Genomic DNA, 56,541 nt, shown 5'->3' on the forward strand with positions numbered 1-56,541 from the left:
ACATCTCGGCGGTCATGGGCTTGAGGGGAACGCCCTTGGCGATCGCGAAGTGGTGCGGCCTGTGTGCGCCCACCACCGTGTCGTCGTCGTGCAGATGGGCGCACACGCCCACCGCCACCGGCTCCTGTCCCGCGGCCAGGTGCATCTCGCCAGGCACCGGTCCCGCACCGATGTCGAAGGCCAGGCCTTTCTGTATGTGGGGGGGCAGCTTGCCTTCGAGATAGATGCGGGCCATCGTCTCTTCGTACTCCCGAATCTCGATCATCTTTTCGTACATCCAGAGCTGGTGCTCTACGGAAGGGTTCATGGTGGTGTCTCCTTGACTGGCTGGGTGTCTCGCCCTGGCGAAGAAGTCGCCGGGCCTGTGTCGATTCACACCTGGGGTGCGTTTCGCCACTTCCTTTGCGCAAAGCCCATGCCAAAACCCGGATCCGCAAAAAACCCTGGGGAATACCCTCAAAAAAACCGTGTCTGAGGCCCGTTGGAGGGCGTTCTGGGGACTGTCAACGCAGTGTGTCGGCCTGCCAGGTGGCTGTGGATGCGACATCTGCCTGCGACAGGTGTCGCATCAACCGTTGAACGGGCGACACGTGTCGCACCAGCGAACGGGGTTTTCGGGTAGGTGAGCGGCGGCATGGAACTTGCCGCTGCAACGTTCCCTTGGTCACTCACCGATTCATCACATGAGCACACCCGTTACGCCGATCTACGACGCCACCGCCAAGCAGAAAAGCCAGGCCAAAACATCGCGCATCCCGATCAAGATCGTGCCGGCCGAAGTGCTGAAGAAGCCCGAGTGGATCCGCGTCAAGGCCGGCTCGCCGAGCACCCGCTTCTACGAGATCAAGGACGTGCTGCGCGCCAACAAGCTGGTCACGGTGTGCGAAGAAGCCAGTTGCCCGAACATCGGCGAGTGTTTCGGCAAGGGAACGGCCACCTTCATGATCATGGGCGACAAGTGCACGCGCCGCTGCCCGTTCTGCGACGTGGGCCACGGCCGCCCCGACCCTCTGGACGCGAACGAGCCGGAGAACCTGGCCAAGACGATTGCCCAGCTCAAGCTCAAGTACGTGGTGATCACAAGCGTGGACCGCGACGACCTGCGCGACGGCGGCGCCGGCCATTTCGTGGCCTGCATCGAGAAGACCCGCGAGCTGTCACCGCAAACGCAGATCGAGGTGCTCGTGCCCGACTTTCGCGGCCGCGACGACCGCGCGCTGGAGATCCTGAAGGCCGCACCGCCCGACGTGATGAACCACAACCTGGAAACCGCGCCGCGCCTGTACAAGGAAGCACGCCCGGGTTCTGATTACCAGTTCAGCCTGAACCTGCTCAAGAAGTTCAAGGCGCTGTTCCCGCACGTGCCCACCAAGAGCGGCCTGATGGTCGGTCTGGGTGAGACCGACGAAGAAATCCTCGAAGTCATGCGCGACATGCGTGCGCACGACATCGAGATGCTGACCATCGGCCAGTACCTCGCGCCCAGCGGCCACCACCTGCCGGTGCGCCGCTACGTGCACCCGGACACCTTCAAGATGTTCGAGGCCGAGGCCTACAAGATGGGCTTCACCCACGCCGCCGTCGGCGCGATGGTGCGCAGCTCGTACCACGCCGACCATCAGTCCGAGCAGGCCAATATGCAGAAAGTTCTGACTGACGTCTCACCCATATCCGGTCACTTCTAAACTGGAGTCGGGCGGCTTTCCAGCTGTTGTGCTGACCTCTTTTTGACGAACTCCCTCGGGGTCAGATGGCCGAGTGCGCAATAACAATGAACCCATTGCGGAGCGCCTGCGCCGGGTGGACCGATTCGATCTAGACCAACCCCTCGTGTGGAACGTTTTCAGCGGTGCGCCTTTGTGAGGCCAAAGGGTGCACTCAGTGGCCACCGACGTACATGGCACGGGAGGGTGTGCGGGCCGAGGCCGGGTCGCGAGCATCGAGGCGACCGCTGAGCACGGTCAGGCCCAGCGCGCCGAGCACCACGAGGGCGCCGATCCACGGGGTGTGCTGCAGACCGATGGTGTCGACGATGAAGCCGCCGCCCCAGGCGCCCAGTGCAATGCCGAGGTTGAAGGCCGCGATGTTCAGGCCCGAGGCCACATCGATGGCCTGCGGTGCGAAGCGCTCGGTCTGTTGCACCACGTACACCTGCAGGCCGGCCACGTTGCCGAAAGCCACGGCGCCCCAGGCAAAAACGGTCAGCACCATGAGCCAGGGGTTCGACGCCGTGAACGTGAGCACCAGCAACACGAGCGCGAGCAGCGAGAAGATGATCTTCAGCGCGGGGATCGGGCCCTTGCGGTCGGCCAGGCGGCCGCCCCAGATGTTGCCCACCGCCACCGACACACCATAGGCCAGCATCACGCCGCCCACTGCGCTGGCTTGGAAGCCAGTGATCTGCTGCAGCATGGGCGCGAGGTAGGTGAAGGCAACGAAGGTGCCACCATAGCCCACCGCCGTCATGGCGTAGACCAGCAGCAAGCGCGGCTGCTTGAGCACGGCCACCTGTTGCAGCAGAGAAGCCGGCTGGCTGTGTGCGAGCTTGCGCGGCACGAACAACAAGCTGCCGACGATCGCGACCACGCCCAGCGCAGCAACCGCGAGGAAGGTGGCGCGCCAGCCGAAATGCTGACCGATGAAGGTGCCCAGCGGCACGCCGGTCACCAGCGCCACGGTGAGGCCGCTGAACATGGTGGCGATCGCGCTGGCGGCTTTTTCCTTGGGCACCAGGCCGGTTGCGATGGTCGATCCGATGGAGAAGAACACGCCGTGCGCCAGGCCCGTGAGGATGCGCGCGGCGATCAGCGTTTCATAGCCCGGCGAGAGCCAGGCGAGCAGGTTGCCGACGGTGAACAGCGCCATCAACGAGATCAGCAGCGTCTTGCGCGGCAACTTGCCGGTGAGCGCGGTAAGCACCGGCGCGCCGATGGCGACGCCCATGGCGTAAAGGCTGACGAGCAAACCGGCCGAGGGCAGGCTCACGCCGAGGTCGGCCGCGATGGTAGGGATGAGGCCGACGATGACGAACTCGGTCGTCCCGATGGCGAAAGCGCTGATGGTCAGCGCGAGCAAGGCTAGAGGCATGGAACCACTCCAAAAGTCTGGGAAGGTTCGCAGTTTGAGTCGATTGTTTATTGAGAGATAGATGTTGTCAGGAACTACATTTGTGCTGAAAATTCAATAATGAAAACCACCCTCGACGAACTGCTGGCCTTCCGGACGGTGGTGGACACGGGTTCCATCAGCGCGGCGGCCGAGCACCTGGAGCAGACCAGTTCGGGTGTCAGCCGTGCGCTCAGCCGACTAGAGCACAAGCTCAATACCACGCTGATGCGCCGCACGACGCGCCGGATGGAACTGACCGAGGAGGGCCTGCTGTTCCTGGCTCGGGCGCGCGCGATTCTGCAGTCGGTAGATGAGGCAGAGGACGAACTTGCATGCCGCCACCTCAAGCCCGCGGGCAAGCTGCGTGTGAACGCAGCTTCACCCTTCATCCTGCACGTGCTGGTGCCGTTGGTGAACGACTTCCTGGCTGAATATCCCGACATCGAACTCGAACTGCACAGTGGCGACAGCGTCGTGGACTTGATCGAACACCGCGCCGACGTCGCGATGCGCATCGGTCCGCTACGCGACTCTACACTTCACTCCAAGCCGCTTGCATCGTTCCGGCTGCGCCTGCTGGCCAGTCCTTCCTACCTCAAACGAGCCGGACGCCCGACCAAGGTGAGCGATCTCGAAAAGCACATGCTGCTGGGTTTCACCCAGCCCGAGAGCCTCAACACATGGCCCCTGCGCCACGCAGCGGGCGATGGCCTAAGCATCAAGCCAGGCATTGCAGCCTCCAGTGGGGAGACGGTACGCCAACTCGCGCTCGCGGGTGCTGGCATCGCGTGCCTGTCGGAGTTCATGACTGAGGCCGACTGCGCAGCCGGCGACTTAGTGCAGGTGTTGATGCGCGACACGATCGAGATGCGCCAACAGGTGCACGCGGTTTACTACCGCAACACGGAGCTTGCCTCACGCATCCGTTGCTTTGTGGAATTCCTTGCACAAAGGCTCCATCGAAACTGAGTCCAAGCCGCAGCCGCAATGCCAACCTTGTATCCAAAGACTTCACCTGGAAAACTAGAACTTGGCGACGTGGTAATCCGACCCGCTCCTGATAACGAGAACGACCTGCAGCACGCCCCGGCGGCCACCCAGACTGCTCCACCCTATCCGCGGTGAACGATTCAGCACGTGGCTCAAATCGGAACTGGCGCCCACACTATGCCGTTCCAGCCGGCGGTCTCCATGTCCGGGCGGATGTACTTGTCGCAGATATCGCTCACAGAAAGATTCCTCTTGTCCATCGGGCGCCCTGGGCTCGAACCGAAATGGAGTGTGTCTCGGGCTTGGCCTCTGTAGACTCAAATCATTGTCGGCAACCCAGGCAACTCATCTTCTCTTGGTGGGAGCACCTGATCAGCTGAAGTTGAAGTGCAGACGCGCATGTGCGGAGATATTGCCTGTCGATTGGTTCGCCTCAATGTGCTCCAAGGCAGCTGGCGCCCAAAGAGCCTCAGTCACTCCGTTTCTCACCACGCCCTGGCTTACATCAAATCCTTTTTCGACGTACGCACCCAGCGCCTCTCGAACACGAGCTCGAAAGCCTGCTTCATCCTGAGCCATAGCGATCATGGAACATATGGTTCTCCCCTCACCAGTGGCTGAGATATCTGCCCAACCTGTCCAGATTTTCATGTTGTCCATTTAGGGCTCCTTTGATTCCTGAATGTGTGAGTCAGACCCACGCTTCACTGCGACACCTCACACGAGTAGTAAATGAAACGGAATGCCTCCACTGGTCTGCTTGGTGACGGAAACATACCATCGCATTCAAAAGCCAGCTATCTTCCTGGGAAGACCACCTTTAGGCGACTCAAGCAAGCCTGAAATTTGGCGTGTCCACAAAACAAAAAAGTCAAAGTATATTTCGCAGCCATCTGCGCACTGATATTTCCATCCGCATATCAAACAGCTCAAAGTCTTTTTGCTCTTGAATATGTTCGCTCAAGTCAACCTGCATATCTGATCCGCCCAAGGCCCATAGATACTTGCTGACATGTTCTCTGACCAGTTCTCTAAATTCAAGGAAAACGTTCCTGAACCTGGAGTCTGTGGACCGTGCGCAAATATCCTCGATGGCTTGAACGAGAGTCAGTAGTGCACGACGAGCGACCAGTTTGTTTCCATTCAAGTCTGCCAATCTATAGACGCATGCCAGCGCGCCCAGCCTCCATGAGGCTTCATGGTGCGTGATCACGAGCACCCTGTTTTCGGATGGCACACGGAATTGATATTGTTCTGGCAGGTGTTGTGTGCCGGAAATTAAAAGTTCGACTTGCAGCGCTTCTGGAAGCAGCCTGATGCAGTCCATGATCTCCTTGTTTGTCGGTAAGTGATCGTCGAGTAAAAACCATACCGGTGAACGAAACCAATCGGAAGTCCCAGGCAGAACGCAGTCAACGCGATCCAACCACACCCCCTCGACAACTGGCCCTACCGTGCGTGATGGCATGGTTCGACCTGAGATGTAACCTCTAAATACACCAGAGGGTTCGTGCAGGTCTAGATCAATGGACGAGCATATAAATCTCTCGATCTCTTTGCTGCCGTTGAACCTAAGTTGGTCGGCCACCAGTGCCGCCCAGAGCCTGGTTCGAACAGCATGAATTCTCGTCCTCTTAACGTTCGGCATGTGGGGTACCTTTTGCCTGAATACATACCCTTTTCCAATAGAACTTCACATGTCATAGTGAAGTATGGCCGGCAAGAATACATCCAATCATCCGGAGTCAGTATCCCCACCCTCTCCCAACGAAAAGTTCGGTGAGTTGCTTCGCGCGCTGCGGGCTGATCGAGGAGAAACACAAACCCGTTTATCAAAACGTGCAGGAATCTCAGTTGGCCATCTCTGCGAAATTGAAACGGGCAAGCGACCGCCTCCAAGTCCGGCCGTTTTCAAACGACTGGTCGAATCCCTTGGCTTGACCGAGCTTCAAATCCAGCAGCTTGCACTACCTGCTTTTGAGCATGAGCTGAGCAAGGGTCATTCCCACCACCTTCCCGACCTCAGTCGAAAGCTCATCGAACATGTCCTGCGCGTGTCATCTGTGATCGACCTTCATCAAGCCCTAGCGATTCAGTCAATCCTCAACAAGTCTTTAGAGCAGGGAGGTGACAAAAGAGACAGCTAGCAAACAAAGAAAAACGGCGAACTGGTTGCACCCAGCTCGCCGTCGATTGTCCCGGGGATTGAGACAAGTCTTGAAGGACGTGTCAAGTGTATGGCTGCGCCTGCGCTTTCGTCAATCCCCGCTTTCATATCCATTTCAGCGGGGCACCCATGCGCACGACGAAACGCTTCACACCTGCCGTCCTCAACCGCTTTCAAAGAGAAGGAAGAGGCACTGGCATCCTGCAAGACTACATCCCCTGGCACCGGGTATCGCGGGGAGACCCTGCCAGTTCAGGGCGCAGCCACTGGCACCTTTTCCGCGGCAGATTCAGCCACTTGCTAAGCGATCTGGAACGGTCGTGCTTGCACTTCATCAGTATGTTGCCCAGGGTTGAAGATTGCCTCGAGCAGTATCCACTTTCAACCGAGCCCTCGACGCATCCACTCACACGTTACGGCGTCGGCAATCCACTGAATCTATTCCCAGGAACCCAGGATATCGCCAAGAACCTTGGATACCGTCATCCTCAGACTCATGGAGGAGGATCATCCTGCACGTGGGTTCAGACCACGGATTTTGTGGTCGTCCTAAGTCACGAGTGCGGCCGGAAGTCGCTTTTGGCAGTCGCAGTGAAACCAAGGGGTGAATTGTCCAAAAGAACGCGCCAACTTCTTGCTATCGAAAGTGCCTACTGGCTCGCTCGCGGCGCCGAGTGGCTCCTCTTCACACCGGACCTCTTCGCACCCCAGGTCAAGAAATCTCTGGAGCAGATATCACCCTGGACCAGAGAGTCGCTGCCCGACCTGATGCTGCAAACTGCAGCTTCGTTGACCAGAGCGCACAGCCACCTCGCGTACCTGGATCTTCTGCAAGTGCTTGATGCCCGTTTTGGTTCGCGCGACGTCTCACAGCGCGCGCTCTGGCAGTCGGTTTGGCATGGATTCCTACCCATTGATCTCGCACATCAATGGCGCCCATCGCGTCCTCTGCGGCTTATCGGTCAGTCTGAATTCCTCCAACTGAACCCTGTTGCAGCCAGGAGGTCGTCATGGACTTCATGATCAACAGCTGTTTTCGAGTCGTGCTGTCGGACAAAAAACATGGGATCGCCCGCGAAGGCGTGTACCGCGTTCTCCTGGACGATGTTCGGCAGAACCTGACATGCGCTGCCTTGATATTGCCTGAGAGCGTGTCCGATCATATTAAGAAGACAGGTCGCCCATGCAAGCCAGTCAGTCAACTCAAACGTCCACCAAAGAAGCCCCTTGCCCCCTTTGTTGGAAAGCTGTTCTGGTTCGATCGGGACCAGCTTCTTGCAATGCATGAAGCCGGTCAATTGGTACCGTTTTCTCTGCAGCGTCGAACCATTGTCAAAGACAAGATCGCTCCATCTGCGGCCGACATCTTGCATGCCGCCAGGATCGAGCAGATGCGTCCATTCCTGGACATCAAGCATTTACAGGAAAGCATCGTCGTTCACCACGGCATTGGCGGGCTGGTCCGCGAGACCATGGCCAGGTCAAGCATCAGCAAGTCGCTTGTGTACAAATTGTGGTCCCAGCTGCTGAGGCACGGGCTGGACGAAAGCAGTCTGTATCCGAATTTCGATCGATGCGGTGCCCCGGGCGTTTTCAGGCCCTGTGACCCTCCCTCGGGTACCGAAACACCTCGAAAAAAAGCAGGTCGAAGGTCTCTGAAAGAGCGTCTCGCGCGGATGCATGGAGAGAAGGTCGAACCATTGCAACCCGGAATGACCGCCAAATGGACTGCTCTGATTCTGGCGGCAGACAAAAAGATTCCTCTACCCAAGCCCCCGTGGCGAGAGCGACACAGACAGATCATCAGCTCCGGATTTGCCGGACGCGCGGCGGAAGTGGATGGCAAATTCAACATCATTCCTCCCGCCCTTGGTCAGTATCCATCCATCAGCCAGGTCAAATGGCTTTTGACCAAAGAGCTACAACGACTTGAACGCCTCATCGAGCGAACGACCAAGCGCCACTTCAATTCGCAGTTGCGAGGGCTCAAGTCACGCATGTGGGCAGGAAAGGCCGGACCGAACCACCTCTGGGCCATCGACTCGACCATCGGTGATGTCTTCCTTCGATCCTCCATCAACCGCGCCTGGATCATCGGTCGGCCCGTGCTCTACATTGTCGTGGATGTGTGGTCCACGGCCATCGTGGGTTTCTATGTATGCCTCACAGGACCCAGTTGGTCGACCGCCAGCGTTGCGCTCTTCAATGCAACGAGTGGTCCAGACATCTTTCAAAAAATCTACGACTACACCCCAATGGGGAGTCTGTTTCCCTATCCGACTTTGTGCTATCAGCTGCTGTGCGATCGCGGCGAGTACCTTTCAAAGTGCCATGCTCTAACATCCCTGAAACTTGACTACGACGTCTCCTTCACACCGCCATATCGCGGCGACCTCAAGGGTCTGGTTGAGGTCACAAACCGCATTGCTAAGGATGAACAGTATCTGTTTATCCCCGGAGCAATCGATTACCGCCGAAAAGAACTTGAGCTGCGAAAGTCTCACCCCGATGAGTCAGTTCTAACCCTGCAAGAGTACGTCGCTTTTCTTTTTGAGGTGTTTACAAACTACAACTTCAACGCTGATCGGCGGAATAAATTGGATACAGACATGATTGGAGCAGGCGTTTTTCCCAGCCCGGCCGGGATTTGGCGATGGGGCTACGACGTGGGCTTGGCCTATCGGCGCGAGGTTCACTCAGACCAGTTAATCGAACAATTGTTGCCCCGATCGACCGCTCGCGTTCGTCGAGATGGGGTCAGGTTTGCAGGGTGCGAATACTCTCACCCCGCGCTTGACGAGCTTAACTGGACTGCGACGGCACGCAATCTGGGAGGTTGGGACATCGACGCCTATCACCATCCAGCGTCCATGGGTTCGCTCTGGACTCAAATTCCTGGCCACCAAGGACTCAGTGAATTTCGAATCACTTCCGAGGCGAGAGCTACTGCTGAGCACAGCTTGGATGAATGGAACGATGCCATAGCAATCGCGGCCCTGAACAAGCGGGAGAACGATCACCACCGTCTGGATTTCAGTCTTCGAACCGCCGAGCGCATTCGTGAAATTGTTGAAAGCGGCAAGCGAATGACGCGCGAAGCCATTGAAAAATCTACTGGTTCTCGCCCCAATTTCACCGAGGCCAGGATCATGGAGGTCGCGGCTGGCAACGGCCCTGATGCATCTGAAAAGGCTGTGGGCGAACAGCTGCGCGACGAAGCCATGCAGGCGCATGAAGACCGCCTCGCGGAATTTCTCAGAACACTGAACCAAGATGGAGAGTGACTGATGAAGCGCATCCCAGAAACCACGTCCACCTACACGGACAACTTGCTCATCCAATCACTCTCATCCACTCCAGATCCGAATGAAGTTCTTGGAAGACTGACGTATCTTCCACCGGTTCCTCGCGACGTATCAAAACTTCCCAAGCACGAACGCCTGCACCATCTGATGCAGGTCCGCGATTTGCACATACCCTCGGCCATCGAGTGTCAACTGGTCCAGTCGATTGATCTGATGATCAAGCAAGGATACAGCTACCGAGACCCACGACAGGCGATGACGTGGACCGCCATCAGCGGTGAGGCGACCGCAGCAGGGATTCGACTTCCAAAATCTCTGTCCGCCGCTGTGGAGGGCCTCTCAGGTGTCGGAAAAACGGAGGCGTGCCTGCGGTCCTTGCATGCGCTGGGTCCACAGGTCGTTGCTCACGAGTCCTTTCCAAAACTGGTGGGACGCCACGTGCAAGTTGTGTGGTTGTCTGTTGAAGTACCCCCATCAGGAAGAGCTAGCGATTTGGCTCGATCACTCATGCACGCCTGGCACAACGCCACAGGAGGCTCACGCTTTGATGCTGTACTGTCCAAGGATCGGATCGACGGGATGAAAGCCCTGGATGAATGGCGCCAGGTGGCAACCTCGCATTTTCTCGGCATTCTCCACCTTGATGAGATCCAGAACCTGTTCAAGATTCGCAGTCTCAAGGAAAGAAAAAACCGTACTGAATCACGGCTGGAACTGAGCATCGTCGAAGACCAGGTTCTCCGCTGGTTCTTGAACCTGACAAACACAGGCCAGATTCCGGTCATCGTGTCAGGAACCCCCGACGGCATCGGAGCACTGACCAAGAGGTTGAGCACTGCGCAGCGAATCAACACGGCGGGATACCACCGATTCGACCGCTTTACTGATCCAACGGAGGGTTCTTTTAGAAATATCTTCCTGCCTGTGCTGGGCCGATATCAGTATGTTGAAACGCCTCTGCGGGTTGACGACGCACTGGCAAAACTGATCATTGACCTGACCGCCGGAATCCCACGAATCATCATCGCGCTTTGGATCGGTGCCCACCGGGTTGCGTTCGAACGCCGCGACGACGATCTGAGGCATGCAGACTTCACTACCGCTGCATCCACTTGGTTGGCACCCCTTCAACACGCTGTCAAAGCCATTCGTGAGGGCAATGCGGTTGCGATGAGCAGGTACGAAGACTTGACACAAGCTGACACGAATTTCTGGAGAAGTTTTTGGCAGCAGTCCACGAATGCATCCTCCACTTCCTGAGATTGATCAAGCTTGGTGTTCTTGCATCGCAGTGTCTCGCACCTGCCGAAGTGCGAAGTACGGTCGTGTGAGGGAAGCTGTGCGCGAGTCAGTCCAGTCGCTCTCGCACCAAGTCCTTTACCAACGGGTGACCGGGATTTCGCACTGCCCTAATGGAGTTTATTTCAGTGGGAGCGTTGCGTATGGGATTGATTGCTGCAAGCAGCGCGCCGCGCACCTCCGCATAGCTCATTTTGTTTTTTCGAGAGGCCTCACCCAATGGGTTGTAATCAAGTAGAAGTGTTTGAACAACCCGTTCAAGCCTATCGGTCTCCATCCTGTCTAATTTTCGCCATCTGTTGCGATTGATTTGCGCCAAGATATAGCCGACTCGAAGTTGCTCATAAGAGGGCAACCGACCCATTTTCAAATTCGGTCTGCCCTTGGTTGAAAGCAACTCCGCTGAAATGATCGCATTGGCAGCATCATCGGCGCAATCGTAGAGCACCGCGAAGACCAGCGCATAAGCGATGACGCTCATGCCTGATCGATTATTCAGTAAGACCCTATCCACAGGGGACCAAAATTTGCCTCTCGGCACGTTCATTAATCCAGGTATCACGGATTCCAACCACGCCCCATCGAAATTCAACCTGAGTCGATCACTGAGCAGTGCCTTGGTAACGGCACCCTTCCCAACGTGAAATCCCAGATTTAGCGCCTTCACCCTCGCCTTCGCGACTCGGGAAACTGCCAGTTCATCGCGCGGTGTGTCAACATGTAGCAAACAGCTGCAAATGTCGAGGTAGCGCTCTATTGCGTTTGAGGATTGGCTCTGCTCGTGAACCCCTTGCGGCGCTTGATGCACCGCACCAAGACAGGCAGCTGGACCGGCTAGATAGGCTTTCGGCAACGATACGTAGCTCAATGCGCACTCATGCCTGACGCATCGATAGCGTCCTGGAATCTGATGTTCTCGACGCCAATAGGACTCCCCATGAAAACCTACATCCTCTGCTATGCATCGCGGACAGAGGTACGCATGTGGACGCATCGGACGCATCGCAAGAGACCACAACGCGGTCGTTTGTCGCGCTCCACCCAGCAATTCACCAGGCGAATTACTGGTGATTGCACGGCGCAAGGGCAACATCGAGTGCTCATGCACAAAGGAATGCAAATTCATCCCGGCCGCTTTAGCCAGCAACTCGACAGGCGGAACATCTCGCAAAGTTTGGCCATGGCGGCCAGACCATCGAAGCAGTTCACGCATAGTGCATTTTTCGTCGATCCAACCGTTGTGTTGCCTGATCCGCCCCGCATAACCATTGGCCAATTCGTCGGGTAGTGGTTCGGGGCGAATCAGACTCATACAGCCTCCTCCATCTTTGACTCACCGCCCTGCCCATCTGGGCGCAACACGGCCAAAGATCGGATCACTGAGGACAAAGCTTTGGCATGCACCGCCGATCCATCCCAAGCTTGCCGCAGTGCTTCGAGCAATTCTTCATTCTCCCGCACCGCCTCAACCGTTACACCGGTTTCGAGTCGCTCAACGTAAAGACAGACCTCTTCCAACAAACGGGATTTTCGAAAGCCCTTGCCGCCGAGGATGCGGCTGACTTGAGATTGGCTGGCACCCAGCGCCTCGGCGATCTGCGCCTGTGTGATGCCTTGCCTGCGGCACAGGTCTGATGCCTTCAAAACCCGTGATTTGACATCCTGCTGAATCATGCTTAAAGCATAACTAAACACATATTTGCATGTCAAGCATAAAACAAACAGCGTGCACTGCCCCATGCACGGCGAGCACGCAACAGCAAATAGCTTCCGTTTGACCTGCCAGCCCGGCACGAGCTCTCGGCACGTTCATCAAAGCCCGGTGGGGCAACACAGGGCTGCCGAGAGCACGCCGATTGGGTATGGGTTCAGGGCACGCCCTGGTAGGGTTTCTGAGTTGATGTTTTCCCCCACCCTGATCAAAAAACAGCGTCCAGATCTCTGGATTGAAGGTCGACCTTCAATAGTCGCCCCTGAAGAACCACCAGAACCCGCATGAACACTGGCTTCTGGGGTGATCTCGGGGGCGCAGGACTCCCAGTTTGAATTCCAATAGGGGCTGTTTTCTGGGAGTTCTGCCGTGATGTTTGCCTGCCCCGCCACCGACGATTTCTTTCGCTCGCGCATCGACCACATGATTGACCTGCGTCATCCGCTGGCCGTGCTGGCCTCGCGCATGCCTTGGCAGGAGATCGAAGCACGGGTGGCCCAGGTGTTCTCCCGCAAGGGCCGCGCCGGTGTGGCCATGCCCGACCTGGATCTTTTCGGTGAACAGGTGCAGCGTGTGGCCGTTGCCAGCAACGCCGGACGCCCCCGCGTGCCGCTGCGCATCATGATCGCGCTGCTGTACCTCAAACATGCCTTCAACGAGTCCGACGAGGGTGTCGTGGCCCGCTGGGCCGATACGCCCCGCTGGCAGTTCTTCTCGGGCTGTGCGTACTACGAAGACCGCCAGCCCTGCGACGCCACCACCCTGGTCAAGTTCCGCCAGTTGCTGGGCGAAGAAGGCGTGGAGGAGCTGCTTGCGCAGACCATCAACGTGGCTGTCGAGCTCAAGCTGATCAAGCCGCAGGAGCTCACCCGCGTGATCGTGGACAGCACGGTGCAACACAAGGCCATTGCGCACCCCACCGACAACCGCCTGCTGGAGACGGCGCGCGCCAAGCTGGTGGAGGCGGCCAAGGATGCGGGCATCGATCTGAAGCAGACGTTTGTCAAGGAAGGCCGGGACCTCAGCCGCAAGGCCGGACGCTATGCCCATGCCCGCCAGTTCAAGCGAATGCGCCGCGCCATCGGGCGCCAGCGCACCATCGTGGGCCGACTGCAGCGCGAGGTGGACCGCAAGGCCAGCGCCATCGGGGCGGCCGTGCGGCAGGCGCTGGGTGAGACTTTGAACAAAGCCCGGCGCATCGTGGACCAGAGCGGCCAGCGCAAAGCCGCCGATGGACAACCCAAGCTCTACGCCTGGCATGCCCCGGAGGTGGACTGCATCTCAAAGGGCAAGGCCCGAACGCCCTACGAGTTCGGCGTGAAGGTGGGCATTGCCAGCACGCTGCAGGGCAATCTGATCGTGGGGGCCAAGGCCTTCCACGGCAACCCGTACGACGGCCATACCCTGAACGAGCAACTGGAGCAGGCGAGGATCCTGATGCAGGACCGTGCGGCCAAGCCAGCGACGGTGTTCGTGGATCTGGGCTATCGGGGCGTGGATGCGGACAACCCGGATGTGCACATCGTGCACCGGGGCAAGTCCAAACGGATCAGCGAGCAGGAGCGGCGCCAGCTCAGGCGTCGTCAGGCGATCGAACCGATCATCGGCCACCTCAAGGCCGATCACCGCATGGATCGCTGCCACCTCAAGGGTGCGCAGGGCGACCGACTGCACGCGGTGCTGTGTGCGGCGGGCTACAACATCCGCTGGCTGCTGCGCATGATTGCAAAGAAGGGGGTGACCTTCTTGCGCCGGCTTTACTTGCGACTGTGCACGGTGGCGGGCATGTCGCCGAACTGGCAAGACGCGTTGGGTACGCTGCTCACTCGCGCACTCACCGGTTCAGTCCAGCGCCCCGTCGGCGCTCGCATTTGAATAAATCAGGGACGACTCAATATGCATAGAGCATTAACCAATAGCATTGATGCATCCCATGAAGCATCGTGCTTTTCGACGATCTATCCAGACCGTCATAACAGATCGCCGTCGAGGCGGATGGTTGATGCGCGCCTTTGAAGCGCTGTCTGGATGGCTTGACGGGTCAAAGGCAGCCGATCCAAGACTCGAAGCTTGGGCTTGAGTTCAGGTACAGCCTGGTAGATCTCCCACAACTTCAGTGCCCTTTGACGTTCTGCGCACAGATCAAGGACCACTGTGCGCACACGTTGACTCAACCATTGATCTCTTTCATCCCAATGCACTGCAGCAGCCTGCTGGTCTGCATGCCTGACGATGGGTTCAGGCTGGTGGGCCTTCAGCCAGTTGCGATCATTCCGATACAGCCAGATGTAGAGCGCTGGGTCCATCGCGCGCAGGATCTTTATGCCTGCTGATCCAAAAGCTTTTCGAAGGCTCAGCCAGGCCCCCCTGGCTGCCTCCTGAACTCGCTGGCTCCGGGCTGTTCTCCAAGTCTCATGCAAGCCGGGATGTGTGCGCAGAATTCTGGTGATCGAGCAGACGGACACTTCGTGCCTGAGTGCCGCATCCGCCTTGTCTGCACCGTGCCGCAGATCTTCGAGCACTGCCTGCAACCTCTCGGGTTTCAACAGCTTGGCACGTCGCTTGGTTTCAATGCCAGCGTCAGCAGCCCAAGCCATGGCAGTGACAACCGAAACGCCAACGGCAGCCGCAGCGGCTGACACTGCAACCCCCTCGCGAATCATCACAAGCGCTCGCTGCCGCTGGTCGCCGATGGCCTCCGCATGCCGGCTCTGCTTCGGAAACATGAAAATTCGGCGCGCAGAGGCGCACTCCGCTGGCGTCCACTCAGACTCAGGCGTTTCCCAGTTTTCGATGGCCGCTGCAAAAGCGCCTGCGTCCTCAAACAGCCAGGATGCCCCGACCAGCCATCGCAATGGGTGCGTTCCTCCTCTGGTCGAACGCAACAAGCGACCCAGATCGCGTACAGCTTCGCCATCGTTCTTCGCCAATCCGCTCAGTTCCGGAACGCAACGAAGCGCCTGCACATGGTTGAGGTACGAAGCCGACATCTGGGCCAGTTTCAGTCGGCCACTGGCTGTCATCCACCCCCGGTTTTTCAGATCCGTGCGCAGAGCCTGCTGGAGCAAGACACCATTCAATGCGCCCTGAGTCGACCTTCGAGCAAACAACTCGGCAACAAATCTGCTCAGATGTGCGAGAGATTGAAATGACACTGGGGCAACGTCCACCGTCACTGGCGTCAGATGGTCAATGGACGGAAGGTGCCACGAGAAGCGCTCCACACCCGTTGACTTCAATGAGGAACTGAGCAGCAGGGCTTGATGTTCCTCGCACACCCAGGCGCCGGGATACTGATGCTGCAGATGCCAATACACCCACCCGTGCTCACGCCTGTCCCGGTCCATGCAAGCTGGGCAGGCCTTTAGCGGATGGTTTGCGCGGAATCTGCTCGTGAGCAGACCCATCCGAAATTTGACGTGGGCAACAGAGCCACCGCACATCGCTGCAACAACCTCTGAGGTCAATTGCTGAGTCTGAAACGGTCGGTAGAAGCTCAGCAGCGTGCGTTCCAGCGCAATCTCCTGAGGGCCTCCTAGGCGAAGGTCGGTACGCCGGGCAAAATCATCCAGACAACAAGGCAAATCGTGTTGCACACCTTGGCGCCTGTGGCCAAACAGTTGCATGGTGGTGCGCGAACTGACGCTGTGACCAGTGAGCACATGGTGGCGACTGCACAAACTGAAGAACGTTTCCCCAGGCAGCCAAGACAACAGTGTTGGAGCACCGTCGATCACAACAGCAACACCCGCGAATTGAGTGCTCCTTCACCGCCACATGATCGATCAAACAGGAACATTCGAACACTCTATGTGGACCAATGGCCATCGACAAGCCTCCTGTGCAACCAGCCCTACAAGTCGACGTTTCGACGAGGTTGGTCGGGCCCCTGAACTGCAGGCAATGGACGAGCCGTGCAGAGCCGCATTCGGGGAAACGTCCAGAAAATGCTACCGATATATATCGATATCTATCAAACTCTAACCACGTATAGCCCTGTATACACTGGCTCAGCCCCTGCCAGACGGACCTGATGGTCCATCAACATGCCTTTGATGTGTGCTCCAGCAGGACTTTCATCAGTGCACTGGAGCGAGGCCTGAAGATTCCCACGCTGAGCGAGGTGGACCAGTTGGCGGAGGTGTTGGGCGTTCATCCGCTGGCCATCCTGGCCATGACCTATGCGAAGGAGCCCACACCCCATTCTGTTCAGGATGCCCTGCACCATGCGGCTGAACAGGCATGGAACCTGATGAACCGCTCGACCCTTGTTGGGGAAGAGCGTTAGCCCGACTCCATCGCTCTAACCTGGGTATTTCCGACCGGGAAGGTCAGGCGCACTTTGGCCTTCTGCGGCCAGTCATGAACCGACTCTGAGCGCACCAAGACAGGCAATGTCGGCTCAGCGAGAGCCTGCACGCCATTCCCATGGGGGAATGGCGTGGGGATCAGCCGACAAGCCGCGGTGCTGGGATCGCGCATCATCCTCGGCATTCGCATAGAGCAGCCGATCCGATGAGCTCTGTTCACCGGCGTACTTCTTGTAGTGCCAGGCCCAGCCATCGACCACCAAAGACAGGTTCACGTCCCGGCCGTCGCTGATCACCTTGCCCACCCAGCGACCGTAGCGGTCCTTCTTTTCTGTGAGCACCAGGACGACCTTCTGGAAGACCAGCGTTGAAAGGGCTTCGCGTGCGCGTTGCCCGAACGGCTGGCGACGCTCCGGGGTGTCGATACCCGACAGACGGATCTTGTGCTGTACCTTCTGGGCATCCAGCACGGTCAAGGTGTCGCCGTCGGCGATGGACACGACAAGCCCCTGGATGCTCTGAGCGTGTAGCAAACCGCTGATCGACCAGCAGGCGATCAGCATCAGGAAAAATTGCCAGTGGGAATGTCGACCGGTCACGCGATGACCCTCAAAAAAATGCCCGGACTACGCCGGGCGAACAGGTGCTTCACGGCACCTTTCAGGGAGGTGGACTCCTGATGATGAGAGTCCGAGAAGATTGTCGGTTCCAGCGCCTGGATCCGGATTGCCGTCCTGTCAAATCTTGCAGAAGCTGTCTGAATGCCGGCTCAGGACCATGACCTTGATCACACCTGGCGGCTCCAGGTGGAGGTCACAGTCTGCTCAGACGACTCAGCTGCCGACGGCATCCTTGATGCATTTCTTGGTGAAACTGTTCTTGGCAGCACCTGCCAGTTTCTTATCCTGCGCGAGCAGAACACAGCGGGCGGTGGCGTCTTTTTCGCACTTCTTGAGGAAGGAGGTCTTGGCTGCACCGGCCAGCTTCTTCTCGCTCGCGGCGGCCGTGCAGGTGAGATCTTGCGCCCAGGCAGCATGGGACAGAAGCATCAGCACAGATGCGGTGAACAGGGAGGTCTTGAACATGGGTGCTCCGTCGGTTGGGGATGACGGCGCGAGGATATCGCAGGTGCAGATGGCGCTGGCATCACCTGACCCGACTCTCCAAGGGTACCTGCAACAAGTACTGATGTTATTTACAGTATGCTCTGGTCAACGCACTGTTCCCGAGGAGTCCAGCATGTCTTCCACCTTTCGTCAGCACTACAAGCCCTTGCGCATCCCGGCTCCCATCGTGCTGCGTCGACTATGGGCATGGTTCTAGGCCCAGTCACCAGCTCACTCAGAGATTGATGGCAATGCCTGTGCCTGCCTTCGCCTACAAGCCAACGGTCCCGCAATGCGATGCAGGAGTCCGCACGAACAGGTTAGCACCGTCCGCCGTTGCCTCTGCTGGCCCGAAATGGTGCTATCACGGAAGCGCCTCTCTGAGGTCGGCTTGAAACCTGGATCCTTGGCCACAGACCCAGGTCTGTCACGCCCTCACCACCGGCACATCCTCCAAGCGGGTCGTGTACTGCGGCGTTCGCCTCTCCTGCTTCATTCCCCACTCCCGTTTTGGCCCCTGCTTGCCCGTGGCCGCTGAATGCACGGTCCCTTTTCCATAGCGGCAGTTGATGGCATCCATCGCGGTCATCAGCCTGGAGCGGTCACGTGGCGTGGTTGCCGTTGCTGCGTCTTCATGCGCAAGCGGTTCGAGGTCCAGTTCCCATTGCTGAACACTTGCCGGTTGCAGTTCGACCAGGATGACGCCCGCCTTGATGAACCGAAACCCCGGCACGTACATGTAGCGCATGCCGTCGGCTGCGGCCTGAGCCAGAGCCAAGGTGTCGTCGGTCGGCCGGCGCAGTGGCACCACCACGCTGCGTGAGCACTGGGCCCCTGGCCGGTAGGGCGAGGTGTGCATGAAAACCAGCAGCTCGCTGGCCAGGCAGTTCTGTTTCCTCAGCTTCTCCGCCGCCCGGCCGGCGAATTCGCTCACGGCTTCAACCAGCGGTCCCAGCTCGTGCATGGGTTTGCCAAACGAACGCGTGCAGGCAATCTGCTGTTTCGGTCCTGGGGCATCGTCCAGCTCGATGCAGGACTGGCCCTGCAGTTCACGCACGGTCTTCTCCAGCGTGACACTCCAGCCGCGGCGAATCGTGGCCGTGTCCATCCGGGTGAGATCCAGGACAGTCCGGATGCCGCCGTCCTGCAGCTGCTTGGCGATGCGGGGGCCGACGCCCCATACCTCACTCACGGCGGTGGCCTGCAGCACATCGTCCAGGTCCTGCGCCGGGAGGGTGGCCAGGTTGCAGACCTGGGCCAGCATCTGGGGGTAGCTGCCGGGTTTTCTCTCTGCCGTCTTGGCGATGTGGTTGGCCAGTTTGGCCAGGGTCTTGGTGGGCGCGATGCCGATGCAGGTGGGGATGCCGGTCCACTGGTGGATGCGGGCGCGCACCTTGAAGGCGCGGCTGACCAGGTCACCACGCACCCCCTGCAGGCCAATGAAGCTCTCGTCGATGGAGTAGATCTCTTGCGATGGCCCCAGCCCGGCGGCCAGGCTCATCATGCGGTCGCTCATGTCGCCGTAGAGCGTGAAGTTGGCTGACAGGGCCACCAGCCCGGCTTCCTGCTCCATGTGTCGGATCTTGAACCAGGGGGCGCCCATCTTGATGCCCAGCGCCTTGGCTTCGTTGCTGCGCGCGATGGCACAGCCATCGTTGTTGGAGAGCACGATGACAGGCCGGCCGTTCAGGCTGGGCCGGAACACCCGTTCGCACGAGACGTAGAAGTTGTTGCCATCGACCAGGGCGTACATGGCCGGTTCCTTTGCATCCGGGGTCCGCTCAGACGGTGAAGCGTTTGATGCAGGAAGAGACCACACCCCAGACTTCGACGGTCTGGCCGTCCTTGGGCACGATGTCTGGGAAGGTGGGGTTGGCGGCCTTCAGGCGCACACGCCCGGCCCGCTGATGCAGGTATTTGACGGTGAACTCACCATCGACCACCGCCACCACGACATGACCGTGCCGGGGTTTGATTGCTTTGTCCACCACCAGGGTGTCGCCGTCATCAATGCCGGCCTCGCGCATGGAGGTGCCGGCCACGCGCAACAGGAAGGTGGCCTGGGGATGGGTGACGAGAATTTGTGTGAGATCCAGCCGGTTGACCGCGAAGTCTTCAGCCGGCGAGGGAAAGCCGGCCCGCACGTGTCCTTCGGACATGGGCAGCACCAGCGGTGTGGCCGCCAGGAGCTGGGGCGCGGAGCTGGTGCATATGCTGTTCATTTATCCAGTATAAGGCCGACGCCCGTTTCCGGCCAGAATGCGCCCATGTGTTCCAACTACGACGCCGTGGTCAGCACGGAGAGACTGCGGCTGTATTTCGGGGTGGATGCCCCACCAGCGGCCAAGGCTCAGGTCTGGCCGCTCTACGAAGGCTGCTTCATCCGCCGGCACCCTCACAAGGATGTGGGTGACGAGGCCGTCCCCCCGCGGGAGGCCATGGCCGGGCTGTTCGGGCTGATTCCGCACTGGGCGGGTGAACTGACCTTTGGCCGGCGCACCTACAACGCGCGCTCCGAGACGGTTGCCGAGAAGCCCAGCTTCCGGGATGCCTGGAGAAACGGCCAGCACTGCATCGTCCCGGTGGAGCGCATTTACGAGCCGGACTGGCGCAGTGGCTCAGCGATGCCGACCCGCATCCAGCGCAAGGACGGCAAACCCATGGGCATTGCCGGTCTATGGACCAGCAACCGGAAAGCGACCGGTGACGAGGTCTTCAGCTTCACCATGCTGACGGTCAATGCCGACGAGCATGAAGTGTTCAAGCACTTTCACAAGCCTCAGGATGAAAAACGCATGGTTGTCATCCTGCGCGAGGACCAGTACGACGAGTGGCTGGATGCGCCGGCCGTCCGATCGATGGAATTCATGAGGCAGTTCCCAGCCCACATGCTGATGGCGACGGCTGATCCTGAGCGGGGGAAGCGGTCGAACCGTTGACGCAGAGCCTGCCCGACAAGGGAGGGGGAGAAGCGTCCTGTTACCTCAGCTCGGTGAAGCGGCGCGACACGTTCACCGGTATCTGCACGGGCAAGCCAGCAGCGAACCAATCCACCGGCTTCCACCCGGGCAGGGGATTGCGCTTCAAACGGTCTGCCGTGGTGTGCTCAAGCAACTTGTCGATCTCACCCCCACATAGGCTGAGCGGCATGTCCGGAAAGATGGTCGGAAACTGGGCCCAGTCCTCAGCACGGACGCTTCCAACGATTTCGCTCCAGTCGCTGGCAACGTCAGCCACCCCAATGCGAGTTTTGCAGACTGCGTTGTCTGACGCGTCGAACAGCACCAACCACTGGAACCGGAGTCCTTGGTAGGTCATGACCTCGCTGAGAACCGCGCTTTTTGTGTCCATGAAAATGAGAATACAACGCTCGTCGCGTCGGATGCTAAAAGCCCAGGACTGAGACGTGGTTCCTTTGAGATTTTCCAGTTGGGTTCAAAAAATGAGCAGAAGCCCGACTGTTCACTGTTGAATTTTGCACTTCACTTTTTGCGATCCTGGGCGAGCACCAAAGCAGTGAATGGCTTCTCGCACCTGTGACCCAGTCAAGGGTCCTCATGCTGAGCTGTTCCTGGCTCTACTGAAGATGTCTACAGCAGGAACCGCGCAAGGTGTGATGAACGCCGTGATTCCACCTTTTGGAACCTTTCGCCTCGCACTGTTGAAGGACTCTTCTGCAGCGACAGCAGTCCTTCGCGACGCACCCCTGACTGGCTTCTCACGGACAAGAAGCTGCCAATAGACAGCGCTTGCTAACACGGATTGCCCCGCTCAGGGAGGGCACATCGACATGGGCTTATCGATGGGTGTGAAGCATCCTTCGTAGGTGACGGCCTGCTCACCGAGGTGAATCAGCCCGGTAGTTCTGACAACCTCAAGCGAGGAAGAGTTTTCCGCCTTCATTTGAAGTTAAGTGATCGTGTCGGTGAAATTCGACGCCCCGACCTCGTTCATGAACTGGGCATGAACTGACCTGCCCCCCAACAGCCGAAGAAGTCCCCGGCCTGGCTCAATAAACGCAAGTCTTGCCCTTGTACTGTTTGCTCCTGATTTCTCAACTCGTTCGGCAGCGTTCACGTGCAGATCCTGCGTCATACCCAGACGTCAAAGAAATCGTCCGTACTCGTGTAGCCAGTGCGCAGAAAAGTCGTAGTGCCTTACGTTCACTTTGGACGAGTTTGCGATCGGCTCAAGCGAAAGCGCGATCTTCTTGAGTTGACTTCGTTTCCTCGACAGCCACCACGTCAGTGGGTCAATTTTGGACGCCATCCCCTTCTGATTCGGGACGAATATGTCCAATGGAAAATCAACGCCTGCACGACGGTGCGCGTTGAGGACTTCACAAAGAGCACCTGCAGCGAGATCGGCAATAGCCACGAAGTCTTCGACGTCCCGAGTGCCGCTGTCGGAAGCAGTCGTCCCCACTCGCAAGTGGCCGAGCGAGTGCTCGAGATACGCGCTCATGATCCGACCGGAAGCTTCGGTAAGTTGTCGCAATCGCTGATCGTTGGCTGCGATCTCGTCTTGGTCGCTAATCCAGACGACGTTTTGCCCCGGACGCGATAGGCCAGCGACGAGCAACGCGGCGACATGGCATATGCGCAGCAACTTCTCTTCTACCTTTGATGGCCAACTGGATAGAAGATCTCCGTCGCTGTTTGCCCGCGCATCATCACCGGCATGCTGAAAGAGTCTTTTGATTCTCTTGTCCACGAGCACCACCAAAAGAAGACCTTGAATCTGTTCGGCCGCATCTAAGAATCGGGGCAATGCCGCCGTGCGCTTCTTGTCACCAAGATTCTTGAAGGACATCCTTCTGCCATTCGGCAAGTTGGTGCTTCGCAGGCTACGCCTTGCATCGTGCCATGGCTGGAGTCGATCTGAGTCGGCAATCAAGAATCCGAGAGCCTCGAAGTCGGACGTAGAGTGCTGCCCGCTGTAGTCAGAGCCAATCAACAAAGTACGCGCATGAGCGAAGTCCGGCAGTGCAAACCGATCTGCAAGGTCGATGAACCTCATTAACTTGCTGACGGCATTCATCGCGCCGAGTTCTGGCCGGTCCCTCAGCCCCCAGTTGCTTCCAAGCATGGCAATCTCAATCCTGTTTAGAAGTTCACAGTTCAACAAGTCTTACACCGGTGGGATGAACAAACATCGATCTCTGCGGCTTGACGGATGTTCACCCCCGTAGGCGTCTGCCTCTACGAGGACCGGACCGACTACTTCCGACGAACATCGCGTGCTAAACTTGATTTTGTCACAAAATCATGAAAACGCAGTCATCAAAGCCTAGCCATGGCGGCACCCGACAGGGTGCCGGGCGCAAGGCCGCCTATGGAGAGCCCACCAAAACAGTTCGTGTGCCGCAGAGCATCGTTCCAGTGGTGGTGGGCTATCTGGATGATCTGAAGCGCGCGCCGCAAACGACCGGCGTTGACACGCGGGCCCTGAGGCCGATCGCCGGATCCCGCACCGCCACCATGGTGCCCGCCCTTGGGCGTCGTGTTCGCGCTGGTATGCCCACCTCAGGTGATGACTTTCAAGTTGACACCGTCGATCTTGGCAAGCACCTGGTGCGAGACCCGAGCAGCACCTTTGTCATGAAGGTCCACGGCTGGTCAATGCGGGATGCGGGCATCTCCCACGGCGACGAGTTAGTCGTCGATCGTGACGTAGCCGCCGAAGACGGTCGCATCGTCATTGCGGATATCGCTGGTGAATTGACTGTCAAACGCTTGAAGCGCACGGACACAGGCTGGCTGCTTCAGGCATGCAATCCAGATTTCGCCGACATCCCGATCAGCGACAAGAGCGAACTGAACATCTGGGGCGTCGTCACGCGCCTGCTGCGTGTGGTCTAGCCGCCTGCACCCAATTTCAAGAAATAGGAGAACCTCATGTCTCAAGCAAGCAGGATCGAATGGACCGAGGCGACATGGAACCCTACGGTAGGTTGCACCAAGATTTCGCCGGGCTGCAAGCATTGTTACGCCGAGACCATGGCCAAACGACTGCAGGCCATGGGCACGCCTGGCTATGAGAAAGGTTTCAAGCTCACCATCCTTCCTGACCGGCTGGCAGAACCGCTGGCACGCAAGAAGCCAACGGTGTACTTCGTCAACTCGATGTCCGATCTCTTTCACAAAGGTGTAGATGACAGCTACATTGCCCAGGTTTTCGATGTGATCCGGCGTTGCCCGCAGCACACCTTCCAGGTGCTGACCAAACGCGCCGATCGCATGGCCAGCTTCTTCCGGACACACGATGTGCCAACGAACGCCTGGATAGGCGTTTCCGTCGAGGATCGCAAATATGGCGTGCCTCGAATCGAAGGCCTGCGCAAGGTCGACGCCCGTATTCGCTTTCTGTCTGTCGAACCGCTGCTCGAAAATGTCGGTGAGCTCAACCTAAGCGGCATCCATTGGGTGATCGTCGGGGGCGAGTCCGGGCCCAAGGCACGACCGATGAAACTGGAATGGGTCGAAAATATCCGTCAACAATGCGAGGATCAGGGAGTGCAGTTCTTCTTCAAGCAATGGGGCGGCTGGGGAGCAGACGGCAAACGCCGTTCCAAGAAGGCCAACGGCCGCTTGCTTGGGGGCAGGACCTGGGACGACATGCCAGCACTTTCCGCCCACATCTGAAGGAACACATGACGCTGAAGCAATACAACTGGAAGAACGGTCCGGACCTCATCCAGCAGCACAGCGTCGCCAAACACCGCATTCTTCAGGCGTACCTCGCTGCCTACTTCCGAACACTCGTCAGTTCGCCGAATCAGGACGTCCTCAGGCTGACCTTAGTCGATGGGTTTGCCGGCGGTGGCTTGTACATTCACAATGACACGCGCGAACCGGTCAAAGGCTCGCCCTTCATCTTCCTCGAAGCCACCCGCGAAGCAGACTTCCTGATCAATAAGGACCGGCGCAAGCCAGTCCAATTGCAGGTCGACTACTTTTTCACCGAGGCCGACCGCCATGCCTATATGCACCTCGACAAGGTACTGCGCGAAGAAGGCTATGGTGAAAGGATCGGCAAAAGCGTCTTTCTCGACCACGCGCGCTTCCAGGACCGGGCAGATGCGATCATCGCCTTCATCAAGAAGAAGAGCCCGAAGAACGGCCGCTCGATCTTCGCGCTGGATCAGTACGGCTACAAGGACGTGCCCACGCAGCTGATGCGCCAGATTTTTGAGGCGCTACCGAGAGCAGAGATCATCCTCACGTTCAACGTCGACTCACTCATGAACTTCGCCAACGATGGCGACCAGATGAAGGATCTGTTGGGGAGCCTCGGTATACCTGACATCTTCGGTGGCCGTCCGGTGGATGAGATCAAGAATTCCGACCGCGACTGGCGCCTGCTATTGCAAAGTACCGTGTATCGGCGCCTCGTTGAGAACTGTGGCGCCCGCCACTTCACTCCGTTCTTCATCCGCAATCGCGGAGGGCATGGTGACTACTGGTTAATCCACATGTCACAGCATCATCGGGCTCGCGACGTCATGACCGAGGTGCACTGGGCGAACAACAACTACTTCATCCACTACGGCGGAGCCGGCCTCGACATGTTCCACATGGTCGGCTACGACCCCGCACATGATTCGACCTACCTCGGGCAGTCGCCCCTGGGCTTCGAGTTCGACGATGTGGCCCGCCGCGCGAGCATCGCAGCGCTTAACGAGCACATCCCACGCCGCGTGTACGCAGATGACGCTGGCATTAGCTTCGGTGAGTTGTTCGCGACCACGTGCAACAGCTCACCGGCTTCGGCGCAAATCTACCGGGAGTCGGTCGGCAAGCTGCTCGATGAACGGGTAGTCGAGATCGTTGGCGCCGACGGGACCAAGCGCAGATCGTCGGCTCAGATCAAAGACACAGACCAGATCATGCCTCCCCCGCAGAGGGCGCTATTTTTGATCGGTTGAGACGTGCCTTGGACCACAACATCGGAAGGTAGAAGAACTTGACTTCATCGATCATTCCGGAGGCCTACGAGGGGCGCGAGCAAGCCATGGTGAAGCATGCGCTCCTCAAGAGCTACCTCGAAAAGCTGGTGCTAATCATCGGCATGGGCGCCAAGAAGGTCCGACGTGCAGAAATCTGTTTTGTGGATTGCTTTGCTGGACCATGGGGCGCGCTGAACGACGACCTCGAAGGCACGTCGATTTCGCTGTCACTGAAAACGCTTGCTGCCTGTAAAGAGACGCTTGCGAGGCTTGGCATCGACGTCACGATGCGGGCTCTATACGTTGAGAAGGACAAGAGTGCGTTCGAGCGACTCTCAGCATTTCTCGGTTCGAAGGCCCCTCCAACAGTTGCCCAGGCCTGTCTGCACGGCGACTTCGTTGACTTGCGAGAGGACATCCTGAAGTGGTGCGGTACCGACGCGTTCACATTTTTCTTCGTCGATCCAAAGGGATGGAAAGACATCGGAATCGAGATCATGAGGCCGCTGCTTCAGCGGCCTCGGTCGGAGTTCCTGATCAATTTTGCGTACAACTTCATCAATCGCACGGCATCCATGGCTGCCTGGCAGGACGCAATGGTGAAGCTACTTGGTTCATCGGTGAATCTTTACGGGCTCCAGTCCACCGAGCGCGAAGAGGCCTTGGTCAATGCCTACCGATCAAGTCTCAAGGCGTGTGTTCCAAGCAGTCGCCCGGAGTACCGGCCGCGATCTGCCTACATCACGGTACTCGACCCACTGCATCAGCGAACAAAGTACCACCTCGTTTATCTGACGTGCCATCCGAAGGGAATCGTCGAGTTCATGGATATGTCTGAGAAAGCAGACTTAGTTCAAAGACGGGTTCGTGCTGCCAAGCAAGTCGATGTCCGTCAGCAGAAGACCGGCGTCATGGACATGTTTGGTATCGAGCCACAAGCAGAACCGGTGGATGGCCGCTGTAGTCCGGATGTTGTCGATGCTTTCTGGCAAAGAAACCTTGCAGCCGGCGAGCACCGCATTGGTACCGCCGAATTCGCCGACATCCTTGAAACCACAAACTGGCTTCCGGGAGATTTGCAAAGCTCACTGGTACGCCTTGTGAAGGCTGGCACGGTTCGAAATCTCGACGCGGACGCCTCCAAGAGACGCACGAAGCCCCTGCACTTCGAAAAGGCGGAACGCCTTCAACTTGCTCGGGTGATCAAATAATTACAGACTTTCGTTTGCGATTTCAATTCCCCGAGTAGGTCTGCCGCAGCACGCTTACCGATAGGGAGATGTGCTCCTGTCTGCCCCAAGCTCATAGCTCGCAACGCTCAGAAGAGCCTACGAACTGACGCTCAGTCAAAATGGATCAGATAGGAGCGCGCATGAAACTTACCCGGATCTGCATCAGAAACTTTCGCAACTTCAGCGAGATTGACATCGCGCTGGACGGCAACGTCGTCATCGTCGGCGAGAACCGCGTCGGCAAAAGCAATCTGCTCTACGCGCTGCGCCTCATCTTCGATCCCAGCCTGCCCGACAGCGCGCGGCAGTTGGGCCAGGGTGATTTCTGGGACGGGCTGGGCGAGCCACTCGAAGACGAGAAGATCACCGTGTTTGTCGAAGTGCAGAACTTCGAAGATGACTTAGACCTGCTGGCCCAACTCACGGACTTCCGACTCGACGATGATCCGGACACCGTGCGGCTCACCTACGAGTTCCGCCCAATCCCAGGTCTCGAAGGGTTTCCGGAGTCAGACGACGACTACGAGTTCCTTTGCTACGGCGGCGAAGCCGAGACGAAGAGGTTCGGCCATGATGTGCGCCGTCGCATCGCCATGGACCTCCTACCCGCGCTGCGCGACGCAGAAGGCGATCTGGCCACATGGCGCCGGTCGCCGTTGCGACCTTTGCTCGAGCGCGCGTTTGCGAGCGTGCCGGCAGAAGACCTCAAAGAGGTACGCGACGCGATCCATGCGGCGACAGGGCAACTGGCGGATTTCCCGTCCGTGCAGGGCCTGGAGCAGGCGCTGCGTGAACTCTTTACATCCATGAGCGGCCCCAAGCAGGACATCGAGCCCAGTCTGGGTTTCGTCACGACGGACGTGACGCGGCTGTTCCGCAATCTCCGGCTGCTGATCGACGGGGGCTTGCGCACGATCGGTGAAGCCAGCCTAGGCTCCGCGAACGTGGCCTTCCTGACCTTGAAGGCGCTGGAGTTGCGCCAGCTGATGAGCGAGAACCGCCGCGACCACTCGCTGCTGGCGATCGAAGAGCCCGAGGCTCACCTGCACCCGCACCTGCAGCGGTCGGTGTACCGCCACCTGTTCGAAGGACTCGAGGGCGACGGGGACGATCAACCGCTGTCACTCTTGTTGACCACCCACTCGCCGCACATCGCGAGCGTCGCACCGCTGCGTTCGCTTGTGCTGCTGCGCGACACGGCGAGCCTGGGCTCCTCTGCGACCTCGGTGGCGTCGATCGATCTCACCGACGACGACAAAGACGATCTGGCGCGATACTTAGATGTGACGCGCGCGGAGATGCTCTTCGCGCGGGGGATCATCCTGGTCGAAGGGGACGCGGAGAAGTTCCTGCTGCCGGTGTTCGCCGCCTCGATGGGGCATGACCTCGACCATCTCGGCATCACGGTGTGCTCTGTAGCGGGAACGAACTTCACGCCCTATGCGAAGTTCCTGACGGCGCTAGGCATCCCGTTCTCGATCATCACCGACTGGGATCCTCGTGCGCAGGGAGGGCCCCTTGGCTTCAACCGGTCTTGGAAACTGGTCGACACCATCGAGACCACGCGGACGGGCACATCCCCAAGGGAACTGATCAAGGAACTCAGAGCGATTGAGGACGGCCACGAGTTTGCCACGCGATGTGAGGCGCACGGCGTGTTCTCGAACATCGACACGCTGGAGGTGGACTTGTTCAAGGACGAGGACTTCACGCAGTCTCTTGTCGAGACGCTGCGCGAAGCATCATGGAGCTCAGAGCGCAAGGGATGGATCGATGGCTGGGAGGATGACGCGGAGACTCTGGACGTAGACAACTATCTGAAGCTGATCGACGTCGTTGGCAAGGGACGGTTCGCTCAGCGCCTAGCCTCGCGCATCGAGGGGGTCGAACCCCCAGCCTACATTGGCGCCGCCATTTCGTACGTGGTCGACCGTGTCTGACCGAGCGGCGTATCTTCGCGCCGCCGAGCAACTACGGGGCAATCCGGGGCAATGGACAGCATACGAGTCCACTGGGCACTGCATCGTGCTGGCGGGCCCGGGGAGCGGGAAAACCAAAACCCTCACTGCAAAAATGGCCCGCATCCTCGCCGAAGACGTGCACGAGCCCCGGGGCGTGGCATGCATTACCTACAACAACGAGTGCGCGCGTGAACTCGAGGAGCGGTTGGCATCCCTGGGCGTGGAGCCTAGCGGGCGAGTGTTCGTCGGGACGGTGCATTCGTTCTCGCTCACACAGATCGTCCTACCCTACGCGAAGGTGGCGGGGATGGGGCTGCCCGAAGGCTTCGGAGTGGCCACGCGGGCAGAGCGGCAGGCGGCACTGACCAAGGCGCTGGCCAGCACGGTGGAGCAGCCTGGAAATCTCCAGGACTGGGACTTTCGGCTTGGCAACTATCGCCGCTCATTCCTAAACCGCGACAGCGCGGAATGGCGCGACACCGATCCGGGGCTCGCCCGCCTCGTCGAGGCCTACGAAGCCGAGTTGCGTCGACGAGGCCTAATCGACTTCGACGACATGCCCCTGTTGGCCGTGCGCGCGCTGCGCGCCAACCCATGGCTGCAGCGCGCACTGCTCGCGAAATATCCGATCCTTGTGGTCGACGAGTACCAAGATCTGGGCACAGCGCTACACCGCATGGTGATGGGCCTGTGCTTCAGCACCGGCATGCGTCTATTTGCTGTTGGCGATGCCGACCAGTCGATCTACGGCTTCACCGGGGCCCGTCCCGATTTGCTGCGTCGCTTGTCCGAACGCGAGGACGTAGAAACCGTACGTTTGAAGCTGAACTATCGCAGCGGAAACCGCATTGTTGCGGCCTCCCGAGTGGCCTTAGGTGAGGAGCGGGGCTACGAGGCAGTCGACGCCGCGACGCAGGGCGCTGTGTTCATCCATCCGATGGGCGGTTCCTACGAGCAGCAGGCGGTGCGCATGGTCGGAGATCTTCTTCCGCAGGCACTCGCGCGCCATCCAGGGCTCAGCTATCGCGACGTCGCCGTGCTGTACCCGGCGGCCTGGATTGGCGATGCAGTGGCTGGCGCCGCGCACGCTGCAGGCATCGCATTCGTTCGCAACGACGGCAACGCTCTCTACCCGCGCTCCAGCCGACTTATGCAGTGGCTGGAAGTATGCGGGCAGTGGTGTTGTGGTGGCTGGAGAGCGGGCAAACCTCGGTTCACGCGCCTCCTGAAAGAAGGACGGTGGCTGTTCGCAGAGGCCCTGCACAGCGACGACCGGATAGTGGACTTCCATCGCCGGCTCATTGCCACCCTGTGGGATAGCCGGGATGCGAGCGTGAATCTGCACGGCTGGCTGGATGAGCTGAAGGCCCACGTAGTAGTGCCATTCGCCACTGGCTGTGTCGCACTGCGCGACGAGATGGAGACGCTGGCTTCGTTCACGGCGCGCATTGCGCCAGGGGGTGACCGCGCGGACATGGTTTTGGGCGAACTCGCCGGCGACGGTGAGCACCTTGACCGCTTGACGCTGTCGACGCTGCACAGCGCAAAAGGCAGGGAGTTCGGCCTAGTATTCATGTTTGGCATGGACAACGGTCGCTTGCCGCGCAACGGCGCGAGCCAAAGTCAACTTGTGGAGGCACGTCGGCTGTTCTATGTTGGGTTTACGCGAGCAAAATCCGAGGTCCATCTGACCCACAGTGCAAGACGCTCGTCGCTGTTCGTAGACGAAATCGAACAGCACTTAGCCAGCGAGGGTTGACAAGCATGGGATGGGAGAGTTTGTTTTGCGACGCCCTTAGTCTCGCGAACTCGCGCGCTTTGCGCGGATGTCCGCTCTCGGTCGCAGCAGTCATCTACGAGTAGATGCGCGACCGGCCGCTCGCAGCCTTGACCTGCCGCACAAGTTGGTGGTCCCAGGGGTCCGATCATGGTCGGAAGTGAGATTACAAGGCGGGGTTTGGAGCCAGACCGGCTCGATGTCTTTCCAGGCCAAAGTCGGCATGCGGCAACACCCGTGAGAACCCGGTCGGCCGGGAGCAGCCGATCCTCAGTCGCAGAACCAGACCTTCACATGGGATACGGCATCAATGTGCCACGACGAGAAGTTCAATCTCCCCTCAACTCACTCGCTTTTTGTGGAGGGGGGCATTCCATCGCAGGAAGGGACTTCGGCGATTTTGGACCCCCATGACATCAGGTCAGAGGTCACTCATGTGGCGTGCTTTTTTCCTTGTTGGTTGCCGCGATGTGGATGGCCATCTCGGATGCTTCACGCGTGTACCCCATTTCTACGAGGTCGGCGAGGCACTCAAGCTCGCTGGCCCAGGACCCTTGCGTCTTCGATTCCCGGCTAGAGGTGCCCAAGGGGGGACTGGTGACATGGACGGCCACGGCAACGCGTTGATCCGGCTTGGCCTTGCGAAGCAACCCCGCGTCCAGGACTGACGCGATGCGAGAGGGATCTCTGTCGACGCACAGGTCCAGGCGGGGAGCCGCAGTGATATCAAGTTCTGGAAAGAGTTTGGCGGCACCGATGACACCGCCGATGCGAACGGTTTGCGGAAGTTTGTCGGTTTCCTGAAGGCGGACAAGGCGCTTGACCATCTTTTCGGGTGTGTTCTGGCCGGTTGGATCTGTGAACAGGTGTACCTTGCGCTGCCGGGCATGTTCACGGGCCAGCTCCATCCATTCCCCTGAGGTCAGATATCGCAGCCGGACACCACGCTCACCCGAGTCTTCCAACCATCCCAGGTCTGCAAGCTCCTTGAGCACTGCCGCCACGGTTGGATAGCTCACTCGGCAGGTCTCCTGCAGGTATTTGACCGTCACCGGGGAGGCATTCCAAAGACGCAACTGCGCCAGGGCTGCAACGACGATCTGCCGTGGAGGGAGTTGGTGGGCGTAAACATCCTGGCGCTCCTTGGCAACCAGTTCTTCCAACCAGTCATAGAACCCGGCTGGCGCGCCCTCCATTGAACCGCTGAACGCGTTCACGTGGTGTCCCTGCGCATCACCCTTGCCGCACAGGAAGTGAATGCGGTCCGCGATCGCTGGGTGGATCACTTGCCGAAAACGCACCAGTTCCTCTTTCAGTCTCCCGGATGAGAGCCGCGTTTCAACGACAACGCACACGGCCTGATTCTTCGAGGGCTCTTGTCCGATGATGTAAGCGAGCGTCAGCAAGGCACCTCGAACGTCGCGCACGCTGTTGGTTTTCTTGACTTCAACATGTATGTGACCGTTGGAACCCTTCCAACAGCCATCCGCATTAGTGTCTGGCGCCTGTGATTTTTGAACTTGATCGATCATGAAGTTGCAACCTTAACAAAGAGGTGGCAACTAAACAATCATGCGGCGACTTAAAGTCGAGGCCTTATTGGCGCAGTTCGAATAGACCGAGGTTCCTTACGCGCCTGCTGTATGGGCAAATTCAATCGCACCTGAAGTGAGGCCCACCAAGACGCCTTCTCCTGGTGTGCGAGCCGTAGTTACAGTCAACCGCCAGCAAAACCGGATGCCATAGACTGCGGAACCACCACCAAACGGCATCTGCCCGGCAGATGAAGCCCCATGAGCTTGAACGACCACATCCTCCAATCGATCCAGAAATCTGGCCAGGCAATCCATGACAGCCGAGAGCTGCTCAAAGCCGAAGTGGCCCGCTACACCGAACACTTGATCAGTGTGATGGGCTCGCAGCCTTTGGGACCCATGGCGGACAGCGCGTTCGGGCAACTCAAACTGGTCGCACGCATGCACCAGGAAATGCAGGGACTGGAAGAACAGCTCCGCGGGATCTACCAGTCGGCCACGCATCTCAAGGCGAACGACGTGCAGATCATCGAAGCCCTTCCCCACCGTCGATCCACCGAGGCCTCCTCCGAGCGAGTGGAAGAAGCGAAAGTCGTGGCGCCAGTTGTGCGCCAAAAACCAGGCAGGAAGCCTTCGGCAAAGCCCGTTGCAGAGGCAGCGCCCGTCAAACGCCGCGGTGGTCGTTTCAGCACCAACGACGACAAGGTGCTGACCGCATTGCGCCGCCTGCTCAAAGAATTCAAGAACACCACGCTGCCGCAGGCGCAAATCGCTGCCGAGGCGGGCATTCCCGTTGGCTCGATTGCTGCCTCCCTGCACCGCCTACAAGATGCTGGGATGGTCGTACAGATGACACGGGGCCAGTACAGTCTGAACTGACCCTTTGTCCCAGCTGGACTTCAAGGCCTCAGACCCCAGAACCAGCACCAGGTCCGCACCGAGCGGACCGATACAACTGGTTGTAGTTCACGAGGCACATGTTTGTTCTTGGCAGTCACCGGGAGATACCGGACATCACTGACGGCAGCCATTGGGTGGCTGAGCTCACGCGCAGAGGGTAGCTTGCTGAAGTGGCTTCGTACTCACACTTCCGGCACGAACAGCCGCTGGGATCTGGCTGCTCAAGGTCGGTTGAATCCGCCGCTGAATGCAGTCATTCACGTTTGACGGGCTGAGCGACTGCTTCGGTCATGACCGGCCAATCGACGAACGACTCGTCAGTGGTTCATGGCAGGAGCCTGGCCGTCTCGTCAGGTCACGAGCTCCCGGAGGAAGTCCGTGAGCGCAGTCTTCGGATCGTCCTCATCGGACGCGATCATTTCAATGCCCCAGTGCCTCAGAACTTCTTCTGCCGCCGGATTCGGGCGGTTGGTGAAGACGTACGACTTGGGTCTCACCGAAGCCAGTGGCGACTTTCCCCACATCTCGGTCAGGCGATAGAACAGTAGCCGGATATTGAAGTCCGTCAGGCTATAGCCGATGAAGAGGACGGAGTTGCTCAGCACGTCGTTGCGGAGCTTGATGTCCAGCGGCGTGTCGAAGTTCAGCCGCTGGTAGTAGCTGGTCTCGTCGAGGACGATGGACTCGTCAGCTGCGAAGTCACCATGGAACTTGATGATCTGGCGGTGACCATCCCTGACAGCGACCATGTCCGCTACGCTGGCAATCCTGTCGTACTTCACGCCGAACTCGGCGTGGGCGATCTCAAGCCACCGGTCGTAGTTGGTGGTGTAGATCCGCGAGAAGTTGCCCAGGGTGATGAGCCGGTGAATATCTGAGGCCTTGATGTCTGTGGAAGGCTTGTGCCATTCGCGGTCCATCCAACTCCGCAGCTCGCCGAGTCCACCTCTCTTCTTTTTGTAGAACTCAGCCAGGGTCTGATAGTTTCCGTAGGTGGCAAACACCGCCGGGTCGTAGCCCAGCTCCTTGGCAATCTGCGCGATCAGCTGGCTCCAACTCGGCAAACCAAGGTTTGCAGACACGCCGGCGCCGACAAACAGCATCAGCTTGCCGCTGCTGTGGGCTTCGAGAAGTTCAGTTCTCATGTCGTGACTTTCAAAGTCTTGAGGTGAGCGGCAAACCTGTCCAACGCTAGACGGCGCATGGATATGTCGTCCTTTTCGGTACCCATTTCGGCAAACGTCCTCGTGTAGCCATCAGGGATGAACACACAGTCCCACTGGAAGTCCTCCGGCCCAGCAGGTGCGCGCGGAACGGTGCCCTCGATGGCACCTTCGAACAGGTGCATCTGGCGCCCGTCGCAGTACCCAAGCACCGTCTTTGCGATGACCTTGTCGTCACCCAGAGCGGCCACGAGGTCCGCGAAGCGCCTGGCTTCCAATCGGTCCCAAAAGATCTGGGTCAGTCCTGCGGGAAGGTCGTTCAGTCCCCTGAGATACAGCCCTGTGTGCTCGACGAACAGCGGGCGGCCGATCTCGTGGAACGCCTTGATCAGCTTGTCCCGCACGAGTGCGGGCACGTCCTGTGTCTGCAGTTCCTCGATCTTTCTGGATACAGGCACGATGTCCACGCCGACCGGGTCGAGTATGCGTTGTACTTCTTTGATCTTGTGCTCGTTGCCGGACATGAATCGAATCTTCATTTCAGATCCTCTATGAATGAAAAGCGCTTGGCGACTTCGTACTGCTGCTGCATGTCGCAGATGGAAAGGCCTTCGGCCATGGCGGCAGCTTGGTCGTCGGCCAGGCCGCCTTGATGGATCGCTGGGTTGTCGGAGCAGATCACGAACGGCACACCGCGGCGCCGGAACTCCTGCAGAGGATGGGCCTCATCGCGGGGAACGGCGCCCGTCAGCCGGTTGCTGATCGGGCAGACCTCAACGCAGACTTCCTCGGCAGCCAGCAGGTCCATCAAGGCCGGATCCTTGCCGGCGGCCGTGCCGTGGCCGATCCGATCAGCGTGGAAGAGCTCCACGGCCGCTCGCACGTTCTCCACGCGGCCAGTCTCTCCAGCGTGGATTGTGATGCCGAAACCATACCGGTCCTTGGCCTCACGGATCATCGCAGGCAGCTCAGCCGAGTAGGGCGTCTCTTCATCCCCCGCAAGGTCGAGCCCCACGACATCCTTTGGCCGTCCGATGTCCTCGTAGGCCTGCAAGAGGGTTGCGAGATTGACGGCGCTGTAGTCGCCCCGCGTCACGGTGAGGATCAAGCCCCGCCGGATGCCGTATTGCTGAGCCGCCCTGCCTGTCGACTCGATAAGGCGTTCCAACGCCTGCGCCGGCGTGCAGCTCTGAAGTCCGGTCAAGTACAGGACGCTGCTGCGGAGCTCGACGAAACGAACGGCGTTCTCTGCCAGGCTCGCAAGAACAGCATGGGCGAGGCGGTCAAGGTTCGCGCACTTCTTGGGGAAGAGTCGCAACACCTGCCACGGCATGAGGTACTCTGCCAGCGATTTGCACGGGGCAAGGCGGGTCATGTCCCGCTCGAAATCGAACCCAGCCGGAAACGACGTTGCTTCGTCGGCCATGATCTCTTGGATGGTCGACACAGGGACGGCGCCGTTCATATGTACGTGGAGTTCCCCCCGATCACGCACGTGGGTGTGCGCTCCGCCGTCGTCGAGGTCGTCGGCCACGCCCAAGAGGCCTGGTAGATCAAGTTGCCTCTGATTCAATCTCCGTCCCTAAATATGGGCTTCAGCCCCGGTTTTTGTGATGCTAGCGCAATACCCGCAGTGCGCGTCTTCTCAGAGACCCGCAATTGGCGCTGGCGATCCGTTGGGCTCCTTCGGCCTGAACTGGGCGTATTGATTCGAGTGGACGCCAGAGAACGTGACCCAATGGTTCCTACATGTGGTAACTTGCGCGCCAAGAAACTTGTTCGAGGGAGTGTCCATGAGGCTTGAGGCTTTCCGTGTCCAGAACTACCGTAGCATTGTCGATTCGGGCTGGGTAAAGATTGATGACATCGCGGTCATCGTCGGCAAAAACGAGTCGGGAAAGACGTCGCTGCTCAGAGCTCTGTTGAAATTCAAGCCGTTCAAGCCAGACCCGTATAGCCTCGACCGAGAGTGGCCTCGTGGGAAACGCAAGGACCGGTCCGCCGCATTTGAGGTGGTAACGGCTCGGTTTCTGTTCTCGGATGAGGAGAGGGCAAAGCTCGCCGCAGTGGACCCTGGGTATGTCGGCCTTGAAGGCATCGAACTCGGAAAGACATATGAGGGAAAGTTCTTGCCGAGATACCAGCCGCATGGAGTGCCTAGCGCGAGAAACGGTGCTTCTGCGAACGCACTGTTAGGGAGCGACGTTGACAAGCTTTTGATTGGGAAGCCTGCGGAAGTTGCCAAGACGCTGAAGGACGTTCTCACGGCCGCAAATCCGAACTTCGCCGACGCTGATGCGGCCAAGGCGAAGGCGTTGATTCCTGAAGTAAAGGGCCAACTTGTCGAGGCTGCAACGCTTATGGGGGATGCTGCACTCGCACAAGTAATCGGCTCGGCATGTGATGCCGTTCTGACAAAGCTGGCGCAGTCCCCGTGGGATGAGGCATGGAAGCTAGTTCACAAGTGGATTCCGACGTTCATCTACATGGACGACTTCCTTGCATTTAAAGGCACTGCGCATCTGAACCAAGTGAAGCAGCGCAAAGATGCGAATCAGCTTCAGGACGACGACCGCACCATCATCACCATTTTGGAGATGGCGGGCCTCGACCTTGATGAGGAAGTGACGAAGGGTGGGGAGAACGATCGCGAGCAGCGCATGCTCGACATGAATGACGCCAGTCAGACGCTCACCAATGAAATTGCGCAGCGATGGTCACAGAAAAAGTATGAGGTGCAGTTCAACGCCGACGGGTACCACTTCGTGACGTTCGTAAAAGACGAATCGGCCAAGGCATTGGTGCCCCTAGAAGAGCGCTCCAAGGGGTTTCAGTGGTTTTTTTCGTTCGACATGAAGTTCATGTATGAGACCGATGGTGACTTCGCGGGCGCCGTGATTCTTCTGGATGAACCCGGCCTGCACCTGCATGCGGCGGCACAACGTGATTTGCTTGCTCGACTCAAGGCCTACGCCGAGAATAACCAGCTCGTCTACACCACGCACCTGCCGTTCATGATTGACATGAATCGGCTCGACAACATCTGGATCGCAGAGGATCGACCCGGAGAAGGCACCAAGGTTCACAACGAGTGGGCAACCGCGGACAAGGACGCACGGTTCACGCTGCAGGCGGCACTTGGCCTGTCATGGGCCCAGTCGCTGTTCATTGGGCAGAAGAATCTGGTCGTGGAGGGAGTAACCGATTTCTGGTTCCTCAGTACGTTATCCACGTTGCTCGGCGAGGCGGGCGAGACCGGGTTGGCTGAGGACCTCGTAGTCACACCAGCAGGTGGTGCGTCCAAGGTCGCGTACCTGGCAACGCTACTTATGGGACAGGAGCTCAAGGTCGCAGCTCTTCTCGACTCCGACGAAGAAGGCCTGAAGGCCCAGAAACAGTTGGTCCATAACTGGCTGCTCGCTGACGGTGATGTTCTCATGCTTGGCACGGTTGTTGGGGCTGCGGGGACGTATGCAATCGAGGACCTCTTTGACTCGACCTACTACCTCGAGCACTCCAAGGCCGCTTATGCCAAGGAGCTGGGAGGGAAGGCAATCAAGTTACCGGCGAAGCCGGAAGGCTCAATAGTCGACCGTTTGGCCCTGCATTTCGAAAGCCAGGGGCTCACGTTCAACAAAGGGCGCGTTGCCAAACGCATCATGAAGGACTTGGCTACCAAGCAGGCCAAGGACCTTCCAGCCGCGACGTTGGACGGCTTCCGCAAGGCCATTGCCGCGGTAAACGCTGTGGTTGCCCGTTGGAGCTAGAGGCTTTGCCCACTGAGTTCGTTGCATTCTTCAAGCTGGTCGCTGTCATTCCCAGCGCGAATATTGAAATTCAACGGCTCCAACCTTCGGGTGAGCACACAAGGTCGCAGTACTTTGGAACCGACCGCCGGCGTCGCGGTCTCGTTCAAGCCGCTAAGTCCGGAATACTTCCGAGACTGTGAGTTCGTGGTGCGGCAGCGAACGACCGGACACGCTACAAACTTGCTTGTTGATGGCGAACACCCGCAGCTGTTTGCGGTCGTTCGGCAGGTCGCACTTGACGGGCGGCTTCCGACCCAAAGTAGAAATCGGATGCTACATTTTCACCGCCAGAGTGCTCACATTCAGTGTGTATTGTTCAGGGTGACGCACGACGGAACTACCCTCTCCGGTTACAAGATATTGAACGAATATTCCAGATCGCAAGTCGCCTCCAAATGCAGGATGGTCTCGATAAATCTCCCGAAAAGAAATCCATTCTTTTCAAGTGCACGAATCGACGCGATATTTCCGATGTTCACCGTCGCAACGACTTCGCCGCCTTTGAAGCGTCCGGTCAATTCGTTCAACAATGCTGCCACCACGCTCGTGGCGTATCCACGTCCCCAAAAGTCGTACCCGATCGCGTAGCCTATGTCGAACCTGCTCGACTCATCGAGTCGGTACCGGCAAAAGCCAATCGGCAGTTCGGAGTGCTCCGCGCGGTGCACTGTGAAGATCTGCCCTTCCGGGCGCACGTCGACGTCAAACCGAAGCACTAGCTCGTCAGGGGATTTCGGAGCCGGAAAGGTTAGGTACCGATAGAGTTCGTCGTTCTGAAGAAGCTCAAACAGAGCAGGGATGGCACTGTCCTCTAGCGCCCGAAGGAGAATGCTCAAGGTCGATCACCTTTGCAAATGGTCTGGGGATCAATTATCGACTACGAAGATAGCTTCGCCCTGTCGGAACGCTATGCTTGCACCATGCCTGAACACGATATCTCAAACGGTCCGCGAGATCGAAGTGACTTCTTCAACCAAGTCTTCATAGACGCAAGTGCTGCAGCCGGCTCCAAACATCTCCAAACGTTGATTGAGGTGTTTGCTGAGGGGGCCAAGCGCAACCGTTCCAACGCTGAGGCGGCCTTGGGTTGGCAGTTTGCGCAGTTCGTCGTTGGAGCCGTGGGTGCGCGCTCGGCCCTGTCAAGATACGAGTTGAATGAGGCCGGGGATTGGCTCGCTTGGTCCCTAACAGAGTCCATAGAACATGGCTCTGAGCAGCACCTGGAAGTCGGCAGGTTGGTGTCGTTCATCAATCCCATGATCTATAAGTGGGAGCATTTCGCAAACATCTACGTGGGCTGGTACAGCGACTTCTACTACTACGCGTTGCGTCGAGCCGCAATGCCTGAGATTGGAAAGGCGCTCCTCCCAAACGCGATTCGTGTTGTCGAAATGATGTGGCGGAAAGGGGTTTATGAGACGCTAGCAACGGCAGCAAGCAACCTCCTTGCATGGAGTGTCCAAGAATTCCCAGAAGCGGTGCCTCAGATTGCCCCGCTAGTAGTTGCGGCCGCGAATGATCCATCCACGGATGGACGCGCCCGGCTATTGCTTGCCATGACCCTGGCGGGCAGACCTGGAAGGGTTCTCGAGGTAGATCATGACGCTTGGAGGAATCTTGCGCTCCATGATCTGTCTGATTGGCATCGTCAGCACGACCGTCTTCAACTACTTGTGGAAGAGTTCGGATCGCGCGATGACCGTTCGGTTTTCGACGAGGTGGTCCGCGAGATCGACAGGTACCAGGGCTGGGCAGGTGAGCATGCTTCGCATAACGTGGATGCATACCGTGGTTTAGACGCACTGGCGCCGCTCGTGGGTGTAGCCCTGAATTGGTGTTTGGCGCGACGTCAATCAGATAGAGTGATGGAGCTCCTTTCGCACTGGTATCGAGTGCCTCATGGCGAGTCATTCGAGGCTGCAGATTTGCTCATTCAGAGCCCTTTCCACAGCGACGGCTACGTGGCTCTATTCGGCACCGAGGAGTTCCACATCGACGGCGACACTCAGGGGCGTCTCATTGAGCTCACTAAAGCGAGCAATAAGTTTCTCGGTGTCTTCCACAGCGTTGCGGGAGCCAGCGATGAAACGCCCCACGTTCCTGATCGGCAGGGGGTTGTGGACGTAAACGCTGGAGGCCGCTTCGAGGCTCAACTTTCCGAGACCTATCTACCAGCGGGTCTTGCTGCGAAGAGTTGGGATTTTTCTGGGCAAGTCTTCGTTCCCACCAAGGCACACCCCATTCAAGCGATGCAGGTCAGCTGCAGAGCTCGATCCGCGCCGATTGTCGCGTCGCTGCGCAAGCCTCGTCCAGACCGGAAGGTCAGACGGGTCGCAATTTGGTCTGGCGCAGGATCGATGACGGAAGAGATCGAGCGCGAATTGGTCGCCGCGACGTTTCGAAAGGGAGGAGCACATGTCGAAGTAGTTGCAGCGAAAGACGCCAGCATCGGCGACTTTCTAAAGCTGTACGAAGAAGATTCCTTCGATGTCATCTGGTTTATGTCGCACGGCACCTTCGAGCACTTCTCTCCGAAGAAAGCGAGCCTCGTCGTCGATTCAATCGGCAAAGAGGTGGGAATCGCACAGATTCTCACGCGCACGCCGAATTTAAAGGATCGACGCCTGCTTGTGTTGAACGTGTGTGACGGAGGCAGGTTTGAAGAGCTTGGAATCTTGCCGCGCGTGGGCGTAGCACCTGCCGCAGCCTCGGCTAGCCAAGCGACCGTATCGCACCTTTGGCCAGTACATGGGATATCTGCTGCAGCATTCGGCGTTGTGTTTGCTAGTCACCTCGCGTCGCAACCGTCCTTTTTCGACGCATTCACTAGAACGCTCGAGGACCTGTACGTACACAAGGATAATTTGGCTGACTTGGTGCGCTGCTCAGTTGGGGGAGATGCAAGCCAGCTTGTTGATCGCATCGAGCGAAGCAACATTGACTTCACCAATATCGCGCACTGGGGTTCGTCGGTGTTCTACTGCTAGGGAGCCTGCCCAATAGCGAGCGTTCAACCACTGGTCACAAACGGCAGCTAACGCTGCACATCGGTCCTAGCCTTCAGGATATCGACCGGCCAAAGTAAGTCGATCAGACTTTGGATGTAGCAATCACAACGTTCATCGCCTTGCGCCTCAAGGCGCTTGATCACCCGTAAAAGCGAGTGAAACCTTCGAGGCGCTGTCGGCCAATGCCGGCAGAACTTGGGAACTGGTTGTCGACTTAGCGACCCTTGGCTGATCGGATGCCTGAAATATTGGCCGATGCTTGGGACACATCAGACACAACTACATACCCCTGGCAGTACCAGCATGTGACGAAGAAATGCACCCAAAGCTGTTTACGACTTTAATGACGCGTTTACGACTTTAATAGCGAGTTTTCGACTTTAATTGTCAAGAACAAAAGCTTACAGCTTCGCACCCAGACTCACTCCACCGTGACGCTCTTGGCCAGATTTCTGGGCTTGTCCACATCCGTTCCCTTGGCCAGCGCCGTGTGATAGGCCAGCAGCTGCAGCGGCACCACGTGCAGGATGGGCGAGAGCGCGCCGTAGTGTTCGGGCATGCGGATGACGTGAATGCCTTCGCTGCTGCCGATGCGGGTGTCGGCATCGGCCAGCACATAGAGCACGCCGCCGCGCGCGCGCACTTCCTGCATGTTGCTCTTGAGTTTTTCGAGCAGCGTGTCGTTGGGCGCCACGGTCACCACCGGCATGGCGCTGGTGACCAGGGCCAATGGGCCGTGCTTGAGTTCACCGGCCGGGTAGGCCTCGGCATGGATGTAGCTGATCTCCTTGAGCTTCAAGGCGCCCTCGAGCGCGATCGGGTAGTGCAGGCCGCGACCGAGGAACAAAGCGTTGTCCATGCGCGCGAAGTCTTCGGACCAGCTGATCACCTGGGGCTCCAGCGCCAGCACGGCCTGCAGCGCCACGGGCAGGTGGCGCATGGCTTTGAGGTGTTGCGCTTCCTGTTCGTCGCTCAAATGGCCACGCACTTGCGCCAGCGCGAGCGTCAGCAGGAACAGGCCGGCGAGCTGGGTGGTGAAGGCCTTGGTGGAGGCCACGCCGATCTCGACCCCCGCGCGGGTGATGTAGGCCAGTTCACATTCCCGCACCATGGCGCTGGTGGCCACGTTGCAGATGGTCAGCGTGTGTTTCATGCCCAGGCCCTGGGCGTGGCGCAGTGCGGCGAGAGTGTCGGCGGTTTCACCACTTTGCGTGATGGTGACGACCAGCGTGCGCGGGTTGGACACGCTGGTGCGGTAGCGGTATTCGCTGGCCACCTCGACCTGGGTGGGGATCTTGGCGATGTCTTCCAGCCAGTACTTCGCCGTGCAGCCGCTGTAGTAGCTGGTGCCGCAGGCGAGGATGAGCACGTTGTCGATGTCCTTGAAGATGCGCCAGGCACCGTCGCCGAACAGCTCGGGCGTGATGCCACCCACGCCTTCGAGCGTGTCGCCGATGGCGCGTGGCTGCTCGAAGATTTCCTTCTGCATGTAGTGGCGGTAGGGACCGAGCTCGGCCGCGCCGCTGTGCGCGTGCACGGTTTTCACCGGGCGCTGGGTCGCGTCAAAACTGCGGCCTTGCCCGTCGGTCACCCAGTAACGGCCGAGCTGCAGGTCCACCAGATCGCCCTCTTCCAGATAGACGATCTGGTCGGTCACGCCGGCCAGGGCCATGGCGTCGCTGGCCAGGAAGTGCTCCTGCCCGCCCTCGCCCACACCCAGGATCAGCGGCGAACCGGCGCGTGCGCCGACCACACGGTGCGGCTCGTCCTTGTGGAACACCGCCAGCGCATAGGCACCGTGCAACTGCGCCACCGCCGCCTGCAAGGCCGCGAACACGTCACCTTCGTAGAGCGAGTCGATCAGGTGCGCGATGACTTCGGTGTCGGTCTGGCTCTCGAACACGTAGCCCTTGGCCTGCAGGGCGGCGCGCAGTTCATCGTGGTTCTCGATGATGCCGTTGTGCACCAGCGCGACACGGCCGGCCGTGCCATCGGTGGAACTGTGCCCGGGGCCGTGGCTGAAGTGCGGGTGGGCGTTGTGCACGGCGGGCGCGCCGTGGGTGGCCCAGCGCGTGTGGGCGATGCCGGTGCCGCTGGCGATGGACTCCAGTTTCACCTGCTCGATCAGTTCGGCCACGCGGGCGGTGCTGCGCGCACGCTGCAGGCCGCCCGTGTGCACCGCCACACCGCAGGAGTCGTAACCGCGGTATTCCAGCCGCTGCAAACCCTGAACCAGCACGGGGACGACATCACGCCCCGAAACCCCTGCCACGATGCCACACATATCGGTCTCCAGACACATCAGAAAGATGCGATGCTACCGAGTCGTGCAGGAAATTTATGATCATTAATACAAACAAAACAACCTAAAATTTCATTTTATAACCACCACAACCATTTAGATCATAAACATGTAAATTATGGAATCTGATTTCATAGATGAGGCCGACTGGCGCCTGCTGGACCTGTTGCAGACCGACGCTTCGATGAGCAACCAGACCCTGGCCGGGCTGGCCCACGTCTCGCCCCCGACCAGCCTGCGTCGCATCAAGCGCTTGAAACAGCTCGGCCTGATTGAGAAGCAGGTGGCGCTGCTCAGCCCCGACCGACTGGCCGCTTCGACGGGCCACGGCCTCACGGCCCTGCTGGAGATCACCCTGGAACGCCAGGGCGCCGAACACCTGGAGACGTTCGAGACCCGCGCCGTAGCCGAGGCCGCCGTGCAGCAGTGTTACCGCGTGAGCCCCGGGCCAGATTTCATGCTGGTCGTGCACACGCCCGACATGCCCGGCTATCTCGCGCTCGCCCAGCGCCTGTTCACCAGCGACGCCAATGTGCGCAACGTGAAGGCCTTCTTCAGCATCAAGCGCGCCAAGTTCGATCCCCGCCTGCCCCTTCCCTTGCGCCCCCATCCCGCAGACAATAGGTAACAGAGCGTTCGTTGTAGCAATTTATGACTACAAAATCCTAAAATGGCGGCTCAAAAAACAATCGGCTGTCACATTTGGAGGTTGCATGTTCCCACTCTGGATCGCATTCATGATCGCCCTGGCCCTGGTGGGCCTGGGTGTCTGGGCTTACAGGCGGTATGCGCCCCAGCCCTCGGGCCGGGAGGATCGCTACACGCCGGAACGCATCCTCACGCCCGAGCAGGTCGCCATGCTGGACTACCTGCATGACACCTTTCCCGGGCAGGTCGTGTTGCCCCAGGTGAAGCTCAAGGACATGCTCTCCATCCGGCGCGCCACCGACCGCCGGCGCGCCGAGGAGCGCCTGGCCAAGCAGCAGGTGGACTTTGTGGTCTGCGGCCAGGACGGCCGGCCCATGTTTGCGTTCGACATCGAGCAGTACCACCTGAGCAACGCCAAGGCCAAGGCCCACCAGGTGAAGATGAAGAACCGCATCCTCAAGACCGCGGGTGTGCGCTTCCTTTTCCTCAAGAACGGCATCCACCGCATGCCCTCGCCCAGCGAGTTCCGCAAGCAGCTGGACCTGGCCGCCCTGCCCCAGCCCATCCCGAAGGAAGCGAGCGAGCCCGAGAGCGTGCGCCAGCAGCTGGAGTCGAAGTTTTCGGAGTTCGACCAAGTCTTCCCCGCGACCGGCTTTCGCGATTCGGAGGTCATGGGCATGAGCGGCCTGATGGACCTGGGCAACGAAGACAGCGACCGGCAAGCCCGGCAGCGCCCCTCCACCCAGCGCCAGCGCGCCTGATCGGGCTCAGTCTCTCAGGGCTTTTTCTTCGCCGGGCGCTGCCAGTTGGGCAGCGTCACCTGTTTGCCGCGGGCAATGGCCAGGCTGCCGGGCGGTGTGTCCTTGGTGATGGTCGAACCCCCGCCCACCGTGCCGCCAGCGCCGAGGGTGACCGGCGCCACCAGCACGCAGTTGCTGCCCACGTGCACGTCGGCCTCGATCACCGTGCGGTGCTTGTTGGCGCCGTCGTAGTTGGCGGTGATGCTGCCCGCACCGTAGTTCACCCGCTCGCCCACCGTGGCGTCGCCCAGGTAGGCCAGGTGGTTGGCCTTGGCGCCTGCGGCCAGGGTACTGTTCTTCACCTCGACGAAGTTGCCGATGTGCACCTCGGCGCCCAGCTGCGCACCCGGGCGCAGGCGCGCAAACGGCCCGATCAGCGAACCCGGCCCCACGCTCACGCCAAGCTTCTCCCCGTCGATGTGGGTGAAGGGGTGGATCACCGCGCCCGCTTCGATCACCGCGTTGGCGATCACGCAGTTCGCCCCGATGCGCACGCCGTCGCCCAGCGAGACCTGGCCATCGAACACGCAGTTGACGTCGATCTCCACGTCCTGCCCGCACACCAGCGCGCCCCGCACGTCCAGCCGCGCCGGGTCGGCCAGGCGCACACCCTGCTCCATCAGCGCCTCGGCCACCCGCCGCTGGTGGGCGCGCTCCAGTTCGGCCAGCTGCAGCGGGCTGTTCACGCCCGCCACCTGCACCGCGTCGGCGATGCGGTGCGCCTGCACGCTCAGGCCATCGCCCACGGCGAACTTCACCACGTCGGTGAGGTAGTACTCGCCCTGGGCGTTCTGGTTGTCCAGCCGCGCCAGCCAGCCTTTGAGCAGCCGCGTCGGCACGGCCATGATGCCGCTGTAGATCTCGGTGATGGCGCGCTGGGCTTCGCTGGCGTCCTTGTGCTCCACGATGGCCTGCACCGAGCCGTCGGCCGATCGCACGATGCGGCCATAGCCGGTGGGGTCGGGCATGTCCAGCGTGAGCAAGGCCATCCGCTCGCCCGCGCACAGGTCGAGCAACGCCTGCAGCGTCTCGGGCCGGGTCAGCGGCACGTCGCCCGACAACACCAGGGTCACGCCGTCGTCCGGCAGCACCGGGGCGGCCTGCTGCACCGCGTGGCCGGTGCCCAGCTGCGGCGCCTGGCGCACGTATTTCAGCTGCGTGCCACCCGCTGGCGCATGCAGTCCGGCCTCGACCCGCTCGGCGCCGTGGCCGGTGATCACCACCACCGAGCGCGCCGATAGCCGCGCCGCCGTGTCGATCACATGCTGGGCCAGAGCGCGCCCTCCCAATCGGTGCAACACTTTGGGCAACTGGCTCTTCATGCGCGTGCCCTTGCCGGCCGCCATCACCACCACATCCACTGGGAACGACATGAACACCTCTGTTGGGGAAAGTTGGCGCAGCCAGCTGGCGGGCGCTTGTCAGCCAGGCATTATCGCCGTGCGGGTCGGTCGGCTGGCCATGGTGCTGACCCTTGGCCTGGCGCTGGCGGCGTGCAGCACGCTGCGACTGGGTTACAGCCAGGGCCCCAATCTCACCTACTGGTGGCTCGACAGCCACGTGGATTTCGACAACGGCCAGTCGGCCCGCGTGCGCGAAGACATCGACGGGCTGTTCGCCTGGCACCGCAGCAGCGAGCTGCCCGCCTATGCCGATCTGCTGCGCCGCTGGCAACGCATGGCCCCGCAGGACCTCACGGCGAGCCAGGCCTGTGGCGAGTTCGACACCGTGCGCGCTCGCTTCAACACCGTGCTGGAGCGCAGCGTCGAACCGCTGGCCCGGCTGGCGCTGCAGCTCAGCCCCGCCCAGCTCGACCATCTGGAGCGCCACCACCGCAAGAGCAACCAGACCTTCGAGAAGGACTTTCTGCAGGGCAGCCCCGAGCAGCGGCTGGACCGCCGCCTGGAGCGTGCCCTCGAACGCAGCGAACGGCTGTATGGCCCCTTGACCCCCGCCCAGCAAGCGCTGGTGCGCGAGCAGCTGCGACGCTCCCCCTGGGACCCGCTGCGCACCCAGGCCGAGCGCGAGCGCCGGCAGGCCGACCAGCTGCAGACCGTGCGCCGGGCGCAGGCCAACCCGTCGGCCGCGGCCCAGGCGGTGCGCGACCTCATGATCCGCATCACCACCTCGCCGACGCCGGGCTACGACACCTACAACCAGCAACTGGTGCAGAGCGGCTGCGCCCAGTTCGCCAACCTGCACAACAGCACCACGCCCGCGCAGCGTGCCCACGCGGTGCAGACGCTCCAGGCCTACCAGGACGACCTGCGCGCACTGGCTGGAGCGCTCTGAGGCCCGCCGGCCGGCCAGGCACCAGAACAGGAACCGCGGCGCCACCTGCTGAGCGCTTGTGGTGCGCCCGGCCGGTTTTTGGCCGTCCGGCGCACAAGTCTGGCGCACCAAACTTGCATACAAGACTGGTATGGCCATGGCACGGAATTCGCATGGAAGCAACCCACAAAGGTTTTTTCCATGGTCAGCTCCACCGACATCGCCCAACGCATCATCGAAGCCATCCTGGCGCAGCGCCTCGCCCCCGGCACCCGCCTGGGCGAGCAGAGTCTCTCGATGCTGTTCGACTGCAGCCGCACCCTGGTGCGCGAGGCGCTGGTGCGCCTGGCCACGCGCGGCATCGTCACCGTCAGCTCGCGCCGCGGCTGGTACGTGGTGCAGCCATCGCACGACGAAGCGCGTGAGGCGTTCGAGGCGCGGCGCGTCATCGAGACCGGCCTGATCCGCCGCACCGGCCCGGTGGACAAGGCCGCGGTCAAACGCCTGAAGCAACACCTCAAGCGCGAGCAGGACGCGCTCAAGGGCGACGACGTGGGCCAGCGCAGCTACCTGCTGGGCGACTTCCATGTCTGCCTCGCCGAATGCCTGGGCAACCAGCTGCTGGCCGACACGCTGCGCGACTACACCGCGCGCACCACGCTGATCGCCATGCTCTACCAGAGCACGCACGACGCGGTGCAGTCCTGTCAGGACCACGTGGCCATCGTCGAAGCGCTCGCGCGCGGCGACACCGCCGAGGCCGAGCGCCTGATGGAAGAACACATCGGCCAGGTGCAGGCAGCCTTGCGCCTGGCCCCGGCCAACGACCCGCTGGCCAATCTGCGCGAAGCCCTGGCTCCGCTCTCCCCGGCACCACGCGCCCCCAAGGGTCGCGCGGCCGCCAAGGATCCCTCCCACCCCGCCCCCGAAACCTACCTAGGAAGCTTGTTATGAAGACCACCAAACGCCTGTTTCTTGCCACCGCCGTTGCGTTCGGCGCATTCGCCAGCCTGGGCACCGCGCAGGCCCAGACCGCGCTCGACGACGTGATGAAAGCCAAGACCATCAAGATCGCGATCCCGACCGACTTCCCGCCCTACGGCTTCGTCGGCACCGACCTGCAGCCCCAGGGCCTCGACATCGACACCGCCAGGCTCATCGCAACCAAGCTGGGCGTGAAAGTCGAGCTCGTGCCCGTGACCAGCGCCAACCGCATTCCCTACCTGCAGACCCGGAAGGCCGACCTCGTGATCTCGACCCTGGGCAAGAACGCCGAACGTCTGGCGGTGATCGACTTCACCGCCGCCTACTCGCCCTTCTTTCAGGCTGTGTTCGCGCCCAAGTCCCTCGCGATCACCAGCTTTGCCGACCTCGCTGGCAAAACCATTGGGGTGACCCGCGGCGCCATCGAAGACCAGGAACTCACCAAGCTCGCGCCCGCCACCGCCGACGTGAAGCGCTTCGAAGACAACAACGCCACCGTCTCGGCTTTCGTCTCGGGCCAGACCCAGCTCATCGCCACCGGCGCTTCGGTGGCCGGCAACATGATGGCGCGCAACCCGCAGCTGGGTGCCGAATACAAGCTGCTGCTCAAGGACAGCCCCAACTTCATTGGCGTGGCCAAGGGAGAAGATGCGCTGCGACTGAAAGTGAACGACATCATCATCGCGGCCAAGAAGTCGGGGGAGATCGACGCCATGGCCAAGAAGTGGCTGGGCCGTCCGGCCGGCACCTTGCCCGAATAAGGTCTCGGCGATTTCTGCGAGAGCGCCATGCGCATCGAATTCGACTTCATCGCCGTGCTGGTTCAGTGGCCGCTGCTCGCCAAGGGCGTGCTCTGGACGCTGGGCCTGACCGCCATCTCGGCCGTGATCGGTCTGGTGGTGGGCACGTTCTGCGCCTGGGCGCGCAGCAGCGGTCCGCTGTGGCTGCGCTGGGTGGTGGGCTGCTATGTGGAACTCATCCGCAACACGCCCTTCATCGTGCAGCTGTTCTTCGTGTTCTTCGGCCTGCCGGCCGCAGGCGTGAAACTCACACCCGAGATCGCGTCGGTGATCGCGATGGTGATCAACCTCGGCGCCTACGCGGCCGAGATCATCCGCGCCGGCATCGAAGCCACGCCCAAGGGCCAGTTCGAAGCCGCGGCCAGCCTGGCGCTCTCCAGACTGCAGATCTTCCGCTACGTGGTGCTGCCGCCCGCGCTGCAGAAGGTGTGGCCCGCGCTCACCAGCCAGATCATCATCGTGATGCTGGGTTCGGCCGTGTGTGGCCAGATCTCCACCGAAGAACTCAGCTACGCGGCCAACCTGATCCAGAGCCGCAACTTCCGCGCCTTCGAGGCCTTCATCATCGCGACCGGCATCTACCTGCTGCTGTCCATCGGCGTGCGAGCCCTGCTCAACTGGGCCGGACCGCGTTATCTCTTTGGAGGCCGCCGTGGTTGATTTTTCACTGTGGGACATTTTCCGCAACCTGCTGCTGGCCGCGCGCTGGACGGTGGGCCTCTCGCTGATCGCCTTCATCGGCGGCGGCCTGGTGGGTCTGGCCCTGCTGGTGGCGCGCACCGCGCGCTGGCCCGGCGCCGAGCGCCTCACCGCCGGCTACGTGCAGCTGTTCCAGGGCACGCCGCTGCTGATGCAGCTGTTCCTGGCCTACTTCGGCCTCGCGCTGTTTGGTGTGGACACCTCGGCCTGGATGGCCGCGGCCGTGGCGCTCACGCTCTACACCAGTGCCTTCCTGGTGGAAATCTGGCGCGGCTGCGTGGCCGCCGTGCCCAAGGGCCAGTGGGAAGCAGCGCAGAGCCTGGCGCTGAGCTTTGGCGAGCAACTGCGCCACGTGATCCTGCCGCAGGCCACGCGCATCGCCATCGCGCCCACCGTGGGCTTTCTGGTGCAGGTCGTCAAAGGCACCGCGCTGGCCTCGGTGATCGGCTTCGTCGAGCTCACCAAGGCCGGCACCATGATCACCAACGCCACCTTCCAGCCCTTCCTGGTCTACAGCTGCGTGGCCCTTCTGTACTTTGCGCTGTGCTTCCCTGTGAGCCTGTATGCGCGCTCCCTGGAAAGGAAGATGAATGCCAACCGTTGAAGCCCTCGCGGAATCAGCCGCCGTGAAAACCGCCGCCAGCCCCATCGTCGACATCCACCAGCTGCGCAAGTCCTACGGCAGCAACGAGGTGCTCAAGGGCATCGACCTGCAGGTCAAGCCCGGCGAGGTGATCGCCATCATCGGCAAGAGCGGCTCGGGCAAGAGCACGCTGCTGCGTTGCATCAACGGGCTGGAGGTGTTCCAGTCCGGCAGCCTGAGCGTGGACGGCCAGCCGCTGCTGCACGGCAACGCCGCCGCCATGCGCGAGCTGCGCCAGCACGTGGGCATGATCTTCCAGAACTTCAACCTGTTCCCGCACCTGAGCGTGGGCAAAAACGTGATGCTCGCGCCCGGCCTGGTGAAGAAGACCGACAGCGCCGCCGGTGACACCAAGGCGCGCCAGCTATTGGACCGCGTGGGCCTGGGCGAGAAGTTCGACGCCTTCCCCGACCAGCTCTCCGGCGGCCAGCAGCAGCGCGTGGCGATCGCCCGTGCGCTGGCGATGGAGCCCAGCGTGCTGCTCTGCGACGAGATCACCTCGGCGCTCGACCCCGAACTCGTGGGCGAGGTGCTGCGTGTGGTGGAGTCGCTGGCCGACGAGGGCATGACGCTGCTGATGGTCACGCACGAGATGGGTTTCGCGCGCAAGGTGAGCGACCGCGTGATCTTCATGCACCAGGGCCGCGTGCACGAGATGGGCCCACCGGCCGAGCTGTTCGGCAGCCCGCAGACGCCGGAGCTGCAGCAGTTCCTGTCGTCGATACACTGACCCCCCCGCGCCGCCTTCGGCGTCACCCCCAAAGGGCGGCACTGGCGGCCCGGCAAAGCCGGTTCCGCGGTGCCCTGGGCTGGGGTGGCTTCAATCGTTGCTGGTCGCGCGCCGGGAAATGCACCCAGGTGCAGTGCTTCAGCCAACCCAGCGCATCCAGCCCCACACCACGGCCAGCGTGGCCAGCGTCACCGGGATGCCGGTGACCGCATGCTGCTTCCAGTCGAGGGTGATGCCCTCCCTGGCGGCCAGGTCGGCCACGATCAGGTTGGCGATCGAGCCGACCAGCAGCAGGTTGCCCGCGAAGGTGCTCACCAGCGCGAGCATCAGGCCCGCTTCGCTGGCGTGGGCGCCCAGGTGCGGCAGCAGCAGCATCACGGCCGGCACGTTGGACACCAGGTTGGACAGCGCCGCTCCCAGCACCAGCAAGACGCCGGGCTCGGTGAGGTGCACGCCCTGCGTCGCCAGCCAGGCCACGGCCTCGGCCGCGAGGCCCGTGGTCTCGAAGGCGTGGTTGACCACGAACAGGCCGATGAACAGCAGCAGCAACTGCCAGTCCACGAAGCCCATGACATCGGCCGAGTGCAACCGCTGGCTGAGCAGCAGCACGCCCGCCCCCACCAGCGCGGCCACATCACGCGGCCAGTCGGTGAACAGGAACACCCCCACCAGCGCCAGTGCGACGGTCAGCCCCTTGGCGGTCTGCCAGCGGTCAAACGGTGGCTCGTCGTCCGTGGTCACGCGCACCCCCACGGGCCTGCGCAACTCGCTGGCACCGGCCCGAGCGCCCGGCCCAAAAGCGAGCCACAACCACAACAGCACCAGGCCGATGCCCACCGGCGCCAGCGCCTGGCGCAGGTAGTCGCCAAAGTGCAGCTGCAGCACCGAGCCGATCAGCATGTTCTGCGGGTTGCCGATCAGCGTGGCGGCCGATCCGATGTTGGCCGCGCAGGCCAGACCGATCAGGAACGGCAGCGGATTCAGCCCACGCTGCAGGCACAGGCGCGCCACCACCGGCGTCATGGCCAGACACACCACGTCGTTGGAGAAGATGGCCGACAAACCACCCGCCACCCCGATCAGCGCCGCCAGCAGGCCCGCACGCGACAGCGGCAGCGCGCCCACGCGGCGCGTGACCTCGGTGTAGAAACCGCCCAGCCGCATCTGCGCCGACACCACCATGAAGGCGAACAGCAGCACGATGGTGGGCAGGTCCACCGCGCGCGCGGCGTCTTCCACCGGCAGACCGGTGAGCGCGATCACCGCGATGGCACCCAGCAGGGCCACGCCCGATCGGTCCAGTTTCAGGCGCGGCAAGCCGCCGAGGAACATGCCCAGGTAGACCGTGGCGAAGACCGCGACGATGCCCCAGTCGGTGGCGTTGTGATTCATGAAAACAGAAGGAGATTCAGAGAAGCGCGCATCCGTGCGAGGCCGGCCATGGCCAGACGCTCAGGGCACCGCTGGCAGCAGCCGCAGCGCGCCGAACCAGGCCTGGGCCTGGCTGCGGGTGTTGTCGGTGTCGGTCATCAGCGCCACCGACAGCAGCGGCCCGGGCTCCTCGCCAAACACACGGACAAAATCGGCCCGCACATCGCGTTCGTGATCGCGCCACTGTCCCAGGTACTGTGTGCCGGAATCCAGCACCAGCTTGCGCACACGATCGGTTCGGGAATTGTTCAGCACCGTGCCCGGGACATGGGCATCGCTCCAGACATAGACGAGCGTGGCGTAGGGCAGGTCCTCGCCGGTCAGCAGACGGCTCATCTCCGACAAGCGGTGCACGCGCGGAGAAAGGCGGCTGCGGTCGCCATCGAAGCTGAGCAGCACCCGAACCACGGCGTCGTCCCGCCGCCCCTGCACCACATCCACGGTCGGCGGCAAGGCATCGGCCGTCCAGGCGAACGAGATGCGCCCCACCGAGGGCAGGGCCGGTTCCATGCGCTGGCGCAGGATGCTCACGGAGCTGCTCGCCTGCACACGCAGCGCATCCCGGCCCGCGTGGTGCACCGGCTCAAACGGCGAGAACGTTTTGCCCGGCACGGGGAACACCGTCCAACCGGTCTGGGTCGAAGGGGTTTTCAGCAAGCGCTGGGCCGCCCGCTGCAGGTCGGCACTTTCCGCGGGCGGGGTGGACAGCGCGGGCGGATCGAATGTCTCCGCCGGCGGGGCGTGCACCGGCCCCTTCGAGGCACAGCCCGACAGCAACCCCGCCAGCGTCAGACACACCGCGGCAACGCAGGTGGCAGAGCGGGCACCAACAGACTGGAACGAAGGCAGCGCCAGCGACATCGTGAGAGCGGGAGGAGTGAAGCTGCCGCATGGTAGCAGCGCGCCAGGGCGGACGCCGCCACCCGGCAGCGCACAGGCCAGGCGATCCACACCCTTGACAACCGGGGCGCATCGGGCACCCAATAGCAGACAGGCCCGCTGAAAGCACGCATCCATTTCCAGCTCCGCCCATGAAACACCCTCGCACCTTCAAACTGTTCCTGGCAGGCCTGCTGGCCCTGGCGCTGGCCGGGTGTCTGCCCATTCCGGTGATCGACATCGATCCGACCACGCCGGAAGCGGGCGAGAGCTTCACCGTGGACGGCTCGGGCACGGTGGTGTCCAACGTGCCCGAGGGCACCGTCGTGGCGTCCTACGCCTGGGACTTCGGCGATGGCGAAAAGGGCCAGGGCGCGCAGGTGGATCACGTCTACGACGAGCCGGGTGAATACACGATCACCCTGACCGTGACCGACAGCGCCGGCCGTGTGGCCGAAGCGGAGCAACCGGTGACGGTGAAGCCGGCGAGCGCGACAGACACAGGCTCCGATACCACCGAAACAACCTCCGCCACCGGGACGGCTGCCACGACAACCACGACCCAATAGCAGCGGCGTTGTCCGGCCACCCCATAAAGAAACCCGCCGAAGCGGGTTTCTTTATGTCTTCGAGCGTGCCGCGCTCAGCCCTGCAAGGACTTCCACATTTCCATGTCGCGCTCGGCGGTCCAGATGCGCGGGTTCTTGATGCCGCTGGCTTCGTCGTAAGCGCGGCTGACATCAAACGGCAGGCAGTGTTCGTAGATGAACACCTGGCCGAACACCGGGTCCATGCTCTTGCGGGTGTGGGCCATGGCGGCTTTGAGGTCCATGCCGGCGGCGGCGGCTTCCTTGCCGGCCTGGAACAGGGTGGTGACCCAGCGCTTCGTGTAGTCCAGCGCCTTGTTCACGTCGGCGTTGCCCTTCATGGCTTCGCCGCGGCCGGGCACGATGTATTCGGCCTGGAGCGCGCGCAGGGCTTCGAGCGTGGCGGGCCACTCTTCGAGCTGGGCGTCGCCGGTGTAGACACCGGCTTGGTATTCGACCAGGTCACCGCTGAACAGCACCTTCTCTTCTTCCACCCAGGCGATGGTGTCGCCGCGGGTGTGGCCGTAGCCGGGGCTCCAGATCTGCACCACGACACCACCGAGGTTGATCGACAGCTTGCCCGGCTTCTCGCCTTTGGTGGGGTCACCGCCGCCGATCACCATGCTCGGCCAGGTCAGGCCGGGCACCGAATCGGCACCGCGGAACAGGCGCGGAAAGCGCTCCATCTCGCTCTGCATGTCCTGCGCGCCGCGCTCGCGGATCAGCTCCAGCGTGCCCTGGCTGGCGATGATTTCGGTCGCGCCTTCGGCAAAGTAGGCGCTGGCGCCCAGCACGCGCACCGCGTGGTAATGGGTGAGCAGCACGTATTTGATCGGCTTGTCGGACACGGTGCGGATCTGCTTGATCAGGTCGCGCGCCATGGCCGGCGTGGCGGTCGCGTCGCTGACCATGATGAAGTCGTCGCCGATGATGACGCCCGAGTTCGGGTCGCCCTCGGCGGTGTAGGCCCAGCAGTGCGGGCTGAGCTGCTCAAAGGTGATCTTTTTGTCTTCCAGGTCGGCCTGGGAGGCGAAGGCTTTGCTCATGGGGAGTCTCCTGTGGGGGTATCGGCTGCGCAGATCGGCAAACAGACGAATTTTAACTAAACGAAATCAATTACGAATAAGTAAACCAATATCCCTGTGAAACACTGGGACTCATCCGGCCAGACCCTTCTCCAGAACGGCCACCACCTCGTCGGCAAAGGCGGCGTAACTCATGGCCCCGCCCGGGCGCAGCCAGGTGAAAGTCCAGTTGATCATGCCGAACAGCATCATGGTCAGCGCGGTCTGGTTCGCGGGCGTCACGCGCTCGGGGTAGGCGCGCTTGAGAAAGCGGGTGAAGGCGGCCACGACATCGCGCTGGCGGTTGAGGATGAGTTCGCGCTGGGTCTCGCCGAGGAACTTGGTGTCGGACACCAGCGCCACGTGGCGCGTGGCCGAGCTTTCGTATTCCGAGAGAAAGGCGCGCACCAGTTCGCTCAGGGCGTCCCGCTCGCTCAGGTTCTTGCGCTGTGCGCGGGCTTCACCTTCACCGATCAGCGCCAGCAGCCGCTGCGTGTAGCGGTCGAGCAGATCGAACAGGATCGCCTCCTTGCTCTCGTAGTAGTGGTAGAGCCGCGCCTTGCTGGTGCCGCAGGCGGTGGCGATGTCGTTCATGCTCGCAGCGGGAAAACTCTGCTGGGCGAAGCACTGCGCCGCCACGTCGAGGATTTCTTCGCGTTTGAGGTCGTGGGAGGCGGATTTGGGTCGGGCCATGCTGGATTCTCCCACCCCCGCGCCGCCTTCGGCGCCCCCCCCCTCAAAGGGGGCAACGCCTGCGGCCTGGCAAAGCCAGTTCCGTGGCATTCTGGGATCAAGGCACTTCGCGCCGACGGCTTGTGGCGCTGCGCGCAGCTCACTACGATGGCGGAATGGTCACCAAACCCATCACCGATCCCTTCGTGCTGCACGCCTGCGAGCTGCTGTCCTGCCTGGGCCCGTGCAAGGCCACGCGCATGTTCGGGGGTTATGGGCTGTCGGTCGATGGCATGAACGTGGCGATCATTGCCTGGGACACCCTGTTCCTCAAGACCAATGCCGAAAGCGAACCCCAGTGGCTGGCGGCGGGCGGACGACCCTTTCAGTACGAGGCGAAAGGCAAGACCATGCGCCTGCACTACCACACGCCCCCCGAGGACGCACTGGAATCGCCCGCACTGATGGCGCCCTGGGCCCGGCTGGCGCTGGGTGCTGCGGTGGCGGCGCGCAAGCCGGCACCGCAGCGCAAAAAGTCCTCAGCACGCTAGTGGCCTGGTTGAACTGGCGCTGGCCACGCCCGGCTCACCAGTGCCCGGCCTCGTACGGGCCCAGTACCCGTCCCCGTCCGGTCGTCAGGTACTCGCTGTAGCCGAGCAGGCCCCGCAGCACGCGCGCCGTCGCCATTCCGGCCTGCCCCAG

Annotated in this window: 53 protein-coding genes (2 of these 53 running past the window's edge); 28 read left to right on the top strand and 25 right to left on the bottom strand. The window is 60.7% G+C overall.

Annotation, left to right across the window (positions count from 1 at the left end; genetic code table 11):
• Positions 1-307, bottom strand: partial view of a thiamine pyrophosphate-dependent dehydrogenase E1 component subunit alpha gene (locus ACN5W5_RS05345; protein ID WP_420047527.1) — the 5' end (the start) only. Its footprint begins 701 nt before the window's first position; 307 of the gene's 1,008 nt are visible here — the first part of the coding sequence; the start codon lies at positions 305-307; its stop codon lies off the left edge, out of view.
• A 376-nt stretch (positions 308-683) separates the two neighbouring features.
• Here ACN5W5_RS05345 and lipA point away from each other — a divergent pair, with 376 nt between their 5' ends.
• A complete protein-coding gene (gene lipA / locus ACN5W5_RS05350) occupies positions 684-1,685 on the top strand; it encodes a lipoyl synthase (protein WP_420047528.1) in 1,002 nt (333 codons plus the stop codon).
• A 193-nt stretch (positions 1,686-1,878) separates the two neighbouring features.
• Here lipA and ACN5W5_RS05355 read toward each other — a convergent pair whose 3' ends face one another.
• A complete protein-coding gene (locus tag ACN5W5_RS05355; protein ID WP_420047529.1) occupies positions 1,879-3,087 on the bottom strand; it encodes an MFS transporter in 1,209 nt (402 codons plus the stop codon).
• Positions 3,088-3,186: 99 nt separating this feature from the next.
• Here ACN5W5_RS05355 and ACN5W5_RS05360 point away from each other — a divergent pair, with 99 nt between their 5' ends.
• Positions 3,187-4,077: a LysR substrate-binding domain-containing protein gene (locus ACN5W5_RS05360; protein WP_420047530.1), complete on the top strand. Its 891-nt coding sequence runs from the start codon at positions 3,187-3,189 to the stop codon at positions 4,075-4,077.
• Between the two features lie 393 nt (positions 4,078-4,470).
• On the opposite strand, the gene ACN5W5_RS05365 is transcribed toward ACN5W5_RS05360, so the two are convergent.
• Positions 4,471-4,758: a hypothetical protein gene (locus ACN5W5_RS05365; RefSeq protein WP_420047531.1), complete on the bottom strand. Its 288-nt coding sequence runs from the start codon at positions 4,756-4,758 to the stop codon at positions 4,471-4,473.
• 211 nt (positions 4,759-4,969) lie between these two features.
• Complete coding sequence (locus tag ACN5W5_RS05370) at positions 4,970-5,746, bottom strand: hypothetical protein (protein ID WP_420047532.1); 777 nt, start codon at positions 5,744-5,746, stop codon at positions 4,970-4,972.
• 64 nt (positions 5,747-5,810) lie between these two features.
• On the opposite strand from ACN5W5_RS05370, the gene ACN5W5_RS05375 reads away from it, so the two are divergent.
• The 4 genes from ACN5W5_RS05375 (at position 5,811) to ACN5W5_RS05390 (ending at position 10,830) form a co-directional block, all read left to right on the top strand.
• Positions 5,811-6,245, top strand: a complete 435-nt coding sequence (locus tag ACN5W5_RS05375; RefSeq protein ID WP_420047533.1) for a helix-turn-helix domain-containing protein — start codon at positions 5,811-5,813, stop codon at positions 6,243-6,245.
• A 359-nt stretch (positions 6,246-6,604) separates the two neighbouring features.
• Positions 6,605-7,288 carry a TnsA endonuclease N-terminal domain-containing protein gene (locus ACN5W5_RS05380; RefSeq protein WP_420048161.1) on the top strand — a complete coding sequence of 228 codons (684 nt, stop codon included), beginning with the start codon at positions 6,605-6,607 and terminating at the stop codon, positions 7,286-7,288.
• Complete coding sequence (locus ACN5W5_RS05385) at positions 7,276-9,549, top strand: Mu transposase C-terminal domain-containing protein (RefSeq protein WP_420047534.1); 2,274 nt, start codon at positions 7,276-7,278, stop codon at positions 9,547-9,549. Before ACN5W5_RS05380 ends, ACN5W5_RS05385 begins: the two co-directional genes overlap by 13 nt.
• Before the next feature lie 3 nt (positions 9,550-9,552).
• Complete coding sequence (locus ACN5W5_RS05390) at positions 9,553-10,830, top strand: AAA family ATPase (protein ID WP_420047535.1); 1,278 nt, start codon at positions 9,553-9,555, stop codon at positions 10,828-10,830.
• Between the two features lie 88 nt (positions 10,831-10,918).
• On the opposite strand, the gene ACN5W5_RS05395 is transcribed toward ACN5W5_RS05390, so the two are convergent.
• The gene (locus tag ACN5W5_RS05395; RefSeq protein ID WP_420047536.1) at positions 10,919-12,181 is read right to left on the bottom strand and encodes a TniQ family protein; all 1,263 of its coding nucleotides are present in this window, start codon (positions 12,179-12,181) and stop codon (positions 10,919-10,921) included.
• Entirely contained in the window at positions 12,178-12,543 is a 366-nt protein-coding gene (locus ACN5W5_RS05400) for a helix-turn-helix domain-containing protein (RefSeq protein WP_420047537.1), read from the bottom strand. The genes ACN5W5_RS05395 and ACN5W5_RS05400 overlap by 4 nt, the downstream gene beginning before the upstream one ends.
• 409 nt (positions 12,544-12,952) lie before the next feature.
• Here ACN5W5_RS05400 and ACN5W5_RS05405 point away from each other — a divergent pair, with 409 nt between their 5' ends.
• Positions 12,953-14,455, top strand: coding sequence for an IS5 family transposase (locus ACN5W5_RS05405; protein ID WP_420047538.1), 1,503 nt, complete (start codon positions 12,953-12,955; stop codon positions 14,453-14,455).
• A gap of 95 nt (positions 14,456-14,550) precedes the next feature.
• Here ACN5W5_RS05405 and ACN5W5_RS05410 read toward each other — a convergent pair whose 3' ends face one another.
• Positions 14,551-16,317, bottom strand: coding sequence for a TnsD family Tn7-like transposition protein (locus ACN5W5_RS05410; protein WP_420047539.1), 1,767 nt, complete (start codon positions 16,315-16,317; stop codon positions 14,551-14,553).
• Between the two features lie 296 nt (positions 16,318-16,613).
• Between ACN5W5_RS05410 and ACN5W5_RS05415 the strand changes: the two genes are divergently transcribed.
• Positions 16,614-16,868, top strand: coding sequence for a helix-turn-helix domain-containing protein (locus ACN5W5_RS05415; RefSeq protein ID WP_420047540.1), 255 nt, complete (start codon positions 16,614-16,616; stop codon positions 16,866-16,868).
• A gap of 114 nt (positions 16,869-16,982) precedes the next feature.
• Here the strand turns inward: ACN5W5_RS05415 and ACN5W5_RS05420 are convergent, their stop codons facing one another.
• The 4 genes from ACN5W5_RS05420 to ACN5W5_RS05435 all read right to left on the bottom strand — a co-directional run bounded on the left by ACN5W5_RS05420 (position 16,983) and on the right by ACN5W5_RS05435 (position 20,218).
• Positions 16,983-17,453 (bottom strand): thermonuclease family protein, encoded by a 471-nt coding sequence (locus ACN5W5_RS05420; protein WP_420047541.1) that lies wholly within the window; start codon positions 17,451-17,453, stop codon positions 16,983-16,985.
• 270 nt (positions 17,454-17,723) lie between these two features.
• Positions 17,724-17,975: a hypothetical protein gene (locus tag ACN5W5_RS05425; RefSeq protein ID WP_420047542.1), complete on the bottom strand. Its 252-nt coding sequence runs from the start codon at positions 17,973-17,975 to the stop codon at positions 17,724-17,726.
• Between the two features lie 448 nt (positions 17,976-18,423).
• The gene (locus ACN5W5_RS05430) at positions 18,424-19,749 is read right to left on the bottom strand and encodes a Y-family DNA polymerase (protein ID WP_420047543.1); all 1,326 of its coding nucleotides are present in this window, start codon (positions 19,747-19,749) and stop codon (positions 18,424-18,426) included.
• Between the two features lie 28 nt (positions 19,750-19,777).
• The gene (locus tag ACN5W5_RS05435; protein ID WP_420047544.1) at positions 19,778-20,218 is read right to left on the bottom strand and encodes a LexA family protein; all 441 of its coding nucleotides are present in this window, start codon (positions 20,216-20,218) and stop codon (positions 19,778-19,780) included.
• 45 nt (positions 20,219-20,263) lie between these two features.
• Here ACN5W5_RS05435 and ACN5W5_RS05440 point away from each other — a divergent pair, with 45 nt between their 5' ends.
• Entirely contained in the window at positions 20,264-20,935 is a 672-nt protein-coding gene (locus ACN5W5_RS05440) for an SOS response-associated peptidase (RefSeq protein ID WP_420047545.1), read from the top strand.
• A gap of 40 nt (positions 20,936-20,975) precedes the next feature.
• On the opposite strand, the gene ACN5W5_RS05445 is transcribed toward ACN5W5_RS05440, so the two are convergent.
• Together ACN5W5_RS05445 and ACN5W5_RS05450 are read right to left on the bottom strand one after the other, a co-directional pair.
• The gene (locus ACN5W5_RS05445) at positions 20,976-21,347 is read right to left on the bottom strand and encodes a hypothetical protein (protein ID WP_420047546.1); all 372 of its coding nucleotides are present in this window, start codon (positions 21,345-21,347) and stop codon (positions 20,976-20,978) included.
• Positions 21,348-22,100: 753 nt separating this feature from the next.
• Complete coding sequence (locus ACN5W5_RS05450; RefSeq protein ID WP_420047547.1) at positions 22,101-23,084, bottom strand: hypothetical protein; 984 nt, start codon at positions 23,082-23,084, stop codon at positions 22,101-22,103.
• Positions 23,085-23,263: 179 nt separating this feature from the next.
• Between ACN5W5_RS05450 and ACN5W5_RS05455 the strand changes: the two genes are divergently transcribed.
• The 6 genes from ACN5W5_RS05455 (at position 23,264) to ACN5W5_RS05480 (ending at position 30,896) form a co-directional block, all read left to right on the top strand.
• A complete protein-coding gene (locus tag ACN5W5_RS05455) occupies positions 23,264-23,857 on the top strand; it encodes a LexA family protein (RefSeq protein ID WP_420047548.1) in 594 nt (197 codons plus the stop codon).
• A 36-nt stretch (positions 23,858-23,893) separates the two neighbouring features.
• Positions 23,894-24,640 (top strand): DUF5131 family protein, encoded by a 747-nt coding sequence (locus ACN5W5_RS05460; RefSeq protein WP_420047549.1) that lies wholly within the window; start codon positions 23,894-23,896, stop codon positions 24,638-24,640.
• An 8-nt stretch (positions 24,641-24,648) separates the two neighbouring features.
• A complete protein-coding gene (locus tag ACN5W5_RS05465; protein ID WP_420047550.1) occupies positions 24,649-25,923 on the top strand; it encodes a three-Cys-motif partner protein TcmP in 1,275 nt (424 codons plus the stop codon).
• A gap of 38 nt (positions 25,924-25,961) precedes the next feature.
• On the top strand, positions 25,962-27,155 hold the full coding sequence (gene tcmP, locus ACN5W5_RS05470) for a three-Cys-motif partner protein TcmP (RefSeq protein WP_420047551.1): 1,194 nt from the start codon (positions 25,962-25,964) through the stop codon (positions 27,153-27,155).
• Between the two features lie 161 nt (positions 27,156-27,316).
• Complete coding sequence (locus tag ACN5W5_RS05475) at positions 27,317-29,116, top strand: ATP-dependent nuclease (protein ID WP_420047552.1); 1,800 nt, start codon at positions 27,317-27,319, stop codon at positions 29,114-29,116.
• On the top strand, positions 29,109-30,896 hold the full coding sequence (locus ACN5W5_RS05480) for an ATP-dependent helicase (protein ID WP_420047553.1): 1,788 nt from the start codon (positions 29,109-29,111) through the stop codon (positions 30,894-30,896). Before ACN5W5_RS05475 ends, ACN5W5_RS05480 begins: the two co-directional genes overlap by 8 nt.
• Before the next feature lie 446 nt (positions 30,897-31,342).
• Here the strand turns inward: ACN5W5_RS05480 and ACN5W5_RS05485 are convergent, their stop codons facing one another.
• Positions 31,343-32,446 carry a hypothetical protein gene (locus ACN5W5_RS05485; RefSeq protein ID WP_420047554.1) on the bottom strand — a complete coding sequence of 368 codons (1,104 nt, stop codon included), beginning with the start codon at positions 32,444-32,446 and terminating at the stop codon, positions 31,343-31,345.
• 261 nt (positions 32,447-32,707) lie between these two features.
• On the opposite strand from ACN5W5_RS05485, the gene ACN5W5_RS05490 reads away from it, so the two are divergent.
• Entirely contained in the window at positions 32,708-33,328 is a 621-nt protein-coding gene (locus tag ACN5W5_RS05490) for a hypothetical protein (RefSeq protein ID WP_420047555.1), read from the top strand.
• Between the two features lie 371 nt (positions 33,329-33,699).
• Here the strand turns inward: ACN5W5_RS05490 and ACN5W5_RS05495 are convergent, their stop codons facing one another.
• From ACN5W5_RS05495 to ACN5W5_RS05505, 3 genes are read right to left on the bottom strand one after another with little or no spacing between them, the layout of a single operon-like run.
• Entirely contained in the window at positions 33,700-34,494 is a 795-nt protein-coding gene (locus ACN5W5_RS05495) for an SIR2 family protein (RefSeq protein WP_420047556.1), read from the bottom strand.
• Positions 34,491-35,051: a non-canonical purine NTP pyrophosphatase gene (locus ACN5W5_RS05500; protein WP_420047557.1), complete on the bottom strand. Its 561-nt coding sequence runs from the start codon at positions 35,049-35,051 to the stop codon at positions 34,491-34,493. The genes ACN5W5_RS05495 and ACN5W5_RS05500 overlap by 4 nt, the downstream gene beginning before the upstream one ends.
• Positions 35,048-36,046, bottom strand: coding sequence for an adenosine deaminase (locus ACN5W5_RS05505; RefSeq protein ID WP_420047558.1), 999 nt, complete (start codon positions 36,044-36,046; stop codon positions 35,048-35,050). Before ACN5W5_RS05505 ends, ACN5W5_RS05500 begins: the two co-directional genes overlap by 4 nt.
• Before the next feature lie 259 nt (positions 36,047-36,305).
• On the opposite strand from ACN5W5_RS05505, the gene ACN5W5_RS05510 reads away from it, so the two are divergent.
• Positions 36,306-38,279, top strand: coding sequence for an AAA family ATPase (locus tag ACN5W5_RS05510; RefSeq protein WP_420047559.1), 1,974 nt, complete (start codon positions 36,306-36,308; stop codon positions 38,277-38,279).
• Positions 38,280-38,671: 392 nt separating this feature from the next.
• Here the strand turns inward: ACN5W5_RS05510 and ACN5W5_RS05515 are convergent, their stop codons facing one another.
• Positions 38,672-39,157, bottom strand: coding sequence for a GNAT family N-acetyltransferase (locus ACN5W5_RS05515; protein ID WP_420047560.1), 486 nt, complete (start codon positions 39,155-39,157; stop codon positions 38,672-38,674).
• 18 nt (positions 39,158-39,175) lie between these two features.
• Between ACN5W5_RS05515 and ACN5W5_RS05520 the strand changes: the two genes are divergently transcribed.
• Entirely contained in the window at positions 39,176-41,308 is a 2,133-nt protein-coding gene (locus ACN5W5_RS05520; protein ID WP_420048162.1) for a CHAT domain-containing protein, read from the top strand.
• Between the two features lie 442 nt (positions 41,309-41,750).
• On the opposite strand, the gene glmS is transcribed toward ACN5W5_RS05520, so the two are convergent.
• Positions 41,751-43,613, bottom strand: a complete 1,863-nt coding sequence (gene glmS, locus ACN5W5_RS05525) for a glutamine--fructose-6-phosphate transaminase (isomerizing) (RefSeq protein ID WP_420047561.1) — start codon at positions 43,611-43,613, stop codon at positions 41,751-41,753.
• Positions 43,614-43,749: 136 nt separating this feature from the next.
• Between glmS and ACN5W5_RS05530 the strand changes: the two genes are divergently transcribed.
• Entirely contained in the window at positions 43,750-44,259 is a 510-nt protein-coding gene (locus ACN5W5_RS05530; RefSeq protein ID WP_420047562.1) for an Lrp/AsnC family transcriptional regulator, read from the top strand.
• Positions 44,260-44,344: 85 nt separating this feature from the next.
• Positions 44,345-45,040, top strand: coding sequence for a DUF2726 domain-containing protein (locus tag ACN5W5_RS05535; RefSeq protein ID WP_420047563.1), 696 nt, complete (start codon positions 44,345-44,347; stop codon positions 45,038-45,040).
• 14 nt (positions 45,041-45,054) lie between these two features.
• Here the strand turns inward: ACN5W5_RS05535 and glmU are convergent, their stop codons facing one another.
• On the bottom strand, positions 45,055-46,452 hold the full coding sequence (gene glmU, locus ACN5W5_RS05540) for a bifunctional UDP-N-acetylglucosamine diphosphorylase/glucosamine-1-phosphate N-acetyltransferase GlmU (RefSeq protein ID WP_420047564.1): 1,398 nt from the start codon (positions 46,450-46,452) through the stop codon (positions 45,055-45,057).
• On the opposite strand from glmU, the gene ACN5W5_RS05545 reads away from it, so the two are divergent.
• The 6 genes from ACN5W5_RS05545 to ACN5W5_RS05570 all read left to right on the top strand — a co-directional run bounded on the left by ACN5W5_RS05545 (position 46,451) and on the right by ACN5W5_RS05570 (position 51,206).
• Complete coding sequence (locus tag ACN5W5_RS05545) at positions 46,451-47,371, top strand: DUF6279 family lipoprotein (RefSeq protein WP_420047565.1); 921 nt, start codon at positions 46,451-46,453, stop codon at positions 47,369-47,371. The two genes, glmU and ACN5W5_RS05545, sit on opposite strands and share 2 nt — an antisense overlap.
• Before the next feature lie 180 nt (positions 47,372-47,551).
• Complete coding sequence (locus tag ACN5W5_RS05550) at positions 47,552-48,304, top strand: GntR family transcriptional regulator (RefSeq protein ID WP_420047566.1); 753 nt, start codon at positions 47,552-47,554, stop codon at positions 48,302-48,304.
• Positions 48,301-49,095, top strand: coding sequence for a transporter substrate-binding domain-containing protein (locus ACN5W5_RS05555; protein ID WP_420047567.1), 795 nt, complete (start codon positions 48,301-48,303; stop codon positions 49,093-49,095). Before ACN5W5_RS05550 ends, ACN5W5_RS05555 begins: the two co-directional genes overlap by 4 nt.
• Before the next feature lie 27 nt (positions 49,096-49,122).
• On the top strand, positions 49,123-49,794 hold the full coding sequence (locus ACN5W5_RS05560; protein ID WP_420047568.1) for an amino acid ABC transporter permease: 672 nt from the start codon (positions 49,123-49,125) through the stop codon (positions 49,792-49,794).
• Positions 49,787-50,437: an amino acid ABC transporter permease gene (locus ACN5W5_RS05565; protein ID WP_420047569.1), complete on the top strand. Its 651-nt coding sequence runs from the start codon at positions 49,787-49,789 to the stop codon at positions 50,435-50,437. The genes ACN5W5_RS05560 and ACN5W5_RS05565 overlap by 8 nt, the downstream gene beginning before the upstream one ends.
• Positions 50,424-51,206 (top strand): amino acid ABC transporter ATP-binding protein, encoded by a 783-nt coding sequence (locus ACN5W5_RS05570; RefSeq protein ID WP_420047570.1) that lies wholly within the window; start codon positions 50,424-50,426, stop codon positions 51,204-51,206. The genes ACN5W5_RS05565 and ACN5W5_RS05570 overlap by 14 nt, the downstream gene beginning before the upstream one ends.
• Before the next feature lie 138 nt (positions 51,207-51,344).
• On the opposite strand, the gene ACN5W5_RS05575 is transcribed toward ACN5W5_RS05570, so the two are convergent.
• Entirely contained in the window at positions 51,345-52,598 is a 1,254-nt protein-coding gene (locus tag ACN5W5_RS05575) for an anion transporter (RefSeq protein ID WP_420047571.1), read from the bottom strand.
• A 60-nt stretch (positions 52,599-52,658) separates the two neighbouring features.
• Complete coding sequence (locus tag ACN5W5_RS05580; RefSeq protein WP_420047572.1) at positions 52,659-53,384, bottom strand: DUF3047 domain-containing protein; 726 nt, start codon at positions 53,382-53,384, stop codon at positions 52,659-52,661.
• 284 nt (positions 53,385-53,668) lie between these two features.
• Here ACN5W5_RS05580 and ACN5W5_RS05585 point away from each other — a divergent pair, with 284 nt between their 5' ends.
• The gene (locus ACN5W5_RS05585) at positions 53,669-54,085 is read left to right on the top strand and encodes a PKD domain-containing protein (protein WP_420047573.1); all 417 of its coding nucleotides are present in this window, start codon (positions 53,669-53,671) and stop codon (positions 54,083-54,085) included.
• Between the two features lie 74 nt (positions 54,086-54,159).
• Here ACN5W5_RS05585 and ACN5W5_RS05590 read toward each other — a convergent pair whose 3' ends face one another.
• On the bottom strand, positions 54,160-55,149 hold the full coding sequence (locus ACN5W5_RS05590; RefSeq protein ID WP_177137501.1) for an MBL fold metallo-hydrolase: 990 nt from the start codon (positions 55,147-55,149) through the stop codon (positions 54,160-54,162).
• Between the two features lie 111 nt (positions 55,150-55,260).
• Positions 55,261-55,860: a TetR/AcrR family transcriptional regulator gene (locus ACN5W5_RS05595; protein WP_420047574.1), complete on the bottom strand. Its 600-nt coding sequence runs from the start codon at positions 55,858-55,860 to the stop codon at positions 55,261-55,263.
• Between the two features lie 155 nt (positions 55,861-56,015).
• Between ACN5W5_RS05595 and ACN5W5_RS05600 the strand changes: the two genes are divergently transcribed.
• Positions 56,016-56,390, top strand: a complete 375-nt coding sequence (locus ACN5W5_RS05600; RefSeq protein WP_420047575.1) for a TfoX/Sxy family protein — start codon at positions 56,016-56,018, stop codon at positions 56,388-56,390.
• Between the two features lie 34 nt (positions 56,391-56,424).
• Here the strand turns inward: ACN5W5_RS05600 and ACN5W5_RS05605 are convergent, their stop codons facing one another.
• Positions 56,425-56,541 carry the 3' portion of a DUF2917 domain-containing protein gene (locus ACN5W5_RS05605; RefSeq protein WP_420047576.1) on the bottom strand. It continues 363 nt past the right edge of the window, so only the last 117 of its 480 coding nucleotides appear in the window; its start codon lies beyond the right edge, outside the window — the gene reads right to left on this strand; it ends in the stop codon at positions 56,425-56,427.

Source organism: Hydrogenophaga sp. ZJX-1 (genome assembly GCF_048590325.1).
Taxonomy (GTDB): Bacteria; Pseudomonadota; Gammaproteobacteria; order Burkholderiales; family Burkholderiaceae_C; genus Hydrogenophaga.

Coding starts and splice junctions, on each gene's coding strand:
- lipA (WP_420047528.1), top strand. CDS start 684: ATGAGCACACCCGTTACGCCGATCTACGACGCCACCGCCAAGCAGAAA.
- ACN5W5_RS05355 (WP_420047529.1), bottom strand. CDS start 3,087: ATGCCTCTAGCCTTGCTCGCGCTGACCATCAGCGCTTTCGCCATCGGG.
- ACN5W5_RS05360 (WP_420047530.1), top strand. CDS start 3,187: ATGAAAACCACCCTCGACGAACTGCTGGCCTTCCGGACGGTGGTGGAC.
- ACN5W5_RS05365 (WP_420047531.1), bottom strand. CDS start 4,758: ATGGACAACATGAAAATCTGGACAGGTTGGGCAGATATCTCAGCCACT.
- ACN5W5_RS05370 (WP_420047532.1), bottom strand. CDS start 5,746: ATGCCGAACGTTAAGAGGACGAGAATTCATGCTGTTCGAACCAGGCTC.
- ACN5W5_RS05375 (WP_420047533.1), top strand. CDS start 5,811: ATGGCCGGCAAGAATACATCCAATCATCCGGAGTCAGTATCCCCACCC.
- ACN5W5_RS05380 (WP_420048161.1), top strand. CDS start 6,605: ATGTTGCCCAGGGTTGAAGATTGCCTCGAGCAGTATCCACTTTCAACC.
- ACN5W5_RS05385 (WP_420047534.1), top strand. CDS start 7,276: ATGGACTTCATGATCAACAGCTGTTTTCGAGTCGTGCTGTCGGACAAA.
- ACN5W5_RS05390 (WP_420047535.1), top strand. CDS start 9,553: ATGAAGCGCATCCCAGAAACCACGTCCACCTACACGGACAACTTGCTC.
- ACN5W5_RS05395 (WP_420047536.1), bottom strand. CDS start 12,181: ATGAGTCTGATTCGCCCCGAACCACTACCCGACGAATTGGCCAATGGT.
- ACN5W5_RS05400 (WP_420047537.1), bottom strand. CDS start 12,543: ATGATTCAGCAGGATGTCAAATCACGGGTTTTGAAGGCATCAGACCTG.
- ACN5W5_RS05405 (WP_420047538.1), top strand. CDS start 12,953: ATGTTTGCCTGCCCCGCCACCGACGATTTCTTTCGCTCGCGCATCGAC.
- ACN5W5_RS05415 (WP_420047540.1), top strand. CDS start 16,614: ATGGTCCATCAACATGCCTTTGATGTGTGCTCCAGCAGGACTTTCATC.
- ACN5W5_RS05420 (WP_420047541.1), bottom strand. CDS start 17,453: ATGCTGATCGCCTGCTGGTCGATCAGCGGTTTGCTACACGCTCAGAGC.
- ACN5W5_RS05425 (WP_420047542.1), bottom strand. CDS start 17,975: ATGTTCAAGACCTCCCTGTTCACCGCATCTGTGCTGATGCTTCTGTCC.
- ACN5W5_RS05430 (WP_420047543.1), bottom strand. CDS start 19,749: ATGTACGCCCTGGTCGATGGCAACAACTTCTACGTCTCGTGCGAACGG.
- ACN5W5_RS05435 (WP_420047544.1), bottom strand. CDS start 20,218: ATGAACAGCATATGCACCAGCTCCGCGCCCCAGCTCCTGGCGGCCACA.
- ACN5W5_RS05440 (WP_420047545.1), top strand. CDS start 20,264: ATGTGTTCCAACTACGACGCCGTGGTCAGCACGGAGAGACTGCGGCTG.
- ACN5W5_RS05445 (WP_420047546.1), bottom strand. CDS start 21,347: ATGGACACAAAAAGCGCGGTTCTCAGCGAGGTCATGACCTACCAAGGA.
- ACN5W5_RS05450 (WP_420047547.1), bottom strand. CDS start 23,084: ATGCTTGGAAGCAACTGGGGGCTGAGGGACCGGCCAGAACTCGGCGCG.
- ACN5W5_RS05455 (WP_420047548.1), top strand. CDS start 23,264: ATGAAAACGCAGTCATCAAAGCCTAGCCATGGCGGCACCCGACAGGGT.
- ACN5W5_RS05460 (WP_420047549.1), top strand. CDS start 23,894: ATGTCTCAAGCAAGCAGGATCGAATGGACCGAGGCGACATGGAACCCT.
- ACN5W5_RS05465 (WP_420047550.1), top strand. CDS start 24,649: ATGACGCTGAAGCAATACAACTGGAAGAACGGTCCGGACCTCATCCAG.
- ACN5W5_RS05475 (WP_420047552.1), top strand. CDS start 27,317: ATGAAACTTACCCGGATCTGCATCAGAAACTTTCGCAACTTCAGCGAG.
- ACN5W5_RS05485 (WP_420047554.1), bottom strand. CDS start 32,446: ATGATCGATCAAGTTCAAAAATCACAGGCGCCAGACACTAATGCGGAT.
- ACN5W5_RS05490 (WP_420047555.1), top strand. CDS start 32,708: ATGAGCTTGAACGACCACATCCTCCAATCGATCCAGAAATCTGGCCAG.
- ACN5W5_RS05495 (WP_420047556.1), bottom strand. CDS start 34,494: ATGAGAACTGAACTTCTCGAAGCCCACAGCAGCGGCAAGCTGATGCTG.
- ACN5W5_RS05500 (WP_420047557.1), bottom strand. CDS start 35,051: ATGAAGATTCGATTCATGTCCGGCAACGAGCACAAGATCAAAGAAGTA.
- ACN5W5_RS05510 (WP_420047559.1), top strand. CDS start 36,306: ATGAGGCTTGAGGCTTTCCGTGTCCAGAACTACCGTAGCATTGTCGAT.
- ACN5W5_RS05520 (WP_420048162.1), top strand. CDS start 39,176: ATGGTCTGGGGATCAATTATCGACTACGAAGATAGCTTCGCCCTGTCG.
- glmS (WP_420047561.1), bottom strand. CDS start 43,613: ATGTGTGGCATCGTGGCAGGGGTTTCGGGGCGTGATGTCGTCCCCGTG.
- ACN5W5_RS05530 (WP_420047562.1), top strand. CDS start 43,750: ATGGAATCTGATTTCATAGATGAGGCCGACTGGCGCCTGCTGGACCTG.
- ACN5W5_RS05535 (WP_420047563.1), top strand. CDS start 44,345: ATGTTCCCACTCTGGATCGCATTCATGATCGCCCTGGCCCTGGTGGGC.
- ACN5W5_RS05545 (WP_420047565.1), top strand. CDS start 46,451: ATGAACACCTCTGTTGGGGAAAGTTGGCGCAGCCAGCTGGCGGGCGCT.
- glmU (WP_420047564.1), bottom strand. CDS start 46,452: ATGTCGTTCCCAGTGGATGTGGTGGTGATGGCGGCCGGCAAGGGCACG.
- ACN5W5_RS05550 (WP_420047566.1), top strand. CDS start 47,552: ATGGTCAGCTCCACCGACATCGCCCAACGCATCATCGAAGCCATCCTG.
- ACN5W5_RS05555 (WP_420047567.1), top strand. CDS start 48,301: ATGAAGACCACCAAACGCCTGTTTCTTGCCACCGCCGTTGCGTTCGGC.
- ACN5W5_RS05560 (WP_420047568.1), top strand. CDS start 49,123: ATGCGCATCGAATTCGACTTCATCGCCGTGCTGGTTCAGTGGCCGCTG.
- ACN5W5_RS05570 (WP_420047570.1), top strand. CDS start 50,424: ATGCCAACCGTTGAAGCCCTCGCGGAATCAGCCGCCGTGAAAACCGCC.
- ACN5W5_RS05575 (WP_420047571.1), bottom strand. CDS start 52,598: ATGAATCACAACGCCACCGACTGGGGCATCGTCGCGGTCTTCGCCACG.
- ACN5W5_RS05585 (WP_420047573.1), top strand. CDS start 53,669: ATGAAACACCCTCGCACCTTCAAACTGTTCCTGGCAGGCCTGCTGGCC.
- ACN5W5_RS05590 (WP_177137501.1), bottom strand. CDS start 55,149: ATGAGCAAAGCCTTCGCCTCCCAGGCCGACCTGGAAGACAAAAAGATC.
- ACN5W5_RS05595 (WP_420047574.1), bottom strand. CDS start 55,860: ATGGCCCGACCCAAATCCGCCTCCCACGACCTCAAACGCGAAGAAATC.
- ACN5W5_RS05600 (WP_420047575.1), top strand. CDS start 56,016: ATGGTCACCAAACCCATCACCGATCCCTTCGTGCTGCACGCCTGCGAG.